Genomic DNA, 56170 nt, shown 5'->3' with positions numbered 1-56170 from the left:
AGAAGGCGTTGTTGTACTCCTCGGAGTAGTGCACGGTCGCGTTCAGCGGCAGTCCGCTGCCGTCGATGGAGAGGCGCTCGTACGCCTTCTGGTAGAGCTCGAAGGTGGCGCCGAGGCCCGCGTACGCGCGGTTGACGGTGGCGTCCTTGCCGGGCTTGTCGCCCTCGCCGCGGACCTTGCGGCCGGGGAGCTCGGTGCGGTGCCTGGCGTCGTGGATGGTGCGGTGCGGCTTGCCCTCGGTGGCGTCCTTCGGCGCGGCCACGCTCGGGGCGCCCACGACGGTGGTCATGCGGCGCTGGGTGCGCTCGAAGGCGTCCCGCTGCAGGGTGCGGCGGGCGGGAGCGGAGAGTGCGGGGTCCTGGCTCTGGGCGAGCGTGTCCAGGACGTGGGGCGGCACGATGGTGCAGAAGACAGGCTCGAAGCCTGCCGGTTTGGCGGTCATGGCGTGCAATGTGGCACTGGGTCATGCCGCTGTCACTACCCGCAACCAGGATTAGTGAAATAGAGGTATTGATCACGCCATACCCGTTACCTTCCGGTGATCCCGCATACTGATACGGGCCCGCGCGTCACGGGCGTCTCGGCTAGGCTGCGGCACATCATGCGATTCGGGCTGCTCCTTCTTAGCTGCCGCGGCGAGGGCCTGTAGACGAGGCCGACCCCCTCCCCGCGGAGTTCGGTGTTGCGCTCAGACCGTCGGCCGTCCCTCAGCCGGAGAACCACTTCCGGCGAGGATCCAGCGGACATCCCTCCGAGGAGCCCACGCATCATGTCGAACTTCCAGCGCCCCACCGCCATGCCGATCCACAAGTACGGGCAGTACGAGCAGGTCGCCATCCCCGACCGCACCTGGCCCGACAACCGGATCACCGTCGCCCCCCGCTGGCTCTCCACCGACCTGCGCGACGGCAACCAGGCGCTGATCGACCCGATGTCCCCGGCCCGCAAGCGCGCCATGTTCGACCTGCTGGTCCGCATGGGCTACAAGGAGATCGAGGTCGGCTTCCCCTCGTCGGGCCAGACCGACTTCGACTTCGTGCGGTCGATCATCGAGGACGAGAACGCGATCCCCGAGGACGTGACCATCTCCGTCCTGACCCAGGCCCGCGAGGAGCTCATCGAGCGCACCGTGGAGTCCCTGAAGGGCGCCCGCCGGGCCACGGTCCACCTGTACAACGCGACGGCGCCCGTCTGGCGCGACGTGGTCTTCCGCGGCTCGCGCGACGCCGTGAAGCAGATCGCCGTCGACGGCACCCGGCTGGTCGTGGAGTACGCCGAGAAGCTGCTGGACGACCGGACGACCTTCGGATACCAGTACAGCCCGGAGATCTTCACCGACACCGAGCTGGACTTCGCCCTGGAGGTCTGCGAGGGCGTCATGGACGTCTGGCAGCCCGACGCCGGGCGCGAGATCATCCTCAACCTGCCCGCCACCGTGGAGCGCTCCACGCCCTCCACCCACGCGGACCGCTTCGAGTGGATGTCGCGCAACCTGTCCCGGCGCGAGCACGTCTGCCTCTCCATCCACCCGCACAACGACCGCGGCACCGCCGTCGCCGCCGCCGAGCTGGCCGTGATGGCCGGCGGCGACCGCGTCGAGGGCTGCCTGTTCGGCCAGGGCGAGCGCACCGGCAACGTCGACCTGGTCACCCTGGGCATGAACCTCTTCTCGCAGGGCGTCGACCCGCAGATCGACTTCTCGGACATCGACGAGGTCCGCCGCGTGTACGAGTACTGCACGCAGATGGAGGTCCACCCGCGCCACCCCTACGCGGGTGACCTGGTCTACACCGCCTTCTCCGGCTCCCACCAGGACGCCATCAAGAAGGGCTTCGACGCGCTGGAGTCCCGCGCCGCGGCCGCCGGCAAGACCGTCGACGACATCGAGTGGGCCGTGCCGTACCTGCCCATCGACCCCAAGGACGTCGGCCGCTCCTACGAGGCCGTCATCCGCGTCAACTCGCAGTCCGGCAAGGGCGGCATCGCCTACGTCCTGCAGAACGACCACAAGCTGGACCTGCCGCGCCGCATGCAGATCGAGTTCTCGAAGATCATCCAGAACAAGACCGACGCCGAGGGCGGCGAGGTCACGCCGGACGCGATCTGGAGCGTCTTCCAGGACGAGTACCTGCCGAACCCGGCGAACCCCTGGGGTCGGATTCAGGTCAAGAACGGCCAGACGACGACCGACACGGACGGCGTCGACACCCTCACCGTCGAGGCCACCCTGGACGGCGCCGACACCGTCCTGACCGGTTCCGGCAACGGCCCGATCTCCGCGTTCTTCGACGCGCTGCAGGGCATCGGCATCGACGTGCGCCTGCTGGACTACCAGGAGCACACCATGAGCGAGGGCGCGTCCGCGCAGGCCGCCTCGTACATCGAGTGCGCCATCGGCGACAAGGTGCTCTGGGGCATCGGCATCGACGCCAACACCACCCGCGCCTCCCTGAAGGCCGCCGTGTCCGCCGTCAACCGCGCGGCGCGCTAGTCCTCCGACCGGTTCCGCCCGGTTTCCACCCGGCTCCGTCCGCCGATCCGGCGGGCGGGGCCGCGTCGTCTCCCGGCCAGTTCCGGCTCGCTCTCCTGTACGAGAGGCTGACGCCGCATCACGGATGTGGCTAACATCACGCCAACGCGGCAATGCAGCCGGGGAGTTACGGAGGTGCGTGGTGCTGCCAGCTCGGGGACAGGACGGCCGAAATACCCGCATCCCCCTCAAGCCGGTCTCGCGCGGGCGAGCGCTGTGGAGACGTGTGATCGGCATGCACACGGCCTGGGACACCGTGGGTGACGGCGAGTTCTTCTGCCCGGCCTGCGGTGGTGACCGCAACTACCAGCGCCTCACAGGGCGGCGCCGCTTCGTCCTGCTCGGCCTGCCCGTCGTGCCGCGCGGCACCCGAGGACCCGTCGTCCAGTGCGCCGCCTGCCAGGACCTCTTCGACCCGGACGTCCTCGACCACCCCACCACCACCCGGCTCTCCGCGATGCTCCGCGAGGCCGTCCACACCCTGGTCCTCGCGGTCCTGTCCACCGGCGGGACCGCCGCCCGGCCCACCCTGGACACCGCCGTCGCCGCGCTGCATGGCGCGGGCCACGACGACTGCACCGAGGAGCAGCTCGTCGCGCTCGTCGACGCGCTCGCCCGGGACGCCGGACGCGCCACCGAACCCGACTGCGGACCCGGCCTCGCCATAGAGCTCCACGAGGCGCTCGGCCCGCTGGCCCCGCACCTCGCCCCGGCCGGCCGCGAGGCCCTGCTCCTCAAGGGTGCCCGCATCGCCCTCGCCGACGGCCCCTACACCCCGGCCGAACGCGACGTGCTCACCACGGCGGGCTGTGCGCTGACGATCTGTACGGAGGACGTGACCCGCCTCCTCGCGACGGCGCGCACGCCGTCCTGACGGGAGCCCGCCCGCCGGCCCGGCTCCGCGGGGGCGCCCGCGTACCCGAGGATGGAGCGGTGGAATTACCTGTCGCGGTCCGGGGCACGGCCTCCGGCGCCGCCGCCCGCCGGGCCCTCGTCGAGCGCCTCTTGGGGCCCGCCGTCCCGCGTGAACGGCTGCGCACCGACGCCCTGTTCGCCCTCGCCATGGCCGTCAGCTCGCTCGTGCTCGTCGTGCTCGTACGGGACAACGGCCACCCGCCCGGCGTGCTGGGCTGGCTGCTCCTGATCGCCGTCCACGTCACCGTCGTCTGGCGGCGCCGCGCCCCGCTGCGCGTGCTCACCGTCATGATCGCGTTCCTGCTGCCCTACCACCTGCTCGACGCCAACCACACCGCTCCCGTGGCGGCCACGATGGCCGGCCTGTTCACGGTGGCCTCCCGCTCCCGGCCCCGCGTCACCCTCCTCGTCGGCGTCGGCCTCATGGGCATCCTGCTGGGCCTGAAGTTCCGCGAGGGCCTGGCCGAGGGCGCCCAGTCGCTGCGCATCTCCGGCTGGATCGTGTCGTTCCTGCTGCTCGGCGTGTACGTGCGCATCCACCGGCAGTACGTCGGCTCCGTCGTCGAGCGGGCCGAGCGCGCGGAGCGCACCCGCGAGGAGGAGGCCCGCCGCCGGGTCGCCGAGGAGCGGCTGCGGGTCGCCCGCGACCTGCACGACCTGCTCGCGCACAGCATCACGCTGGTCGGCGTCCAGACCTCCGTCGCCGCGCACGTCCTGGCCGCCGACCCCGACCGCCTCGACCGCGCCGCCGTCGCCAAGGCGCTCGACGACGTGGCCGAGACCTGCCGCAGCGCCCGCGGCGAACTCCGCGCCACCCTCCAGGTGTTGCGGTCCGGCACCAAGGACGAGACCAGGGGGCCGCTGCCCGGCCTCGACGGGCTGCCCGACCTCGCGGAGTCGGCCCGCACGGCCGGCGCCCGGGTCGAACTGACGGTCGCCGAGTGCGAGGCGCCGGCCGCGGTGGGCGCCGCGGCCTACCGTATCGTGCAGGAGGCGCTCACCAACGTGGTGCGGCACGCGGGCGCGGGCAGCACCGTGCGGGTGTCGGTGCGCGCCCGGGACGCGGCGCTGTGCGTACGTGTCGCGGACGACGGGAGCGGGGGCGGGGCCGGGGACCGGGAGGACGGCCGCGCGCCGGGATTCGGGCTCCTCGGGATGCGGGAGCGGGCCCGCACGGTGGGCGGCACCCTGGACGCGGGGCCGCGGCCCGGGGGCGGCTTCCTGGTGTCGGCGGTGCTGCCCCTCGTACCCCTGGCCCCGGGAGGTCCGCGATGACCGTTCGTGTGCTGCTCGCCGACGACCAGACGCTGGTGCGCGCCGCGTTCGCGATGCTCGTCGACTCCGCGCCCGACATGGCGGTGGTGGGGCAGGCGGGCACGGGGCGCACGGCGGTCGAACTGGCCCGCGCCGAGCGCCCGGACCTCGTCGTCATGGACATCCGCATGCCGGACCTCGACGGCATCGAGGCGACGCGGCTCCTCGTGGCGGACGCGTCCCTCGCGGACGTGAAGGTCCTGGTACTGACCACGTACGACACGGACGAGCACGTCGTCGACGCGCTGCGGGCGGGCGCCTCCGGGTTCCTGGTCAAGGACACCCGGCCGGCCGAACTCCTCGACGCCATCCGCACGGTGGCCGCCGGCGACGCGCTCCTCTCGCCCGGCCCCACGGCCCGCCTGATCGCCCGGGTGCTGCGCGGCCCGGACACCGGGGAGCCCGTCAGGGGCGGGCCCGAGGGCCTCTCGGAGCGGGAGCGGCAGGTGCTGCGGCTCGTCGCGCGCGGCCTGAACAACCAGGAGATCGCCGACACGCTCGGGCTGAGCCCGCTGACCGCGAAGACCCACGTCAGCCGCATCATGGGCAAACTGAACGCCCGCGACCGGGCCCAACTGGTCATCACGGCGTACGAGACGGGGCTGGTCGCGCCCGGTTCGGTGGGGGCGCTCGGCGACACGTCCGTCAAGTGAGGGCGGCGCCCCGCGTGGGGGCGGGCCAGGTCAGAGCAGGTCCGCCGTCGCCAGGTGTTTGGCGACCCGTTCCGTTTCCGCGGGTGACAGCGGGATCTGGGGTTCCGCCGTGGCCGCGCAGTCGATCACGCCGCGCAGCCGCAGCGCCGCCTTGAACGCCCCGAGCGCCGCCGAACTGCCGCCCATCCGCGCCGGATCGCCCGCCGCCACCATCCCGAACAGGTCGCACAGCCGCTCCTGTTCGGCCCGCGCCCGCGCCCAGTCGCCCTCCCGGCAGGCCCGGTAGAGCCGCACGTACCCCGCCGGGTCCACGTTCCCGAGGCCCGGCACCACGCCGTCCGCGCCCATCGCAAGGGCCGCGTCGGCCGTCACCTCGGAGCCGGTGAGCACGCTGAACCCCGCGAGGCCCGGCGCCGCCCGCTTGCCGAGGACGACGTTCCGGAAGGCGCCCTCGGCCCCGCTGGAGTCCTTGAGGCCCGCGAGGACCCCCTCCCCGGCGAGCCGCAGGAGGAGGTCCGCGCCCAGCTTGGTGTGGACCGAGGCCGGGATGTCGTACGCGAAGACCGGCACCCCGCAGCCGCGCGCCACCAGCTCGAAGTGGCGGGCGATCTCGGCCGGATGGGTCCGCGTGTAGAAGGGCGCGGTGACCACGGCGGCGTCCGCGCCCGCGTCCGCGAGGGCGCGCGCGTGGTCCAGGACGCGCGGCGTGGTCATGTCGATGGCCCCGGCCAGGACCGGCAGCCGCCCGTCCACGTGCCGCACGACCGTGTCGACGACGAGGACGCGCTGCCGGTCCGTCAGATACGCGGCCTCCGAGGTGGAGCCGAGTACGAACAGCCCGTCGACCCCGGCCGTGACCAGGTGGTCGACGAGCCGGACCAGGGAGGACGTGTCGACCTCGCCGTCCGGGGTGAGCGGGGTGCAGACGGGCGGGACGACGCCGGTCAGCGGGGCGGGGACGGGCATGGCTGCTCCCTGGGGGTGACGGAGGAGGCCGTGGCGGCGGCCTGGGCGACGAGGTCGCGGTTCGACTCTCCCTCGTCCACGGGGTGAAAGCAGCGGAACCGGTGGCCCGGGCCCGCCTCGTGCGCGTCCGGCATCGCGGTGGCGCACACCTCGTCCGCCTTCCAGCAGCGGGTGCGGAACGGGCAGCCGCCCGGCGGCCGGGTCGCCGAGGGCACGGGGCCGGCGAGCGGGATCGGGTCGACGGGGTCGAGCAGGCCCGGCGTGGCCGAGAACAGCGCGCGGGTGTACGGGTGCCGGGCGCGGTCCAGGACCGTACCGGCCGGCGCCTCCTCGACGATCCGGCCGAGGTACATGGTGACGACCCGGTCGCTCATCCTGCGGACGGTCTGGATGTCGTGGGAGACGAACACCAGGGCCAGGCCCAGGCGTTCCTTCAGGTCCAGGAGGAGGTTGAGGATCTGGGCCCGCACGGACACGTCGAGGGCGCTCGTCGGCTCGTCCGCGACCACCAGGTCCGGTTCGAGCGCGAGGGCGCGGGCGATGGCGACGCGTTGGCGCTGGCCGCCGCTGAGCTGTCCGGGCAGCCCGTCGGCCAGGGCCTTCGGCAGGCCGACCAGGGCCATCAACTCCCGTACCCGCGCGTCTCGCTGGGCCGGGGTGCCGCGCTTGTGCACGTCCAGGGGGTCGCGCAGGATCCGGCCGACCGGGAGCCTGCGGTTCAGGGCGGTCGAGGGGTCCTGGAAGATCATGCCGGTGTGCGTGCCGATGGAGCTCCGGCGCTCGGCCGGGCTCATCGTCCACAGGTCGTGGCCGCGGAACGACACGGTGCCGGAGGTCGGGCGCTGGGCGCCGACGAGGACCTTGGCCAGGGTGGACTTGCCGCAGCCGGATTCGCCGACGATGCCGACGGTTTCGCCGGGGGCGGCCTGGAGGGTGGCGTCGGTGAGGGCGTACACGTGGTCCCGGGAGAAGAGGCCTCCCGAGCGGGCTCTGTGGACTACGTGCACGTCGTCCAACTGCACGATGGGGGTGGTCATTTCGGCTCCCGCCGCGTCGTGGCTGGTCGCGCAGTTCCCCGCGCCCCTTGGTGCGCCCTGGCGGGCGCGTCGGTGGTTGCCGGGTGGTGGCAGGCCGTCGTATGGGCGCGGTCGCCTGTCAGTGCGGGCGCCGTGACCCGGCACACCTCGTCCGCCAGCGGGCAGCGGTCCGCGAAGCGGCAGCCGGGCGGGAAGTCCGCCGGGGACGGGACCACGCCCTTGATCTGGGTGAGGCGCTGGGCCGCCGACTCCAGGGAGAGGACCGAGCCGAGCAGTCCGCGCGTGTAGTGGTGGGCCGGGTGCTCGACCAGGTCCGCCGTCACGCCCGTCTCGACGATCTGGCCGCCGTACATCACCACGACCCGGTCGGTGACGTCGGCGACGAGCGCCAGGTCGTGCGAGACGAGGACCAGCGCGAAGCCCAGCTCCTCGCGCAGCCGCAGCAGCAACTGGATGATCTGCGCCTGCACGGTGACGTCGAGCGCGGTCGTCGGCTCGTCGGCGACGATCAGTTTCGGGTCGCGGGAGAGGGCCATGGCGATCAGGACGCGCTGGCGCTGGCCGCCGGAGAGTTCGTGCGGATAGCTGCGCAGGGTGCGTTCGGGGTCGAGGCCGACCAGGCCGAGGAGTTCGGCCGGGGTGCGCCGGCCGCCCCTGCGGACGACCTGCCCCAGCTGGGCGCGGACGGTCATCGCCGGGTTCAGCGACGACAGGGCGTCCTGGTAGACCATCGCCATGGCGTGACCGAGCAGCCTGCGCCGGGCCCGCATCGGCAGGCCGGTGAGGTCTTGGCCGTCGAAAAGTACCCGGCCGCCGATCTCGGCGCCCTTGGGTTCCAGGCCCATCACCGTCAGCGCGGTGAGCGACTTGCCGCACCCCGACTCGCCGACCAGGCCGAGGACTTCACCGGGCCGTACGTCGAAGCCGATCCCGTCGACGACGCGGACGCCCTCGTGCCGGCCGGGGAAGGAGACGGTCAGCTCCCGGACGGACAGGACGGGATCGCCGCCGGGCAGGGGGCGGGCCCGGGAGCGGAGCCGGTGCGCCGCCGCCGTCAGGCCGGGCAGATCGAGGACCCGGCCGCTGCCGGGCTCGGGGGCCTCCAGGGGGTCCGCCGCGCGGGCCGCCCCCGCGACGTCGCGCGCGGACGGCGCGGCCCACGCGTCGGACACGCCCTCGGAGAGGATGTTCAGGGCGAGCACGGTGAGCAGCATGAGGAGGCCGGGGAAGACCGTCGCCCACCAGCCGCCGATCAGCACCATGTTCTTGCCGTCGGCGATGACGCTGCCCCAGGACGGGTCGGGCGGCCGCACGCCCGCGCCGATGAAGGACAGCGACGCCTCGAAGACGATGGCCTCGGCGACCTGCACCGTGCAGAAGACCAGGATGGGCGCCGCGCAGTTCACGGCGACGTGGCGGGTGAGGATGTGCGGGGTGCGGGCGCCGATGACGCGCTCGGCGACCACGTAGTCCTCGCCGTACTGGTCGAGCACGTTGGCCCGTACGACGCGGGCGATGGGCGGGGTGAAGAGGAAGGCGATGGCGCAGATCAGGACGAGGATGCCGCCGCCGAACACCGCGACGAGCACGGCGGCGAGCGCGATCCCGGGGAACGCCATCACGACGTCCAGGCAGCGCATCACCGTCTCGTCGACGGCCTTGCGGGAGGTCGCCGCGACCGCGCCGATCACGGCGCCGACGACGAGGGCGAGCAGGGTGGCGCCGAGCCCGATCGCCAGCGACCAGCGCGCCCCGTACATCAGCCGGCTGAGGATGTCGCGGCCCAGGCTGTCCTGGCCCATCCAGTGCCCGGCCGAGGGGTGTCCGGTGGAGTCGGTCTGCGGCTGCTGGTCGAGCGGGTCGTGCGGGGCGAGCAGCGGCGCGAACAGGGCGACCAGGACGACGAGGGCGACGACGCCGAGGGCGACCCGGGAGAGCGGGGGGAGCCGGCGCAGCGAGCGGAAGCGGATGCCGGGCACCGAGAGCCGGTCGGTCAGCTCCTTGCGGGTGGCGAACGTCAACGTGTCCCCCTCAGGCGCGGGTTGACCAGCAGATGGAGGACGTCGATGACGAGGTTGACGACGACGAAGCCGACGGCGGTGGTGATGACGACGCCCTGCACCACGGCCGGGTCGCCGTTCTTCACGGCGTCGATCATCAGCTTGCCCATGCCGGGCAGCGAGAAGATCGTCTCGATGACGACGGCGCCGCCCAGCAGATAGCCGACGCGCAGGCCGAGCACGGTGAGCGGGTTGATGAGGGCGTTGCGCAGGACGTTGCGGCCGACGACGACCACCGGCGGCAGTCCGCAGCCGATCGCGGTGCGGACGTAGTCCTTGTCGAGCTCCTCGACCACGGCCGTGCGGATGATGCGGGTGAGGCCCGCGGCCACCGGCAGGGAGAGCGCGAGGGCGGGCAGCGTCATGGTCTTCAGCCAGCCGGTGAAGGAGTCGGCGGGGTTGATGTAGCCGCCGGTCGGGAACCAGCCGAGGTCCACCGCCAGGTACTGGATCATCAGCAGCGCCAGCCAGAAGCCGGGCGCCGCGACGCCGGTCAGCGAGACCACGCGGATCAGCTGGTCCGGCAGCCGGTCGCGGTGGATCGCCGCGGTCACGCCGAGGGTGAGGGAGAGCACGACGGCGATGCCCAGGCCCAGGAAGGTGAGCTGCATGGTGAGCGGCAGGGCGGTGGTGACCTGGTCGACGACGGGGGAGCGGTTGAGGACGCTGATGCCCATGTCGCCGTGGAGGAGGTCCCCCACAAAGGCGATGTAGCGAACGGGCAGCGGATCGAGGAGCCCGTTGTCCTCGCGGAATTGGCGGAGTTGCTCGGGGGTGGGGTTGGCGCCCTGGAAGAACGCGGACGCCGGGTCGATGTCGGAGAACCGCATCACCAGGAAGACGAAGAGGACGATGCCGAGCAGCAGCGGGACGAGCAGGGCGACGCGGCGGGCCAGGATTCTGAGGACTGCGGTCACGGCGTGCGGCTCCTGAACTGGCCGGTGGTCAGACCCACTTGGCCTGCAGCAGGTTGATTCCCGGGTAGGGCTGGGCCTTGACACCGGTGATCTTCTTCGGGTCCCAGGCGGTCATGAGTTCGTTGTGCACGACCGGGTAGAGCACGGCTTGTTCGGCGATGACGTCGAGGTACTCCTGGACCATGGTCTTCTTGCGGCCCGCCTCCGGCTCGCGGGTGGCCTGGTCCATGTCCCGGAAGAGCTTCTTGGCGACCGGGTCGTCGGCCCAGCGCGCGTACCCCATCCACAGGTTCTCGGGGCCGTAGTTGTAGTGCATGATCAGGTCGGCGTCGAGCCCGAACTGGTTGGGGTTGGACGCGGCCGCGACGACCTGGAAGTCCTTCTTCTGGTCCAGTTTGGTGAAGACCGCGGTGGTCTCCTGCGGGTCGAGGGTGACCTCGACGCCGAGCTTCTCCCAGCCGTCCTTGATGGTCGGCAGGCAGTCGACGATCCAACTCACGTTGACGGCCATGAGGTTGACGCTCAGCTTGCCGACCCCGGCCTCCTTGAGGAGCTTTCGCGCCTTCGCCAGGTCGTATCCGTACACGGTCCTCGCGGGCCGGTAGGAGGGGTTGGCCTCGTTGAGGAAGGACGTGGACGCCTTGCCGTGGCCGCGCAGGGCGGCCGCGATCATCTTGTCGCGGTCGATGGCGTAGTGCAGGGCCTGCCGGACGCGGACGTCGTCGAAGGGCCGGTGCGCGGTGTTGAAGAGCAGGAAGAGGTTGTTCATCCCGGCGCCGCCCTCGACGGTCATCCCGCCCCGCTTGAGCCGCTCGATGTTGGCGTACGGGATGTTGTCGGCGATCTCCGCGTCCGCGCTGCCCCCGGAGATCTTCGCGACGCGCGGCGCGGCGTCGACGATGGTCAGCCAGTTCATCTTCTTGAAGGCGGCCTTGCGCGGCCCGTTGTAGTCGTCGAAGGCCTCGAAGGTGGTGTTCGACTTCGGGTGGTGGGCGGTCTGCCGGTACGGTCCCGAGCCCACCGCCTTCCCCTTGGTCGCGTCGTCCCAGGCGCCGGGCCTCCCGAACACGTGCTTCGGCATGATCTTGGCGAGGGAGAGCCGTGCGGCGCCGTCCGGGAAGGGGAACTTCAGGATCAGCTCGACGGAGGTCGCGCCGGTCTTCTTCACCTCCTTGAGCCAGCTCGCGAAGAAGCCCTTGGCGAGGGTCTGGGTCTTCGGGTCGAGGATCCGGTCGAACACGAAGACGACGTCGTCGGCGGTGACGGGCTTGCCGTCGTGCCATGTGGCGCCCGGGCGCAGCGTGAACGCCCACGTCGTCGCCTTCGGGTCGGCCGGGAGCTCGGTGGCGAGCGCCGCGTAGGGCTCGCGGGTGATCGGGTCGGTGCCGAGCAGTCCCTCGTAGATGTGTTCGTTGCCGGCCATCGCGAAGGCGGACGCGGTCTGTGTCGGGTCCCAGCTGCCGTCGTTGCCGTAGCCGATGACGGCCGTGAGCGTCGAGTCGCCGCCCTGGCCGCCGCCCCCGGTCTCGTTGGTGGACTCGGGCCCGGAGGAGCAGGCGGAGAGGGTGCTCGTGACGGCTGCGGCCGCGCCTAGCGCGCCCGTGTACCTGAGGAAGGAGCGGCGGTCCGGCGCGATCGCGCGGAGCGCCGTACGAGAGGTCGGATCGGTCACGGTGTCTCCCCTGCCTCCTGAAGAGGTCCCACGTCCTACGTCATGGGTGGCGTGGCGACGATAGGAGGGGGGAGAGGGCCGGTCAAGGGCCCCGGCGTGGCGTTCGACAAGTGCGCCCCGATACCAGTACCCGGCCCCCGCGGTCTCGCGAAGCGGTCATCCACACCCGCGCACCGGCCGGATTTGTATCCTCGGCTGGCGCCACCCACCGAGCGCCGCACCTGCGAGAGGCAACACCATGAGCACCGAGCTGAGCCCCGACACCCAGGCCCTGGCCGGGCTGCTTGAGCAGGCCAGGAAGGAGTACGCCGAGCTCGCCGGGCGCGGGCTCTCCCTCGACCTGACCCGGGGCAAGCCGGCGACCGAGCAGCTCGACCTCGCCGAGGACCTGCTGAGCCTGCCCGGCGGACGGCACACGGCCGCCGACGGCACGGACGTCCGCAACTACGGCGGCCTGCAGGGCCTGCCCGAGCTCCGGGAGATCTTCGCCGAGCTCCTCCAGGTGCCCGCCGGGCAGCTGCTCGCGCTCGGCAACTCCAGCCTGGAGCTGATGCACGACTGCCTCGTGCACGCCCTCCTCGGCGAGGTGCCCGGCGCCACGTCGCGCTGGGTGGACCAGGAGCCCATCGCGTTCCTGTGCCCCGTGCCCGGCTACGACCGGCACTTCTCGCTCTGCCGGCGGTTCGGCATCGACATGATCCCCGTGGCGATGACGCCCGAAGGCCCCGACATGGACGAGGTCGAGCGGCTCGTCGCCGGGAACCCGGCGGTCAAGGGCATCTGGTGCGTGCCGAAGTACAGCAACCCCGACGGCGTCGTCTACAGCGACGAGACCGTCGCGCGGCTCGCCGCCATGCCCACCGCCGCGCCCGACTTCCGGATCTTCTGGGACAACGCGTACGCCGTCCACGACCTCACCGACGAGCCCGCCGAGCTCGCCGACCTGCTCGCCGCGTGCGCGGCGGCAGGGCACGAGGACCGGGCGTTCGTCTTCGGCTCCACCTCGAAGATCACCTCGGCCGGCGCCGGCGTCGCGTTCTTCGGCTCGTCGGCCGCCAACCTGAAGTGGCTGCTCGCGGCCAACCAGAAGCGGTCGATCGGCCCCGACAAGGTCAACCAGCTGCGGCACGTGATGTTCCTGAAGGACGCCGACGGCGTACGGGCGCACATGGCGCGCCACCGCGCCCTGCTGCGGCCCAAGTTCGAGACGGTCGCCCGGATCCTGGAGGCGGAGCTCGGCGGCACCGGCCTCGCCACCTGGACCTCGCCGAAGGGCGGCTACTTCGTGACCCTGACGGTCCCGGACGGCTGCGCGAAGGAGGTCGTGCGCCACGCGGCGGAGGCGGGCATCGTGCTGACCCCGGCCGGCGCGACGCACCCCCTGGGCGACGACCCGAGCGACGCGGTCATCCGCATCGCCCCCAGCTACCCGAGCCTCGCGGAACTGGAGGAGGCCATGAAGGGCCTCACGGTCTGCGTCCGCCTGGCCGCCCTCGAACAGCGGACGGCTGCGGTCACCGGCTAAGCACCCTCCGTACGCCCGCGCTCGGGCCGTTCCAGGAACGGCCCGAGCAGCCCCGGCACCGCGCGGTCCGCGAAGGTGAGGCCCTCCGCCTCGTCCACGTCGTACGCCGCGTACGCCTGCGCGCCCGCCGCCGTCGTCGCGTTCAGCGTGATCAGGCCCGCGCGCCGCTGCAGCACGGACTGCTTGACCGTCCAGCCGATCACCCCGCCGCGCCGCAACGCCACCGTGGACCGGCGCAGCGTCCCGGAGCGTACGACGAGGTAGTCGCCGTCGACCGCGTGGCCCAGGCCGCGGTACGCGTCCCGGGCCAGCGCCACCGCGGCCGGCCCCGGCACCGCCGCGCAGGCCGCCCCCAGATACGTCAGGACCGGCACGCCGACGACCGCCCCGAGCAGGACCAGGACCAGCGCGGGGGCCGCCGCCGACCACACCGCCCAGCGGATCCTGCGCGCCCGCGCCGCCCGCGGATGCGGCGTGAGCGGCGCCGCCGTGGGCGTCGAGGGCTCCCGCAGGACCCGCGCCGCCACCTCCTCCGCGAGGGCCCGCGGCGCGGCGGGCAGCAGCGTGCTCGGCCCCGCCTGGTCCTCCTCGTCGCGGCGCGAGAGCCCCGTGGCGACCGCGTCCACCCGCGCCGCCCCCGACAGCCGGAGCCCGAGCGGCTCCACCACGTCCACGCCCCGCAGCCGCGCCTCCTCCAGGGAGACCGAACGGGCCGTGAGCAGCCCGCGCCGCACCCGCAACGTGCCGCCGGGCTCCCGTTCCAGCCGGTAGTTCCACCACATCTCGACCCAGAGCCCGAGCGCCCCCACCGACCCGGCCGCCAGCGCCACCGCGGCCAGCGCGAGCACCATGCCCGCCACCGACATCCCGCGGAACAGGTCACCGACCCCGTCGATGATCTCCTCCTGCACCCCGAACCACTCGCTGACCTGCATCACCGCGCCGCCCGCCGCGGCCGCGAGCGCCGAGGTGACGAAGGAGAGCGGGGCGTACCTGATCCAGCGGGGATCGAGCGCGGCGAGGGTGCCCGGCGCGTCCGGCACGGCGTCCGGGGCCGTACGGCTCAGCAATTCGCGCCGCAGCCGTTCGCCCTCCGCCCTGCGCACGGGCCGCAGTTCGAGCGTGGCCTCCTGGCCCGCGCTCTGCTCGCCGGTGCCGATGCGGACCTCCACGAGGCCGAGCAGGCGCAGCAGGGGATGGGCGACGAGGTCGACGGAGCGTATGCGCTCCCGGCTCAGGGAGCGGTGCTTGGCGAAGAGGATGCCGCTGCGCAGCTCGGCGCGTTCGGGGCCGATGCGGTAGCGGCTGTGCCGCAGCCGCAGCGCGTCCAGCGCGACACCGCTCCCGACGAGCAGCAGGCTCAGGCCCACCGCCCAGACCAGTACGGGTCCCATCGCCACCCAGCCCTGGAAGCTGAGGGTGACGGGCACGCCGACGGCGGAGACCACGCCGCCCGTCATCTGCACGGTGACGAGCATCGAACGGCGGTCGAGCCGCCGCCAGCCGTGATCCGGGCCCTCGGCCGGCGCCGGCGCGGGTTCCTCACTCGGATCCGTCCGCCCCGGCGACTCCATGAGGCCGCTCACGTCGCGTCCCCCGGCGTCGCCTGCGTGACCAGGGCCAGCCGTTCGGCCAGCTCGGCGGCGCTCTCGTGGTCGAGCCCCGTGACCTGGAGCGCGCCCTTCGCGGACGCGGTGGTGACCGTCACCGTGCTCAGCCCGAACATCCGCTGGACGGGCCCGCGCGTCGTGTCGACGGTCTGCAGCCGCGACATCGGCGCGATCCGGCCCTCCGTCCAGAAGAAGCCGGTCCGCACGTACACCGCGTCGTCGGTGACCTCCCAGCGGTGCACCCGGTACCACCACGGCGGCAGCAGCGCCCCGGCGACCAGCCCGGCCCCCGCGACGGCGGCGGCGGGCAGGAGCAGCCAGAAGCGGGCCGGGGCGATGAGCGCCCCGAGCAGCCCGAGGACGGCCGCGGGGGCGGCCGCCGTCAGCAGCAGGCGCGTGCGCCACCAGGCGACGGCACGGCGGTCCAGACGGTGCCGCGGCGGCCGCAGCCGCACGCCCGCCGTCGCGTCTCCTTGGTCAACAACCATGAGACGAAAGGTACTTGCTCCCCCAAGTCGCCCGCGCCCCCCTACACCCGCACCCGCACGCTCGCATCGAGCAGCCGCAGCGCCTCCTCCGAGGTGGACCCCTCCTCGGCCGTGTAGACGCTGAGTCGCTGGTCCGGGTCGGCGGGCAGCGTGAGGGACTCGTAGTTGAGGGTGAGCGGCCCGGCGACCGGGTGCTGGAAGTGCTTGCTGCCGTGCGTGTGCCGGTGCACGTCCTGGTCGGCCCACCAGCGGCGGAAGTCCTCGTCGGCGAGGGAGAGTTCGCCGACGAGTTCGGCGAGGAGCGGGTCGTTGGGGTGGCGTCCGGCGTCGCGGCGGAGCGAGGCGACGATGTCCCGGGCGTGCAGGTCCCAATGGGCGTACAGCGAACGGGCGTTCTCGTCGCGGAACATGAACCGCACCAGGTTCCGCTCGCGGTACGGCAGCGCATCGAAGTCGGTGAGCAGCGCCCGCGCCATCGGGTTGGCGGCGAGGACGTCGAGCCGCCGCCCCAGGACCAGGGCGGGGGTGTGCTCCAGGATCCTGAGCAGGTCGCGAAGGCCCGGGCGGACCGGCTGCGGACGCGTCGCCGCACGACGGGACCCGGCCGCCGTCGGCCTGGCGAGCTCGAACAGATGGGTGCGCTCGACCGGATCGAGGCGCAGCGCACGGGAGATGGCGTCGAGCACGGTCTCGGAGACGTTCAGGCGGCGCCCGCGCTCAAGTCGTACGTAGTAGTCGACGCTGACGCCCGCCAGGTGGGCGATCTCCTCGCGGCGCAGCCCCGGCACGCGCCGGGCGCCGCCGTGGTCGGGCAGGCCCGCCTGGCGCGGGGTGATCCGTGCCCGCCGGGAGCGGAGGAACTCACCGAGTGCTGTGTTGCGGTCCATGCCGTTCACGATACGGGCCGGGATCGGTGAAGGGGCCCGCGAAAGGGGGACCGGCAGACCCCCGGTCCGGCAGACCTCCGGTCCGCCCGTCCCCGGGACGGGACGGGCCCCCGGGAACACCGTCAACGGCCTTTTCCGGTGGTGAAGTTGACCGTGTCGAGGACGCCGGGGCCGACCGCCCCGGACGTACGTCCTCCGTTCCGCACCGTACGAAGGGAACTCCCGTGTCGGACTCCAAGACCTTCCTGATCACCGGCGTCAGCACCGGCCTCGGCCGCGCACTCGGCCGCGCGGCGCTCGCCGAGGGCCACCGGGTGGTGGGCACCGTGCGCACCCCCGACGACGCCCGCTCCTTCGAGGCGCTCACCGGCGACGCGCACGCCCGCATCCTGGACGTGACCGACCACGACGCGGTGGACAAGGTCGTCGACGAGGCCGAGCGCGACCTGGGCCCGCTCGACGTGATCGTCGCCAACGCCGGGTACGGCCACGACGGCCTCTTCGAGGAGTCGTCGATGGACGACCTGCGCCGCCAGTTCGAGGTGAACGTCTACGGCACCGTGGCGGTGATCAAGGCCGTGCTGCCGCACCTGCGCGAGCGCCGCGCGGGCCACATCATCGCCGTCACCTCGATGGGCGGCCTGATCACCATGCCGGGCCTCAGCTTCTACCACGGCAGCAAGTTCGCGGTGGAGGGCATCCTGGAGACGCTCGGCAAGGAGGTCGCCGGCTTCGGCATCCACGTCACCGCCGTCGAGCCGGGCAGCTTCCGCACCGACTGGTCCGGCCGCTCGATGATCCGCGCGCCCCGCTCGATCGCCGACTACGACGAGCTGTTCGAGCCGCTGCGCCACCGCCGCATCCACGGCGGCGGGACCCAGCCGGGCGACCCGGACAAGGCGGCGGACGCGGTGCTGCGCATGGTGGCGGCCGAACAGCCGCCCAAGCGACTGCTGTTGGGCAACGACGCGCTGCGGCTCGTCCGGGCCGGACGCGAGGACTTCGAGCGCGAGATGCGGGCGTGGGCCGAGGTGTCGGCGTCCACCGACTTCGACGACGTCGCTCGGTCCTCCGCCTGAGCCCCCCGCCGCCCGGTCGTCCGCCTGAGCCCCCCCGCCGCCCGGTCGTCCGCCTGAGACCCCCCGCCGTCGGGGCCGGCCGCCGCCCGGCCCCGACGGCGGCGAGCAGGCCCCCGACGGCGACCGGCCGACGCCCCGCCCTCAGTGCTGCTGCGGTTTCTGCGGCGTCGCCTCGCTCGGCCGCACGATGACGTACCCCTCGCCCTCCAGCTTCAGCTGCACCGCCTCGCCCGAACCGCCGCGGATCATCGAGCCGATGGACTGCGAGCGGTGCAGCGACGTGTGCAGGTCGGCGGTCCAGCCGACCACCGCGTCGGTGTCCACGAACACCGGCTGCTGCGCCGACACGGGGATCACCAGCGGGCTGCCCTCACAGATCAGACCGAGCCCGCCGGACCCGGTGAAGACGCTGTTGAACAGCCCGCCGCCGGTCACCCCGGCGCCCTTCACGGTCTTGATCTCGTACGAGAGGGTGGCGTCGAAACAGAGGACGTTGCGGCCGTTGACGGTCAGGACGTCGCCCGGCTCGACGTCGACGATGAAGCAGTTCTGCGCCTCGTGCGCGAACCACGCCTCGCCCTGGCCGCGCACGGCCATCAGCGGCAGCCCCTCGCCGGTCATGGCGCGCTTGAGCATGCCGCCCACGCCCTGGCCCTTGCGCTCGAACTGCAGATTGCCCCGGTAGGCGATCATCGCGCCCTGCCGGGCGAACATCTCGCCGTTCACCGCGTACTTGACGGACTTCGCGTTCTGGAGGGTCATGCCGGGCGCGTGGGCCGGCTGGGCCATGTGGTCGCTGGAGAACAGGTCACTCTTCATGCCCGTATTTTGGGCCACCCGGGGTGATCGCGGAAGCGCGATCCCACCGCGGCATGCGGATCCTCTCCTTCCTGGGCGCATCCCGGGTGCGGCCGCCCGGGTTCGCCTAGAGTCCCACCGGTGGAGATCACCGAACTGACCGCCGCCGAACGGCGGGTGTGGGAGGCGTTTCCGCTCGGGCGGACCGTCGACTTCTGCGAGCGCGACGGGGAATCCGCGGAGCCCGGCGCGGGCTGGGGGCCCGAGCGGAGCGTCCGCGGCGAGGTCCTGCGGTGGCTGCTGCTCAGCGGGCCCCGGCAGGACGGCGAGGTCCCGGTCCTCCGCGTCACCGGCGCGCGGATCACCGGCCTCCTCAACCTCCATTACGCGGAGGTCGCGGGCCCGATCCACCTGTGGGCCTGCTACTTCGACGAGGTTCCCGACCTCTACGGGGCGCAACTGCGCCAGTTGTACCTCGGCCGGTCCGTGCTGCCGGGCCTGCACGCCACCGCGCTCCGCGTCGACGGCTCGCTGCGGATGACCGGCTGCCGGGTGCGGGGGCCCGTCCGGCTCGGCGGGGCGCGGATCTCCGGGGCGGTCTTCTTCGACGGGGCGCACGTGGGGGAGGAGGGCGTGACGTACGCGGAGCCGGTGCTCGCGCTCAATCGCGTGACGATAGACGACGACTTCCAGGCGGGCGGGGGGTTCCGCGCCCACGGCCAGGTCCGGATGGCGGGCGCGGTCATCGCCGGCAGCGTCACGTTCGACGACGCGGTGCTCAGTAATCCCGGCGGCACGGCGCTGTACGCCGCCACCCTCAGCTGCGGCAGCGACCTGCACGCCATGCGGCTCAGGTCCCACGGGCGCGTCAGCCTGCGGGGCGCCCGCATTCCCGGGCAGCTCAACTTCGCCTACGCCCGGCTGTCCCACCCGGGCGGCGTGGCGCTGCACGCCAGCAGCCTGGCTGCGGGCGAGCTGTGGTTCCGTGGCGCGGCTCCCGTCGAGGGCGCGGTCAACCTGCGGCGCACGCAGCTCGACCTGCTGCACATCGCACCGGAGACCTGGCCGGACGAGGTCCTCCTCAGCGGGCTGACGTACGGCACGCTCAATCCGCACGAGCCGCCCGCCCGACGGCTCCAGGCTCTGGAGCGGGACGGTGACGGCTACGTTCCGTACGCGTACGAGCAGCTCACCTCTGCCTACCGCCGGGTCGGCGACGACGCGGCCGCGCGGACCGTGCAGCTCGCCAAACAGCGCCGGCACCGCGCGACCCTGGCGTGGTACGCCCGCGCCTGGGGCCACCTTCAGGACGTGACCGTCGGCTACGGGTTCCGGCCCACGCGGGCGGCGGTCTGGCTGCTGTCGCTGTTGCTGGTGGGGGCCGTCACCTACGCGGTGCGGGAGCCTGCGGCGCTGAAACCCGGGGAGTCACCGGAGTTCAACCCCCTGTTCTACACATTGGACCTGCTGTTGCCGATCGTCGACTTCGGCCAGGAGAAGGCGTACGCCTCGCAGGGGGCGTATCAGTGGTTCGGGTACGCGCTGGTGGTGCTGGGGTGGACGCTCGCGACGACGATCGCGGCGGGCGTCACGAGGGCGATCAGCCGCCAGTAGGTGAGGGGGCGGGTCGGGTGCGGGTTCGTGGGGGCTGGTCGCGCAGTTCCCCGCGCCCCTGGGGAGCCTGCGTCAGCGTCGGCCCTTCGCGTACGTCACGAACGCTTGCCAGGCGGCGGCGCCGAGGACCAGGGTGGGGCCCCGGTCACCGTTCTTGCTGTCCCGCACGGGGATCACACCGGGGACTCCGTCGGCGACCTCGACGCAGTCGCCGCCCTCGCCGTTGCTGTAGCTGCTCTTGCGCCAGCGGGCGGCGCCGATGAAGTCGTACGCCACCTCGACGCAGCTGCCGCCTTCGCCGTTGCTGTAACTGCTCTTGCGCCAGCGAGCGTTGCTCAGGTCGTACTCGTGCATCGTCTGTAGTCCTCAGCCGCCGATTCGACCAGGGTGAGGGACACCTCCGGCGACAGCGCGGCGCCCCCCAGCAGATCGTAAGCGCGCTGTGCCCGCGCCACCACCACTGGTTCGTCGACAAGCGTTCCCGAAAACGAAGTCTCTGTATAGGCGGTAGGCGGCGCGTCCTCGAAGCCCATGAGCGTAAGCATCCCGCCCATCGTGGCGTGCGCGCCCGCCGCGTACGGCAGGACCGAGAGCAACACTTGCCGCTCCCGCATCAGCCGCGCAACGTGGTCCAACTGCTCGGCCATTGCCTCGGGCCCGCCCACCGGGATGTACAACACGTTCTCGTGCAGCACCACCCAATACTCGGGCCGCGCCGCATCCTTGAGGATCCCCGCCCGCTCCAGCCGCGCCGCGACGATCTCGTCCACGTACGCGTCCGCGACGAACGGATTGGCCGCCAGCGTCACCGCTCGCGCGTACGCGGACGTCTGCAACAGGCCCGGGACCAGCGTCGGCGCGAACTCGCAGATCTTCGTCGCCAGCGCCTCAAGCTCCACCACCGCCGCGAAGTAATCCGCATAGCGGCGGTCGTCGATCAGCTTTCGGCACATCCGCTCGAAAATACCGTCGGTTTGCAGGACCTCGTCGATCCGTTCCGCCACGTCCAACTGCGGTTTACGAATTGCCTGTTCGAACTGGCCGATGTATCCGCCGGAGACAAAGACCCGCGTACCCAGCGCCGACTGGCTGAGGCCCGCGTCCTCCCGTCTCCGTTTCAGCTCCGCACCGAAGAACTCCCACGCCGCTTGCCGTGAACCATTGGCCATGGCCAACCGCCTTCCGCAGCCCCGCAGTTGTAGGGGACAGACTCCTGCCGAGTGTAGGTGGCGTGCGTCACCGTAGGTGCGAGAAGAGTGAAATCCGAAGGCGAAGGGGAGCCACGTGAAGGTGGATGGAAAACATCACGCAGAGGCATGTATCGAACATGCGGAGGAAACCGTGAAGGAATTGCGCGCCGCACTCACCGAGGCGGGAATTGCGCTGCCCTCGTTGGGGATCGACCCGGCGACTCTCGCCCGCGAGACGCCCTGTCCGCGCATCGAATTGGGCGGATGTTCCGCCGACACGGCGGCCCGGCTGGCCGCCGCCCTGCGGAGGGCGGCGCCGTGAACCTCCACCTCCCCGTCGGCTCGTACGTCGTCGACACCCGCAGCGGCCGCGTCGGCCGGGTCATGGGCCACGAGGGGCCGTACGTCCAGCTGCGCCCCTACGGGGGCGGCCGGGAGTGGGACTGCACCCCGGAGGCCGTCCGCTCGGCGACCACCGAGGAGCGGCTGCGCGCGGCGACGGCGTACGCGAACGCCAGGAGCCGGGGCGAGGTCCCGTAGGGGGAGGGGGCCCGTAAGGGGGAGGGGGCCCGTAAGGGGGGAAAGGGCCCACCCGGGCCCGGGGACCCGTCGGCGTACGCGAGAATGGGTCCATGAGTCTGTTCCGCGACGACGGCATCGTGCTGCGCACCCAGAAGCTGGGTGAGGCGGACCGGATCATCACGTTGCTCACGCGCGGTCACGGCCGCGTACGCGCGGTGGCCCGCGGGGTGCGGCGGACCAAGTCCAAGTTCGGGGCGCGGCTGGAGCCGTTCTCCCACGTGGACGTGCAGTTCTTCGCGCGGGGGAGCGAGCTGATCGGGCGGGGCCTGCCGCTCTGCACGCAGAGCGAGACGATCGCTCCGTACGGTGGCGGGATCGTCACCGATTATGCGCGCTACACGGCCGGGACGGCCATGCTGGAGACCGCCGAGCGGTTCACCGACCACGAGGGCGAGCCCGCGGTGCAGCAGTATCTGCTGCTCGTGGGCGCACTGCGGGTGCTGGCCCGCGGCGAGCACGAGCCGCACCTGGTGCTCGACGCCTTCCTGCTCCGCTCGCTGGCCGTCAACGGCTACGCCCCGACGTTCAACGACTGCGCCAAGTGCGGAATGCCGGGCCCGAACCGCTTCTTCTCGGTCGCGGCGGGCGGCTCGATTTGCGTCGACTGCCGGGTGCCCGGCAGCGTCGTGCCGTCGGCGGAGACGCTCACGCTGCTCGGGGCGCTGCTCACCGGCGACTGGGAGACGGCGGACGCCTGCGAGGCGCGGCACGCCAGGGAGGGCAGCGGGCTCGTCTCCGCCTATCTGCACTGGCACCTGGAGCGCGGACTGCGCTCACTGCGGTACGTAGAGAAAAGTACGTGAACAGCTAGGTAGGAGAGAGCCCCCCATGGCACGACGCGGAATCCTCGGACGGTCCCGCCGTGAGTACACGCCTCCCGAGCCCCACCCCTCGGGCGCGCGGCCGCCGAAGATCCCCGGTGAGCTCGTCCCGCAGCACGTGGCGATCGTCATGGACGGCAACGGACGCTGGGCGAAGGAGCGCGGCCTGCCCCGCACCGAGGGGCACAAGGTCGGCGCCGAGCGCGTCCTGGACGTGCTGCAGGGCAGCATCGAGATGGGCGTCGGGGCGATCTCGCTGTACGCCTTCTCCACGGAGAACTGGAAGCGCTCGCCGGACGAGGTGAAGTTCCTCATGAACTTCAACCGCGACTTCATCCGCAAGACCCGCGACCAGCTGGACGAGCTGGGCGTGCGGGTGCGCTGGGTGGGCCGGATGCCCAAGCTGTGGAAGTCGGTCGCCCGGGAGCTGGAGATCTCCCAGGAGCAGACCAAGGACAACGACAAGCTGACCCTGTACTTCTGCATGAACTACGGCGGCCGCGCCGAGATCGCCGACGCCGCGCTGGCCATCGCGGAGGACGTGAAGGCGGGCCGGCTCAACCCGTCGAAGATCAACGAGAAGACCTTCGCGAAGTACCTGTACTACCCGGACATGCCGGACGTCGACCTCTTCCTGCGCCCGAGCGGCGAGCAGCGCACGTCCAACTACCTGCTCTGGCAGAGCGCCTACGCCGAGATGGTCTTCCAGGACGTCCTGTGGCCGGACTTCGACCGGCGCGACCTGTGGCGTGCCTGCCTCGAATACGCCGGGCGCGACCGCCGCTTCGGCGGCGCGATCCCCAACGAGGAGCAGATCGCGAACAGTTAGCGAACGGGAGAGGGCCCGCACCGTCCGTCCGACGGTGCGGGCCCTCTCACGTACGTCCCGTTACTTGCTCGCGCACTCCTGGCACGTGCCGAAGATCTCCACCGTGTGCGCCACGTTCACGAAGCCGTGCTCGGCGGCGATCGCCTCGGCCCACTTCTCGACCGCGGGGCCCTCGACCTCGACGGCCTTGCCGCAGACGCGGCAGACCAGATGGTGGTGGTGATCGCCGGTCGAGCAGCGGCGGTAGACCGTCTCGCCCTCGCTGGTGCGCAGCGCGTCGACCTCGCCGGCGTCGGCGAGGGACTGAAGGGTGCGGTAGACCGTGGTCAGACCGACCGAGTCGCCCTTGTGCTTGAGCATGTCGTGCAGCTCCTGGGCACTGCGGAACTCCTCCACGTCGTCGAGCGCCGCGGCCACCGCCGCACGCTGGCGGGTCGACCTGCCTCGAACCGGGGCTCCCACGGTTGCCTCCTCGCGTCTGCGCTCTGGTCTGGGCCTGCCGGGCCATTGTGCCAGGTCGGCCCCAACGCGGGTCAGGTCCTGGCCACCGGTTGGGCCGGGACCGTGCACTCCGCGGGATCGCCGGCCGCCTCCGCGGCGGCCACGGCCCGTGCCCTGCGCCTGGCCAGCGGCGTGGCGAGGACCGTGAGGACGACGAAGACGCCGATGGTGAGCAGCACGATGGTCGCGCCGGGCGGCACGTCCTGGTAGTACGAGGTGACGGTGCCGCCGAGCGTCACCGCGACGCCGATCGCCACCGCGACCACGAAGGTCACCGCGAAGCTCCGGGTGAGCTGCTGGGCGGCCGCCACCGGCACCACCATCAGCGCGGAGACCAGGAGCAGACCGACGACCCGCATGGCGACGGTGACGGTGACCGCGGCGGTCACCGCGGTGAGCAGGTTGAGGGCCCGCACCGGCAGGCCCGTCACGCGCGCGAACTCCTCGTCCTGGCTGACCGCGAAGAGCTGGCGGCGCAGCCCGACCGTGACCAGGACCACAAAGGCGGCGAGCAGACAGATCGCGGAGACGTCCTCCTCGGAGACCGTCGACAGCGAGCCGAAGAGGTACGACTGGAGGTTGGCGTTCGAGCCGCCGGGGGCCAGGTTGATGAACATGACGCCGCCCGCCATGCCGCCGTAGAACAGCATCGCCAGCGCGATGTCACCGCGCGTCTTGCCGTACCAGCGGATCAGCTCCATCACGACGGCGCCGACGATGGCGACCGCCGTGGCCATCCACACCGGCGAGGTGGAGAGCAGGAAGCCGAGGCCGACGCCGGTCATCGCGACGTGCCCGATGCCGTCGCCCATCAGGGCCTGGCGGCGCTGGACGAGGTAGATGCCGACGGCGGGCGCGGTGATGCCGACGAGGACGGCGGCGAGCAGCGCCCGCTGCATGAAGGCGTAGTCGAGGAGTTCCATGGCTCTTGCGTCCTCAGGTGAGCAGGCCGGTACGGACCGGCTCCGCGTCGGCGGTGTGCGGGTGGACGTGGTCGTGGCCGGGCAGGGCGTGCTGGCCGACGGCGCGCGGCGGCGGCCCGTCGTGCAGGACGCAGCCGTCGCGGAGCACCACGGCGCGGTCGATCAGCGGCTCCAGGGGGCCCAGTTCGTGCAGGACGAGCAGGACGGAGGCGCCCTGGGCGACCTGTTGGCGCAGGGTGGCCGCGAGGACCTCCTGGCTGGCCAGGTCGACGCCGGCCATCGGCTCGTCCATGATCAGCAGCTCCGGTTCGGAGGCCAGCGCGCGGGCGATGAGGACGCGCTGGTGCTGGCCGCCGGAGAGGGCGTTGACGGAGTCCTTGGCGCGGTCGGCGAGGCCGACGAGCTCGATGGCGCGGGCGACCGCCGCACGGTCGGCCTTGCGCAGCACGCCGAAGCGGGCCCGCGAGAGCCGCCCGGAGGCGACGACCTCGCTGATCGTGGCGGGCACGCCACCGGCGGCGGTGGTGCGCTGCGGCACGTACCCGACGCGGGCCCAGTCGCGGAAGCGGCGGCGCGGGGTGCCGAAGATCTCGACCTCGCCGCCGGTCACCGGGACCTGCCCTATGACGGTGCGGACGGCGGTGGACTTGCCCGAACCGTTGGCGCCGAGCAGGGCGACGACCTCGCCGCGCCGCACGCTGAGGTCGATGCCGCGCAGGACGGGGCGCGAGCCGAGCTCGGCCGTCACCTTGCGCAGGGATATGACGGCTTCGCCCTCGCCGGGACCGGCTGACTTGCTCATGGCGGATGCCTCCGTAGCCGCGGGGGAGTGGGTCACTTGGTGCCCAGGGCCTTCTGCAGGGCCTTGAGGTTGGACTCCATGACCTGGATGTAGTCGGTGCCCTTGGAGTCGTCGGTGATGCCCTCCAGGGGGTCGAGCACGTCGGTCTTCAGGCCGGTGTCCTTGGCGAGGGTCTTGGCCGTCTTGTCGCTCACGAGCGTCTCGTAGAAGACCGTGGTGACCCCGTCGGCCTTCGCCATCTTCTGCAGCTCCCTGACGCGCTTGGCGCTGGGCTCACCCTCGGGGTCGAGGCCGCTGATGGCCTCCTCGGTGAGGCCGTACCGCTCGGCGAGGTAGCCGAAGGCGGCGTGCGTGGTGATGAAGACCTTGGACTTGGTGTCCTTCAGGCCGTCTTCGAACGACGTGTTCAGGCCGCCGAGCCGCTTCACGAGGTGCGCGGTGTTCTTCTTGTACGCGGCCGCGTTGTCCGGGTCGGCCTTCTCCAGGGCCTTGCCGACGCCCTCGGCGACCTCGGTGTACTTCACCGGGTCGAGCCAGATGTGCGGGTCGGCGCCCTCGTGGTCGTGGTCGTGGCCGTGCTCGTCGTGCTCCTCGGCGTGCCCGCCGACCTCGTTGCCGTGCTTCTCGGTGCTGGTCAGGGAGGCGGCGTCGACCTTGGTCTCGATGCCGGACTGTTCGATCGCGTCGTCCACGGCGGGCTGCAGGCCCTTGAGGTAGAGGGCGACGTCGGACTCCTCCAGTTCACCGCGCTGGCGGGCGGAGACGTCGAGGTCGTGCGGCTCCTGGCCGGGCTCGGTGAGATTGGTGACGGAGACGTGCTTCCCGCCGATCTGCTCCGCCAGGTACTGCATGGGGTAGAACGACGCCACGACGTCCAGCCTGCCGTCCTTGCCGGCCGCGGAAGAGGTGGAGCAGGCCGTCAGTGCGGTGAGGCCGAGGACCGTGGCGGAGGCGAGGGCGGCGGCGGGTATGAGGCGTCGTACGTTCATGACACTCATTTTCAACAAATGTGGAAACGATTGTCAACAAGGCCCCCGGGCCGGGCTCCGCCCCCGTGCTGCGGCGGAACCGATTTGATTAGGGGGGTGAGGCCGCCGGTAACCTGAAGCATTCGCTCCCGAAGCCACTGCTTTGGCAGTAACCGCTTCGCCCGCCGTCGTCATGAAGAGAGCACCGTGGCCGCCGACAAGATCGACACCATCGTCAGCCTGAGCAAGCGCCGTGGCTTTGTTTTCCCCTGCAGTGAGATCTACGGCGGACAGCGTGCCGCCTGGGACTACGGTCCGCTCGGCGTCGAGCTGAAGGAGAACCTGAAGCGCCAGTGGTGGCGCTACATGGTCACCTCGCGTGAGGACGTCGTCGGCATCGACTCGTCGGTCATCCTGGCGAGCGAGGTCTGGCAGGCCTCCGGCCACGTCGCGACCTTCTCCGACCCCCTTACCGAGTGCCTCTCCTGCCACAAGCGCCACCGCGCCGACCACCTGGAAGAGGCCTACGAGGCCAAGCACAACCGCCCGCCGGCCAACGGCCTGGCCGACGTGAACTGCCCCAACTGCGGTACCAAGGGCCAGTTCACCGAGCCCAAGCAGTTCTCCGGCATGCTCGCCACGCACCTCGGCCCGACCCAGGACAGCGGCTCCGTCGCCTACCTGCGCCCCGAGACCGCCCAGGGCATCTTCACCAACTTCGGCCAGGTCCAGCAGACCTCGCGCCGCAAGCCGCCCTTCGGCATCGCGCAGATGGGCAAGTCCTTCCGCAACGAGATCACGCCCGGCAACTTCATCTTCCGCACCCGCGAGTTCGAGCAGATGGAGATGGAGTTCTTCGTCAAGCCGGGCGAGGACGAGAAGTGGCAGGAGTACTGGATGGAGCAGCGCTGGAACTGGTACACCGGCCTGGGCCTGCGCGAGGAGAACATGCGGTGGTACGAGCACCCGAAGGAGAAGCTCTCCCACTACTCCAAGCGCACCGCTGACATCGAGTACCGCTTCCAGTTCGGCGGCAGCGAGTGGGGCGAGCTGGAAGGCGTCGCCAACCGCACCGACTACGACCTGACCGCGCACTCCAAGGCGTCCGGCCAGGACCTGTCGTACTTCGACCAAGAGGCCGGCGAGCGCTGGACTCCGTACGTCATCGAGCCCGCGGCCGGTGTCGGCCGCACGATGCTCGCCTTCCTCCTCGACTCCTACATCGAGGACGAGGCGCCCAACGCCAAGGGCAAGCTGGAGAAGCGCACGGTCATGCGCTTCGACCACCGCATCGCCCCGGTGAAGGTCGCGGTCCTGCCGCTCTCCCGCAACCCGGAGCTGTCCCCGAAGGCCAAGGGCCTGGCGACCGCCCTGCGGCAGAACTGGAACATCGAGTTCGACGACGCGGGCGCCATCGGCCGCCGCTACCGCCGCCAGGACGAGATCGGCACGCCGTACTGCGTGACCGTCGACTTCGACACCCTCGACGACAACGCCGTGACGGTGCGCGAGCGCGACACGATGAAGCAGGAGCGGGTCTCCCTCGACCAGATCGAGGGCTACCTCGCCACGCGCCTCGTGGGCTGCTGACGCTCGTACGTCCCTGTATGCCTCGTACGGTCCCTGAGTGACGGCAGGAAGCCCCCGGTTCCGGGTTATGGAACCGGGGGCTTCTGTGCACACTGAGGCGCATGCCTCCAACGACCACGAGCAGGGTCAGACGCTGGGACCAGCACGGGCGCGAACACGTCGTCCAGGTGCAGAAGGCGGGCGGGCAGCGGCAGTTGAGCTGCGCGACGTGCGGCTGGCGCAGGAAGGCGCAGTTCCTGCCGTGGCTCAAGGCGGAGGAACACCTGGCGGAGGAACATCAGGCGACGGTGGACCCGTCGGGGTCCTGAGCCGCCTGCCGCGGGTGGGCCGGGCGGTCCGCCGCGACCAGCCACGCGGCGCTGCGGAGCCGGACGGCGCGGTCCGCGTCCGCCGCCTGGGGTTTGGCCGGTGGATCGTCGCGCGGGCCCGTCAGTCGCCCTGGGACCAGGCGGCCACGGGGAGGGAGAGGTAGACGCCGAAGTCGTCGCAGCCGGTGGCGAGGCGGATGGCGTCGTGCAGTTGGTCCACCCGCTCCTGCCGGTCGCGGGACCTGCTCTCGGACCACTTCGACCGCACCTCGACGACGAAGTCCAGACCGCTGCGGTCCCACGGCCCGAGCTCCCGGAACCGCAGCTCCACGTCGCCGGGCCGGAGATCACCGTCGTACGGCTCCTCGGGGCACTCCACCGCGAGGGACACCAAGTGGGGGAGTGCGGAACCGAGTTCGCGGAGGGTGGCCTCGGGGACCTGGGGCGCGTAGGTGATCTCGACGAGCGGCATCGGATCACTCTATCCAGGGCCCGCGGGGCTGCTCCAGGGCTTTGTGGCGGGGGCGGAACGCCTGGCGCTCGGGCCGGTCGAGGTTACGCGCGCAGGCCGCGCAGGGTCAGGTCGAGCACGGCGTCGAACGCGGCCTGGATGCCGGGGCGGGACCAGTGCGCGGCGTACGCCGGATCGTGGAAGCGGGAGGTGGCGTCGAAGACCGCGCGGGCCGACGTCGCGGGGTCGGCGGACGCGAAATCGCCGCCGTCCACGCCCTGTTGGATGATCGCGGTCAGCTGTCCTGTGAGGTCGACGATGTGGTCGTCCACCACGTCGCTGTTCTCGTCGACGAGCACCGAGTACGTGTCGAAGAGCTCAGGGTCGTCGCCCGCCTTGTGCTGCTTGGCCTCGAAGAGGCCCGCCAGCCAGTGGCGGAGCTTCGCCTCGGCCGGCTCGGCGCCGGCGACGATCTCGGCCAGCGCGCCGGAGGTACGGTCCAGCCAGCGCCGCGTCACCGCGCCGCGCAGCTCCGCCTTCGTACGGAAGTGGCGGTAGACCGTGCCGTGGCTGACCCCGAGGGCGCGGGCCACGTCGACGACCGTGGCCTTGGCCGCGCCGTGCCGCCGCAGCACCTCCTCGGTCGCTTCGAGGATGCGCTCGGGGGTCAGGGGAGCGGGAGCCGCCGCGGATGCCATGGCTAGACCGTACCTGTGGGTGGTTCAGTGCTCGCTGTCGAGGTGTGCCATCTGCGCCTCGGGGTAGCGGGCGCCGGCCGCGGCGTCCGCGGGCACGGCCGCCTCGATCGCCGCGAGGTCCGCGTCGTCGAGCGTCACGTCCAGGGCGCCGAGGGCCTCGTCGAGCCGGGTCCGGGTGCGGGCGCCGACCAGCGGGACGATGGCCGCGTCGTGCCGGGGGCCCTGGGCGAGCACCCAGGCGATGGCGGTCTGCGCGACGCTGACGCCCTTCTGGTCGGCGATCTTCCGCAGGGCCTCGACCAGGGTCAGGTTGCGGTCGAGGTTCTCGCCCTGGAAGCGGGGGCTCATCGAGCGGAAGTCGTTCGCGGCGAGCTGCCGGTCGCGGGTGAAGTGGCCGGAGATCAGGCCGCGCGAGAGTACGCCGTACGCGGTGACGCCGATGCCGAGCTCGGCGACCGTCGGCAGGATCTGGGCCTCGATGCCGCGCGAGATCAGGGAGTACTCGATCTGGAGGTCGGAGATGGGGGCCGTGGCGGCCGCGCGGCGGATCGTGTCGGCGCCGACCTCGGAGAGGCCGATGTGCCGTACGTGGCCCTTCTCGACGAGCTCGGCGATGGCGCCGACGGTCTCCTCGATGGGGACGTCGGGGTCGATGCGGGCGATGCGGTAGACGTCGATGTGGTCGACGCCGAGGCGCTGCAGCGAGTACGCGGCGAAGTTCTTGACGGCCGCGGGGCGCCCGTCGTACCCCGACCAGCCGCCGTCCGGGTCGCGGAGCGCGCCGAACTTGACGCTGGTCAGGGCGTGTTCGCGGTGGGCGGCGGGGGCGGAGCGGAGGGCTTCGCCGATCAGCATCTCGTTGTGGCCCATGGCGTAGAAGTCGCCGGTGTCCAGGAGGGTGACGCCCGCTTCGAGGGCGGCGTGGATCGTCGCGATGGACTCCGTGCGGTCCGCTTCTCCGTAGAGCGCGGACATGCCCATGCAGCCGAGGCCGAGGGCGGAGGTGCGGGGGCCGTGGGTTCCGAGGGGGAGGGTGGGGAGAGTTCGCATGGGTTCATGGTGGCATGACGGATGACAGATTTCAATATCTGTCAGTTGTTAGTTGTCAGTGGGGGGGGCGGGTTTCGCTGTGGGGTGGGGCGCGGTGAGGGGAGGGGCGCGGTGAGGGGAGGGGGGTGGGTTGGTGTGGTTCGGCGGCTGACGGTCCGCTTTGGCCGGGGTGTGGGGGTGGCGGGGCCGCGGGGGTATGTGCGTACTCGCCATCCCTGCGCCACGCTGCACGGACAACGGCGCCAGAGTTCGCTCGCTGCTCCGTTCGCACATACCCCCACGTCCCCTCCCGCCTCGCGCCCGGCTGCGGGTCGGTGGGGCCACCTCTTTCCCCGGACCCGGAACTGGCGTCGCGGCCGGTCACGGATCCGGGCCGTACCCGCCGATCGGCAGGTACGGCCCGGGCAACTCTCAGTTCACGTGGGTCAGTTCGTGTGCCTCAGGGATTGCGGATGGTCCTGGAGGCCACGACCCAGCCCTTGCGGTCGCCCAAGTCCTTGCCGTAGTACCAGAGGTTCCCCGCGGAGCTCTTGGCCGTGCAGACGGCCAGGAAGTATTCGCCGTAGTTGAGGTGGTACCGCTTGGAGTAGCCCTGGGCGGGGCCGCTGCGGATGGTGGCTCCGGCGAGGTCGTGCACGATCCGGTAATGATTGGCGATGTTCTTGGAGCAACCGCTGCTGTCCACGGCGGACGCCGCGGGCGCGGTCGCGAGGGTGGTGCCGAGCACGGCGACGGCAACTGCCGCCGACGTGGCGGCGGTACGGCCCAGGCGGCGCGAAGAACCGCGCATCTTGAGGTATATGGACACGAGAACCTTCCGAAAGAACGAGACGATCCAGGGGCGTGAGCCCAGAGGATCTTGTTTGCGGGTGTGAGCCTAGCTGTCGCTTGGTGGTGCCTCGATCTGCCTGCCGACAGGCAGTTGCCGGGGCGATATTGTCCGGCCGAACAGCCGTATTTCGCTTTTGGGGCATCTCTGGGCCGTCCCCGGTCGGTGGCGGAGAGGCTCCGGTGCGGCTGCGAATGAGGTGGCCAGGCAAGCGAGTTGAGGTCGGTTGTGGAGGGAGCTGCCCGGGATGGCCCGAGCCCTCACGGCCGTGCCGTCGCAACTCTTCTTCGACTCGGGTAACGCCAAGTTCGCGCTCCGGGACTGTCGCGGCTGCGGCCTGCGACACCGTCGCAATCGCCATCGCCTCGATCCTCTGCTCCGGCTCCGCCCGTGGTCTAGGAGTTCGACGCCCAGCCAGTTTCGGCCCACGTTCTGTCGGAAACATTTCTGCCTGCTGTCTGGCTGCGGACTCGCAGAGCAGACGCCCCGATCGCGCCCCGGCCCACACTCCCGCGGGGCGTGGCGATGGCGGGATGCCCCACGTCAGCCCTTACTCCTGCGGGGTCTGGAGGGGTGCCCCCCACCCGCCCACACTCCCGCTGGGTGTGGGTGGGATGTCCCACGCCCACCCGCCCCTACTTCCGCACGGCATCGCGGCGTAAGCCCCCCCCGGGCCCCTACCCTCGCAGGGCATCGCGGGGTGACCCACGCCAGCCAACACTCCCGCAGGGTGTGGCGGGATGCCCCACGCCCAACCCCGCAGGGCATCGCGGGGTGACCCACGCCCGCCCGCCCTTACTCCCGCACGGCATCGTGGCGTTAGCCCCACCCCCGCCGGCCCCTACCCCCGCAGGGCATCGCGGGGTAAGCCCCACCCACCCGCCCCTACCCCCGCAGAGCGTCGCGGGGTGAACGGGTGGGTGGGTGGGATACATCCGCCGCGGAGCGGCGGGCCTGTTGGTGGCCGCAGACAGAAGAGGGGAGCGGCCTCCCCCCCACCCCCTCCGCGGAGCGGCAACACTACGTCGACCGCAGCCGCAGGCTACGCAGAGCCGGGACGGTCAGCCCCACCACCCGCACCAGGGGAAGACCGCAGCCGCAGGCTACGCAGAGCCGGGACCGCTAGGCCCATCCCGACCAGGGGAAGACGCCAGCCGCAGACTCCCCAGGGCCAGGGCGGCCAACCCCACCCCCTGAACCGCCAACGCCGCCTCGAAGGCACCCCGCATGCCCAAGTCCGGGGCCAGCCCCAGAAAGAGCGAACCCACCGTCGCCACCCCCAGGGCGAGGCACGACTGCTGCACCGTCGCCGTGAGCCCACTCCCCGCCCCCGCCCGCGCAGCCGGCACCGCCGCCAGGGCGAGGCGGTAGTACAGGGCGAGTTGGACGCCCTGCCCAGCGCCGCAGAGGAGCAGACCAGGGGTGAGCGCCAGCGGGGACAGGTCGGACCAGGACGTCCACAGCAGCGTCAGCGCCAGCACCGCCAGGCCCACCGCGTGCACCACGGCCGCCCGCGTCATCGCGCGGGCGCCCCACCGGCGGACCAGGCGCGGCACGAGCATCGACGCCGGGACCTGGGTGAGCCCCATGGGAATCACGGTCAGGCCCGCCTTCAACGCCCCGTAACCCAGCCCCTGTTGCAGGACGATCGCGAAGCCGAACATGAAACCGCTGAACCCGATGAAGATCGGCAGACCGAGCGCCAGGCTGCTGCGCACACCGGGCTCACGCAGCAGCGACGGAGGCAGCAGCGGACTGCCGCCCCCGCGTTCGGCACGTCGCTCCACCCCGGCGAACGCCAAGCCCAGCAGCGGCGCCGCGGCCAGCAGCAGGACGGACCACAGCGGCCAGCCCGTCGCGCGGCCCTCCGTGAGCGGCAGGAGGAGCGCGGTCAGGGCGCCCGCGAACAGGATCGTGCCGAGTACGTCGCTCCGGGCCGGTCGCGCGGCCCTGCTGTCCGGCACCGCCCGCACGCCCACCAGCAGCGCCGCCGCCGCGATCGGCACGTTCACGAGGAACACCGCGCGCCAGCCGGTGCCGGCCAGGTCCGCCGCGACCAGGGCGCCGCCGAGGGCCTGGCCGAGCAGGCCCGCGATGCCGCTGACGGCGCCGTACAGGGCGACGGTCCGTGCCCGCCGCTCGCCGCTCGTCGTCGCGTGGATGGTGCCGAGGACCTGCGGCAGCATCAGCGCGGACGCGGCGCCCTGCGCCACCCGCGCCCCCACCAGCCACCACGCGCCGGGCGCGAGCCCGCAGGCCAGCGAGGTCACGCCGAACGCGGCCACGCCCCACAGGAACAGCCGCCTCCGGCCGAAGGTGTCCCCCAGCCGCCCGCCGAGGACGAGGAGCACCGCGTACGCCACCGCGTAACCCGCCACGACCATCTCCAGCGTGGCGGGGGAGGCGTCCAGGTCGTGTTCGATGCTGGGCAGGGCGACGTTGACGATGAAGAAGTCGATGCTGGAGAGGGAGGCGCCGAGGAGGACGGTCAGCAGGCCGAGGGGGGTGAGGACCGTGGCAGATCCGTGGTGTTCGGAGGGTGCGGAGGGCGACTTCGCCTGGGATGTATCGGGTGTGAGGGTCACGTATACGACGATGTTCCGGGGCCCAGAGGGGTACCAGAGTGTCTTTATCCTGGTACCAGGCGAACCTGGAAACAGGCTGCGTAATGGCGGAGCCTGGACGCGTGACCCTTACCGCAGACCCGGCAGACCCGGCGGCCGCCTCAGGTACGACGGCGCCCGCAGACCCGACGTCGACCGCGTACACGACCACCGCCACCGCCGCGACCACCGCCGCCACCACCGGCGCCGACATCCGCCGACAGGAGCTCGCCGCCTTTCTCCGCAGCCGTCGCGAGCGCGTCACCCCCGAGCAGGTGGGCCTGCCCCGCGGCCCCCGCAGGCGCACGCCGGGGCTGCGCCGCGAGGAGGTCGCGCAGCTCGCCTGCGTGGGCGTCACCTGGTACACGTGGCTGGAGCAGGCCCGCTCCATCAGGGTGTCCGCGCAGGTCATCGACGCCATCGCCCGCGCGCTGCTGATGGACCCCAGCGAGCGCGCCCACCTCTTCGCGCTCGCCGGAGCCGTCGACCCGCGCCCCGAGGGGGAGTGCACCGCGCTCTCCGCGGAGGTACGCAGGCTGATGCGCCGCCTCGCCCCCTACCCGGCCACCGTGCAGAACGGCCGCTACGACGTCCTCGCCCACAACCGTCCCTGGGTCCACGTCTTCGGCGACTTCGACGCGATGCGCCCGCGCGACCGCAACTGTCTGTGGCTCCTGGCCACCAGCGAGAGCTGGCGCGCGACCTTCCTCGACCGGGACGAGATGCTGCGCGACCTCGTCGCCAAGTTCCGCGGCTCCATGGCCGAGCACGGCGCCGAACCGGCCTGGAAGGAGCTGCGCGACCGGCTGGTGGGGGCCTCCGCCGAGTTCCGCGAGCTGTGGCGGCGGCACGAGGTCGCGACCATGTCGCCGCACGTCAAGCGGTACCAGCACCCCAGGGTCGGGCTGCTCAGGCTGGAGCACCGCATGCTGTGGATGGCCCCGCTGGCGCAGGCCCACCGGCTGATCGCGTACGTCCCCGCCGACGACGAGACGGAGGAGCGGCTTGAGCGCCTCGCGGAGCTGTCCGGGGAGGGCGGCGCCGGCGCTTGAGGAGTCTTGAGGGGGCAGGGGCACGGGCGCCCGAGCAGCCAGGGAGACGGCGCCTGAGGAGCCAGGGAGACGGCGTCTGAGGAGTCAGGGACACGGGTGCCTGTGGAGTGAGGGACAATGGAGGGTCCCGTCGTCCGTCCCGGAGATCATCCATGCCGTCCCAGCCGCAGCCCCTGTCGATCGGCCCGCACACCGTGCAGCCGCCCGTCGTGCTCGCCCCCATGGCGGGGATCACGAACGCACCGTTCCGGACGCTGTGCCGTGAGTTCAGCGGCGGCAAGGGCCTCTTCGTCAGCGAGATGATCACCACGCGCGCCCTGGTGGAGCGCAACGAGAAGACGCTGCAGCTGATCCACTTCGACGCGACGGAGAAGCCGCGCTCGATCCAGCTGTACGGCGTCGCCCCGGCCACCGTCGGCAAGGCCGTCCGCATGATCGCGGAGGAGGACCTCGCCGACCACATCGACCTGAACTTCGGCTGCCCCGTCCCCAAGGTCACCCGCAAGGGCGGCGGCTCCGCGCTCCCGTACAAGCGCCCCCTGCTCCGGGCGATCCTGCGCGAGGCGGTCGCGGGCGCCGGGGACCTGCCCGTCACGATGAAGATGCGCAAGGGCATCAACGACGACCACATGACCTTCCTGGACGCGGGCCGCATCGCCGTCGAGGAGGGCGTGACGGCCATCGCGCTGCACGGCCGCACGGCCGCCCAGCACTACGGCGGAACCGCCGACTGGGACGCCATCGCCCGCCTCAAGGAGCACGTCCCCGAGATCCCCGTGCTCGGCAACGGCGACATCTGGTCGGCGGCGGACGCGGTGCGCATGATGAAGGAGACCGGCTGCGACGGCGTCGTCGTGGGCCGCGGCTGCCTCGGCCGCCCGTGGCTCTTCGGCGACCTGGTGGCGGCCTTCGAGGGTACGGGCGCGCCGCAGGCGCCGACCCTGCGCGAGGTCTCGAAGGTCATGCTCCGCCACGCGACCCTCCTCGGCGAGTGGATCGGCGACGAGGCGCGCGGCGTCATCGACTTCCGTAAGCACGTCGCGTGGTATTTGAAGGGTTTCGCGGTCGGCTCGGAGATGCGCAAGCGCCTCGCGATCACCTCGTCGCTGGCCGAACTGGAGGACGGGCTCGGCGAGTTGGACCTCGACCAGGGCTGGCCGGCGGGCGCGGACGGCCCGCGCGGGCGTACGTCGGGCAACAACCGCGTGGTCCTGCCGGACGGCTGGCTCAAGGACCCGTACGACTGCGCGGGCGTGAGCGAGGACGCGGAGCTGGACACGTCGGGCGGCTGAGCCCCGGCCCTGCCGCCCGGCCCGCCGACTAATCGTTTGGCGGGCCACGGCGGCCATCGCTACCCTGACGGAGGCCGTGCGAGAGAACGAGGAGGTGGTACCCGTGAACACAACGACATGGGTGCTCTCCTCCGGGGTCACGGTCGGGCGATAGGTCGTCGTCCGGGAGCGCCGTACAGCAGCGCTTCCGAAAGGCACGATCATGTCCCTTCACATCACCTCAGAGCAGCACCTCGACGACGGTGTCGTAGAGCGAGAATTCACCCTCGGCGAGATCCCCGGCATCCTATGGAGCCCCGCGTCGGCATCGACGTCCGCACCGGTGCCGCTCATCCTGCTCGGCCACCCCACGCTCGGGCTGCACAAGATGTACCCCCGCCTGGTGGCGCGCGCCCGGCACGCCGCGGCGGACGGCTTCGCCTCGGCCACGATCGAACTCCCCGGCAGCGGCGACCGCCCCCGCATCCCCGCCCTGGAGCAGGCCCGCGCGGACCTGCGCGGCGTGCTGGAGGCCGGTGAGCCGGTCACGGACGAGATCATCGACGCCCTCACCCTGCCGCTGGTCGACAGGGCGGTCCCGGAATGGCGGGAAGCCCTGGACGCCCTCCTGGAGCTCCCCGAGATCGGCGGCCCGGTCGGCTACTCGGGGGGAGTGATCTCCATCGGCGTACGTCTGGCGGCAACCGACCCCCGCATCGTGGCCGCCGGCCTCTTCGCCGGAAGCTTCGTGCCCCGCGCCACGTTCGAGGAGGCCCGCAGGGTGACGATCCCCCTGCACGTCCTGCTCCAGTGGGACGACGAACGCAACGACCGCCAGGCGGCCCTGAACCTGTTCGACGCGTTCGCCTCCAAGGAGAAGTGCCTGAACGCCAACATGGGCGGCCACACAGGCGTCCCCCCACACGCGGGCGACGCGGCCTCCCACTTCTTCACCCGGCACCTGCGTCACCTGACACCCGACGCGACGAACGGCCCCTGACACACGGGGTGCTGCCTCGGCCGGCCCCGGTCCTCTCAACGCGCGTTTGGTGGGTAGTCGTTGGTGATGGACAGAAGGAGCATGGCCAAGCGCGCGACGACCGGTCGGCGAGCGGGCTGGGCGGCGGCGCTCACCTCATGGGTGGTCATCTACGGGGTGCTCGCCGTGATCTGGCACGCGGCGTTCGACTACAGCTGGGCGGAAGTGACCGGCTTCGCTGTCGCGCTCACCGCCTTTCAGGCGACAGCGCTGTGGGCGAAAGAGCGCTGGCAGCATCGACGGGGGCAGGCCGCAGAGCGCGACGAGTGAGCCTCGTCAAGTCGCCCCTCTCCGCAGAGAATGCCCAAAGGGGCAGCACCCCCGCACAGGGTGCTGCCCCCTCTTCGTGGACCGGAGCCGACGCCGCATCGGTACTGAGGGTCGGGGACACGGCGTCGGCCCCGGGGCTCTACCGGTGGTCGCTGCCCGTGGAGTGGGACGCGGCGCGGCCGGCCTCCAGGCGGGCCACCGGGATGCGGAACGGCGAGCAGGAGACGTAGTCCAGGCCCACCTCGTGGAAGAAGTGCACGGACTCCGGGTCACCGCCGTGCTCGCCGCAGACGCCGAGCTTCAGGTCGGGGCGGGTCTCGCGGCCCAGCCGCGCGGCATCCCGTACGAGACGGCCGACGCCGTCCTTGTCGATCGTCTCGAAGGGGGAGACGCCGAAGATGCCCTTCTCCAGGTAGGCCGTGAAGAACGAGGCCTCCACGTCGTCGCGGGAGAAGCCCCAGACCGTCTGCGTGAGGTCGTTCGTGCCGAAGGAGAAGAACTCGGCGGCCTCCGCGATCTGGTCCGCGGTGAGCGCGGCGCGCGGCAGCTCGATCATCGTGCCGAGCGCCAGCTTCAGGTCGACGCCCGTCGTCTCGACGACCTCCGCGATGACCTGCTCGGCCTCCTCGCGGACGATCTCCAGCTCCTGGACCGTGCCGACGAGCGGAATCATGATCTCCGCACGCGGGTCGCCCTTGGCGGACTTGCGCTCGGCCGCGGCCTCGGCGATCGCCCGTACCTGCATGGTGAACAGACCCGGGATGACCAGGCCGAGACGTACGCCGCGCAGGCCCAGCATCGGGTTCTGCTCGTGCAGCCGGTGCACGGCCTGAAGCAGGCGCAGGTCGTTCTCGTTGGCGTCCTTGCGGGACTCCGCGAGGGCCACGCGGACCGACAGCTCCGTGATGTCGGGCAGGAACTCGTGCAGCGGGGGGTCGAGGAGGCGGACCGTGACCGGAAGGCCGTCCATCGCCTCGAAGAGCTCCACGAAGTCCCGCTTCTGGAGGGGGAGAAGCTCCTTGAGGGCGTCCTCGCGCTCGTCGTCCGCGTCGGCGAGGATCAGCCGCTCGACCATCTCGCGGCGCTCACCGAGGAACATGTGCTCGGTACGGCACAGGCCGATGCCCTGCGCGCCGAAGCGGCGGGCCCGGAGGGCGTCCTCCGCGTTGTCGGCGTTGGCACGGACACGGAGCCGGCGTACCCGGTCCGCGTACGCCATGATCCGGTGCACCGCGGCGACCAGCTCGTCCGCGTCGTCGGCGCCCGCGTGCATGCGGCCCTCGAAGTACTCCACGACGGGGGAGGGGACCACCGGCACCTCGCCGAGGTAGACCTTGCCCGTCGAGCCGTCGATGGAGACGACGTCGCCCTCCTCGACGACGGTGTCGCCCACCGTCATCCGGCGGCGCTTGGTGTCGACCTCCAGGTCCTCGGCGCCGCAGACACAGGTCTTGCCCATGCCGCGCGCCACGACCGCCGCGTGCGAGGTCTTGCCGCCGCGCGAGGTCAGGATGCCCTCGGCCGCGATCATGCCGTCGAGGTCGTCGGGGTTGGTCTCCCGGCGGATGAGGATGACCTTCTCGCCCGAACGCGACCACTTGATCGCGGTGTACGAGTCGAAGACCGCCTTGCCCACCGCGGCACCGGGTGACGCGGCGATGCCCCGGCCCAGCTGCTCGACCTTGGCGCCGTCGTCGAAGCGCGGGAACATCAGCTGCGCGAGCTGCGCGCCGTTGACGCGCTGCAGCGCCTCGGCCTCGTCGATCAGGCCCTGGTCGACGAGCTGCGTCGCGATGCGGAACGCGGCACCGGCGGTGCGCTTGCCGACGCGGGTCTGCAGCATCCACAGCTGGCCGCGCTCGATGGTGAACTCGATGTCGCACAGGTCCTTGTAGTGCGTTTCGAGCGTCTCCATGATCTGCATGAGCTGGTCGTACGACTTCTTGTCGATCTGCTCCAGATCGGCGAGCGGAACGGTGTTGCGGATGCCCGCCACGACGTCCTCGCCCTGCGCGTTCTGCAGGTAGTCGCCGTACACGCCCTGGTGGCCGCTGGCCGGGTCGCGGGTGAACGCGACGCCCGTGCCGGAGTCGGGGCCGAGGTTGCCGAAGACCATCGAGCAGACGTTGACGGCCGTGCCGAGGTCGCCGGGGATGCGCTCCTGGCGGCGGTAGAGCTTGGCGCGGTCGGTGTTCCACGACTCGAAGACCGAACGGATCGCGAGGTCCATCTGCTCGCGCGGGTCCTGCGGGAAGTCCCGCCCGGCCTCCGTCTTGACGATCTTCTTGAACTTGGTGACCAGCTTCTTGAGGTCGGCGGCCTCCAGGTCGGTGTCGACCGCGACCTTCTTGGCGTCCTTGGCCTTCTCCAGGGCGTCCTCGAAGAGCTCGCCGTCGACGCCGAGGACGGTCTTGCCGAACATCTGGATGAGCCGGCGGTAGGAGTCCCACGCGAAGCGGTCGTCGCCGGACTGCTTGGCGAGACCCGTCACGGACTTGTCGGAGAGCCCGATGTTGAGGACGGTGTCCATCATGCCGGGCATCGAGAACTTGGCGCCCGAGCGCACCGAGACGAGCAGCGGGTCGTCGGCCTGGCCGAGCTTCTTGCCCATCTTCTTCTCGAGGGCGTCGAGGTGCGCGCTGACCTCGTCGCGCAGCGCGGCCGGCTCCTCGCCACTGTCGAGGTAGGTCTTGCACGCCTCGGTGGTGATGGTGAAGCCCGGAGGGACGGGCAGCCCGAGGTTGGTCATCTCGGCGAGGTTCGCGCCCTTCCCGCCGAGAAGGTCCTTGAGGTCCTTGTTGCCCTCGGTGAAGTCGTAAACGAACTTCACGTCCTCGGTCGTCTCACTCGTGCGTGCTACGTGGGGATCTTTGTTTTCCGACACGGGTCTCGACTCCTCGAGGACTCGGTGGCTGCCCTGACGGCGAGGAACATACCCAGATCGAAGGCACCTGGGTACGTCCACTTGTGCGTCATGCGGCCGTAACCACCCGTCCGCCGCTAGATCGAAAGTGACTGAGCGGTAGCGGGAGATGTGGGCTTGTGTACGAGACTTGAACGCAAGGTGGGTTCTGGACCCTTAAAACGCTCAGATGAGCGCGACAAACTCATATGTGAGTTCACCTCATGAATGATCGAGCGGTGGCACTGAGTGCCACCCCTTGGAGAAGTGCAGTCGTCCGCGAAGCGCTCATCTGAGCGCAACCCCGATCAGGGGTGGCGAGAATCACGCCGTTTGAAGCGGCCGGATGTCAGCATCCGGACCCTCCTCGGGACGGTCCGGCCGGTTCGGTCGGTGGTCGTCCCGTCGCGGTGGGCGGGGGAGCGGGGTGGGGCCCGCCGGGGAGGGGCTCGCGGGCGTCGGGGAGGAAGGGGGTTTTGGCCAGATCTTCGGCGGTCACCGGAACGGCCGGGTTCGGGAGGGTTACGGCGGCGGCAGGCGCCCGTACGGGCGGGGCGGCCCCGCGTCGGCCACCGCTACATTCTGGTGTCCGTCATCATTTGCCCTTGTGTTGACCAAGTCCGCGCAACATATTGGGGTTTGCGCGTTAGCCAGGCGTAACTCACCGGGGACACCACGTAACCGGTGAGGCGTCGAGAGCCCGGAACCGGGGCCGGGCAGAGCGGAGATCCGTGTGGACCGCAGCGTCACCACCACCCAGCAGGGCGCCCGGCGGCCCGCCCCGGGGCGGCAGGTGCTGCGGCGGCGGGCGGCCCGGGTGCTGGGGGCCAACTGGACGGGGACGTCGACCGTCCCGTCCCGGGACCTGTACCCCCACCAGTGGTCGTGGGACTCCGCGTTCATCGCGATCGGGCTACGTCATCTGTCGCCGCTGCACGCCCAGGTCGAGCTGGAGACGTTGCTCCGCGCCCAGTGGGGCGACGGCCGTGTCCCGCACATCGTCTTCAACGACGCCGTACCGCCGGGCGCCTACTTCCCCGGCCCCGACTTCTGGCGCTCGACCGAGGCGGGCCGCGAGGCCGGCGCACCGGCCGACGTCCGGACCTCCGGGCTCGTGCAGCCGCCCGTGCACGCCCTCGCCGCCTGGCTGGTGCACCGGGCCGACCCCGGCCTCTCGCGGGCCCGCTCCTTCCTCCCCCGCGTCCGGCCGCGCCTCGCCGCCTGGCACGGCTACCTGCTGCGGGACCGCGACGCGGGCGGCGCCGGACTCGCCGCCGTGCTGCACCCCTGGGAGCAGGGCATGGACAACAGCCCCTGCTGGGACGGTCCGCTGAGCCGCATCGAGCCCGCCGAGCGGGACGCCTGCCGGCGCGCGGACCTGCACCACGGGGTCGCCCGGGACCGGCCGACCGACCTGGACTACGGCCGGTACGTGCGGCTTGCGACGGAGTACCGCGACCGGGGGTACGGGGGCGGTGGGTACGGGGGTGGGGGGTACGGGGGCGCCGGGGGCTATGCGGGGCAGCTCGGCACCTCGTTCTGCGTCGAGGACCCCGCGTTCAACGCGCTCCTGATCATCTCCGAGTACGCGCTCGCCCTGATCGAAGCCGAGGTCGACGCCGAGGTCGACGCCGACGCCGAGAGCGAGCGCCACGGGGATGGGGAGAACGCGGCGCCGCCGCCCGGACCTCCACCCCCGAAGGCCCCCCGGGCCTCCCGCACCCGCCGCGCCCGCGCCGACACGCTGACGCGGGTGCTCGTCGACCGGCTCGGGGACCCCGCCGACGAGCTCTTCCACTGCCGGGACCTGCGCTCCGGGCGGCTCATCGCCGAGCGCGGTGTCACCGGCCTGATCCCGCTGATGCTGCCCGCGCTGCCGCGCGACATCGCCGCCGCCCTGGTCCGCACCGCCGCAGGCCCCCGCTTCGGGCTCGACGGCGCGGCGCGGCTCGTACCGAGCCACGACCTGACGAGCGCCGCCTTCGACCCGTACCGCTACTGGCGCGGTCCGGCCTGGTTCAACACCAACTGGCTGCTGGAGAAGGGGCTCCGGCTGCACGGCGAGGCCGCGCGGGCGGACCGGCTGCGCCGGACGCTGCTCGACGTGGCGGGCGCGTCCGGCTTCGCCGAGTACGTGGCTCCGTACACCGGACGGGCCCGTGGCGCGCGCGGCTTCGGCTGGACGGCCGCGCTCACGCTGGACCTGCTGTGCGACCCCCTGGCGCGGGGGCCTCAGGACGAAGAGAGCGCGGACGGCGAACGGGGCGGGCTCTCCGAAGGATCCGAAGGTGAGGTGTGGGCATGAGCGACCGGCATCGACTGCTGGTGCGGGGAAGGACGTTCGCAGCCGTCGGCACCGGCGGCGACATCAGTGGCGTCGGCGCCGCACGGGGCGGCGGCGCGGGCCCGGACGGCCTGTTCGTACGGGACGCGCGGCACCTGAGCCGCTGGCAGCTGACGGCCGACGGGGCCGTTCCCGAGGTCCTCACGCCCGTGGACACCTCGGCCGCCGCGACCGGCGCGGCCCGCTGTGTCCTGGTCCCGCGGGGCGGCCGCCTGGAGCCGCCCGCGTACACGCTCTTCCGCGAACAGGCCGTGGCGGACGGCGCGTTCGTGGAGTCGTTGCGGGTCGTGAGCAACCGGCCGGTGCCGACCCGGGTCCGGATCGAGCTGACCGTGGACGCCGACTTCACCGACCAGTTCGAGCTGCGCGCCGACCACCGCACGTATGCGAAGCCGGGTGCGGTGCGGTCCCGCAGGCCCCTCGACGACGACAGCGACGCATCCGACCACGGGGAGGAGTGGGGCCGGAGGGAGGGTCCCCGCGTCGCCGGGGTCGAGTTCACCTACCGCCGCGGTGAGTGGTGTTCGCGTACGACGGTCACGTCCGACCCCGCGCCGGGTTCCGTCGAGGAGACCGGGGCCGGCGCGCGCCGACTCGTCTGGACGCTGGCGCTGGACGCGCACGGCTCGGCCCACGTGGCACTGCGTGCCGCCGCCCATCCGCACGGCGGCCCGGCGGCGGACCCGGCGATCGCGCCTCAGCGGGCCCCCGGCACGCACGGGACGCACGTACCGCCGACGCGCACATCGCCCACGCAGGCATCACCGACGCAGGCACCACCCACGCACGCACCACCGATGCACGCACCAACACCCGGCGAGGTGGCCCGTCATCTCGCCGCCATGGAACGGGAGTTCGCGTCCGCCGTCACGCTGCCCACCCGATGGCCGCAGCTCGCGGACGCCTGTACGCGTGGCCTCGCGGACCTCGCCCTGCTCCAGGTGCCCGCCACCGGACCGGACGGCGAGGAGCTCAGCGTGCCCGGGGCGGGCGTGCCCTGGTTCCACACGCTGCTCGGCCGCGACGCCCTGCTGACCTCGCTCTTCGCGCTGCCCCACCTGCCGCGCCTGGCCGCCGCGACCCTGCCCGCGCTCGCCGCCTCGCAGGCCACGGAGGCGGTGCCGGGCGCGGTGGCGCAGCCCGGCAAGATCGTCCACGAGGTGCGCCACGGTGAGCTCGCGCACTTCGGGCAGGTGCCGTTCGGTCGCTACTACGGTTCCGTCGACGCGACGCCCCTCTTCCTGGTGCTGCTCGGCGCGTACACGGAACAGACCGGGGACGACGCGACGGCCCGCCGCCTGGAGCCGCACGCGCGGGCCGCCGTCGGCTGGATGCTCGACCACGGCGGGCTCACCTCGCGCGGCTACCTCGTCCACCGCGCGGACGAGGGCGGCCTCGCCAACCAGAACTGGAAGGACTCGCCCGGCGCGATCTGCTCCGCCGACGGCAGCGGCGCGACGGGCCCCGTCATGGCGGCGGGCGCGCAGGGATACGCGTACGACGCGCTGCGGCGCACCGCCCGGCTCGCCCGCACCGTCTGGGACGACGAGGCGTACGCGGACCTGCTCGCACGGACCGCGGCCGACCTGCGGGACCGCTTCGTCCGCGACTTCTGGATGCCGGAACGGGACTTCCCCGCCCTCGCCCTGGACGGCGCGGGCCGACGGCTCGACGCGCTCGCCTCCGACGCGGGCCATCTGCTCTGGTCCGGGCTGCTCGACAAGGAGTACGGGGAGGCGGTGGGCCGCCGTCTGCTGGAGCCGGACTTCTTCTCGGGCTGGGGCGTACGGACACTCGCGGCCGGACAGCCCGCGTACCACCCGCTCTCCTGCCACCGCGGTTCGGTGTGGCCGCACGACAACGCACTGATCGCCCTGGGCCTGGCCCGCTACGGCCTGCACGACGAGGCCCACGAGATCGCCCAAGGCCTGGTCTCCGCCGCGACAACGGCAGGCGGCCGCCTCCCGGAGGTCCTGGCGGGCTACGACAGAAGCGCGTACCCGCTGCCGGTGCCCTACCCCCACTCCTGCACCCTGGAGTCAAGATCGGCAGCAACACCCCTGGCACTCCTGACGGCGGTGGGCGTCGGGGCGTGACGGCGCGCCTACCGGTGGGCCGCAAACTTGGCAATAGGGAAAGTGAGTTCGAGTAGACACTCGTTCGCGTCTCCCCGGCATTGTTTTTACTAACACCGACAACAGGTGTGCGTTCGCTATTTGGAGCACGGGCTTGGGGGCTCGGCCGGTAATGGGGCAGGAGTTCGCCTCGTACCCCGTCGCGGTACGACCTATCCGACTAGCTGGTCTCGCGTACGGCGTGGGGCCAGGATGTGTGGTGTACCGAAACACCTCTGCGGAACGGGCGTTGGCCGAGATGGTCGACGGCGGCCGCGCCTTTCCGAAGGGCACTTCAGTCATGCCTTCATTCTCTAAGCCAGGCGATCCTCGCGACGAGTCCTCCGAGGGGATCCGGCGGAGGGAGTGGGAAATGGCTGTGCGAGAGCGGGAGTTGGCCGAGCGGGAGGCCAAGGTGGCACACCGTGAATGGTGGGCAAACCGGCAGCTGATGCTGAAGGTCGGTCTCGCCGCCGAGGCTGAGACGGGCAACACGGCCTACCGGGCGGCGGGTCACGCCGTCCAGGGGGCCGTCGACCACCTCCAGGACGAGTGATGCGAGGCACTGCATGAGCGAGGCCACGATCGATGGGCCCTTCCCGATCCCGGTTTCCAGCGAGCGTCAAGAGGCATGGATCGAAGCCGTGTTGGCCACCGAGGGGGTGAACCTGCCGCGCGGTGCCCTGGAGAACATCGCACCCTTCATCGTCGACCCCGAGGACACGCTGAGCGAGCCCGATGACCGGGGCGTGCGCACGCTCAAGAGTGGCTCGGTCCGCCATGTCCGGACGGACGCCGGTGACATGGTCGTCGCCGTCGTCAGGATGCACGGCGTCGGAGGGGTGCAGTGGGGGCACAACGAACGGATCAGCTCGATCTGGCGCTCGGTCGCGGACCCCACGGTCGGGCAGCGGACCGAGCGGACCCTCGCCGCAGTCCGGCCGTGGACGGGCCTCGACGCCGATGGCCGCGAGAAGCACTTCGCCGCCCTGGCGAGCACCGTGCCGGACCGGTGGGCGCTGATGATGAACGCCGAGGACGCGGCGGACGCCCTGAAGCGGCGGGACCGGGTGCGACCGTACGACCTCGAAGAGGACCTCGTCCTCAATGGGCAACAGGATCCCGGGATGTACGTCCCCCAGCAGGTGCTCCTCGAACAGAATCCGGAAAGAGATGCGGACGGCAACCCCCTCTACCCTGACTCCTATTGGGCCTGGATGGCAGTTCGAGGGAATAATCGAACACAGAAAAGGCAATCGATTTTCCGTTTGACGTCCGGTGAAGTGCTGGCCGGAGTGCCGGCGGAGAAACTGGAGCGGGACGGGGACGAGGTCGTCTGTGACCCACGTGTCTGGCTCCCCGAATTCTCCGCCGTACTCAACCGGGAATTCGCGGAGACGGCGGAAGAGGGACTCGACCCCACGAGCGGTTCGAGGGCACGGCGGGCCGCCGCCATCGCCGTGGTGGACGCGCACTTGGTGATCGGAACCCCGACCCCGCAGCGCCTCTACCGCATCGTCCAGATGAACAACCGGCGCGACCACGTCCACCCGCCGCTGGAGTTCGACGCCCTGGACCGCTCGCGCGCGCTGGGCAGGAGTGTGCTCGGGATGTACGTGGCGCAGCAGGTCATGGACGAGAAGACGGCCGAGGTCCTCTCGGGGCTCGCACCGATCCGTGAACTGCCCGACGCCTCACCGGACATGAAGGTGTCCGAGCTCCGCGACCTGCGTTCCATGCGGCTGCTCCAAGAGCTGTTCCCGGTTGATCCGCACAAACGTCACCTGTTGCGCCGCGCGCTCAGCGAGAACCCGCCGTCCCAGCTCAAGACGGGCGAGATCAACCAGCGGGCGCGTACCTGGTCCGCGCTGACCTCGGAGAGCTACCCCACGCCGTGGAACCCGCGCGTGGGACAGGTCTTCTCCACCCGTGCCCGTGAAGGCTTCCTGCTCATCGGGCGCAGACTGCCGGAACTACTGGCCGCCGCGGACACCGACGACACGGCCTTCGACGAACTGGTGTCCTTCCGTGCGGCCCACTGGCTGGCTTCCTTCGGCATCATCGAGGCCGACCGCGGCTCCCTCGACGGCCAGGAGGCCATCGGTGACGCGGGGGAGCGGGTCCGCCGGTCCCGCAGGACCGTCATGAACTGTCTTCAGGCCCTGCGCCACGACAAGAACAGGCCGGCGGCGGTCGGATTGCTGAGGTCACTGGCCGCGGCCATGGACGACGGGGACCGGCGGCCCTGGCGGGTCAGCGGCTCCGGCAAGGAGATGCCGGGCCGGGAGATGACGTCGCTCTGGTTCGACACAACGTTCCCCAAGGACACCGGGACGAGGCCTCGCAAGGCGGCCGCGCCGTCGCTGTCCCCGGCGCGGACGGCGACCGTGCCCGGACCCGGAATCGCGCACGGGTCCGCGACCGCACTGCCGGTGGGCGCCGCACTGCCGGTGGGCGCGGCCGCGGCGTCGCCCGCACGACCCGTCCCGTCAGCATCGGCGACCGCTCCGACGCCCTCGCTCACCCTGTCGCTCCCGGCCCAGGCCACGTCGCCGGCCTCGCAGAAAGCGGAGGCCTCTGACACCGCCGAGGAGCCCCTCACCCCGGAGGTCCTGGTGGACCGGGTCGAGGAGCGGATCCAACGGCTGCACGCGGCCTCCGGCGAGCTGGGCGACCTCCTCGGCGAACTCGCGGAGCGGAGCCGGATGGCGTCCGTCGCCCAGCCGATCGCCCGGCACCGTGCCGACGTCGCCGTACGCCTCCTGAACCAGTCCCTCTCCAGGCTCCGCAAGCTCCCCGAGCTCATGGAGGACATGACGGAACCCGCGTGACCCACCCCTAGTCATCGATCCCCGACCGCTCCACCCCCGCCACGATCCACCGCTGGAAGAAGAGGAACACCACCAGGAGCGGCAGGATCGAGACCGCTGCTGCCACGAAGAGTTCGTGGAGGCGGATGACCTGGGAGGTCGTGAACGTGGCCAGGGCCACCTGGACCGTCCATGCCTCGCGGTCCTGGCCGATGACCAGGGGCCACAGGAAGGAGTTCCACGCGCCGATGAACACGATCGTGCCGACCGCCGCGAAGACGGGGCGGGAGTTGGGTACGACCACGCGCCAGTACGTGCGCCAGTAGCCGAGCCCGTCCACCCGCGCCGCGTCCTCCAACTCCCGCGGGAAGCCCAGGAAGTACTGGCGGAAGATGAAGCACGCGAAGGCCGAGAAGAGGGTGGGGACGATCAGGCCGCGCAGGGTAGAGACCCAGCCGAGCGTCGAGACCAGGACGAAGCTCGGCACGAAGGTGACGGCCGCGGGGACCATCATCGTGCCGAGGATCGCGTAGAAGACCCGGTCGGCGTGGCGGTAGGGGATGCGGGCCAGGCCGTACCCGGCGAGCGAGGCAAGGACGAGGGTGCCGAGCGTCGTCGCGACCGCGATCAGCGTGGAGTTGAGCAGGGCGCGCGCCATCGGCACCGTCGGGTCGTCGAACAGCTCGGAGAGGTTCGACCAGTGCAGCGTCGAGGGGAAGAACGTCCAGTCGGGGGACGTGATGTCGTCCTCGGACGCGAGACCGTTCCGTACGAGCAGGTAGAAGGGGATCAGGAAGAGGAGCGCCAGGGCGATCAGGAGGACGACGCGCAGCGCGCGGCCCATCCGGACCAGGGCGTCCTCCAGCGGCCGTTTCGCCGGTGCGGTCACGGGCGTCAGTCCTCCTTTCCGCCGAGGCCGAACCAGCGCGCCTGGCCGATCGTCACCACCGCGATGATCAGCGCGAGGATCACCGCGCCCGCGCTGCCAAAGCCGAGGTTCTGCTCCTGGCCGAGCGCCGTGTAGTAGAGGTAGACGAGCGGCGGGCGGGCGTAGGGCGGGTAACCCTGGGAGTCCGAGAGCAGGTTGTAGAACTCGTCGAACGCCTGGAAGGCGTTGATGACGAGCAGCAGCGTGACCGCGACCGACGTGGTGCGCAGCTGCGGCAGCGTGATGTGGCGCAGCACCTGCCAGCCGGGCCGCGCCCCGTCCACCGCCGCCGCCTCGTACAGCGTGGGGGAGATCCGCTGCAGGCCCGCGAGGAACAGGATCATGTAGAAGCCCGCCTGCAGCCACAGCCGTACGGTGACGATGACCAGCCAGTACCACGGCGGATCCGTCGTCGAGAGCCACGCGGTCTGGTCCGCGCCGAACCAGCCGAGGACGGTGTTGGCGAGCCCGAACCGCACCCCGTTGAAGATCGACAGCTTCCAGATCAGCGCCGCCACCACGTAACTGCACGCGGCCGGCAGGAAGAAGACCGACCGGAAGAAGGCCTGGGCGCGGCGCAGCCGGTTCACCATCAGCGCGAGCGCGAGGGACAGCACGAACGTCGTCGGCACGATGAAGGCGGAGAAGACCGCGAAGGTGACGAGACTGTCGGTGAACGCGTCGTTCCGGAGCATCGACGTGTAGTTGTCGAACCCGATGAAGTCGGTCGGCGACACCGTGTTGTGGGCGTCGAAGAAGCTCAGGTACACGCTCCAGGCGAGCGGTACGTACGTGAAGAGGACCAGGCCGAGCGCGAAGGGCCCGACGAACACCCAGAACCACAGCGTGCGGTTCTGGGTGCCCAACACCCGCCTCACGGCTTCTTCTTGGCGCGGTCCAGCTCCGCACGCACCGTGCGGACCACGGACTTCAGCTGACTCTCCGGATTCGCGCCGGACTTGATGATCCGGCTCAGCGCGTCCTGGTACGCGGTGCGGGCGGCCGGCGTCCACAGCAGCGGCTCCGCGTAGCCGTACTCCGTGGAGTAGCGCACGGCGTCCGCCGCCGGGCCCTCCTTCAGTTTGTCGGCCTTCTTCGCGAGGGAGAGCCGGGCCGGGATGTGGAACCCGTACGACAGCGCGAAGTCCTCCTGATACTCGGTCCGTTCGATCCACAGCCACCTCAGGAAGGCCTTCGCCTCCTTCTTGTGGTCGCTGCGGGCGCTCACCGCCGCGCCGTACGACCCGACGGGCAGCGCCGGCTTGCCGCCCGGTCCTTCGGCGGGCAGCGCGAGCACCCCGAAGTCGTCGCCCAGTTCCTTGCGTACGGCGGGCAGCGCCCACAGGCCGCACCACTGCATGGCGGTCAGCTCCTGCACGAACGCCGACGGGTCCGACCAGTCGGCGGGCGCGCCGAGCAGCAGCGACTTGTCGGCGTAGAGCTGGTGCAGCTTGCCGAGGACACGGGCGGCCGCCGGGTCGTCGAAGCCGACCTCGCCGTCCTCGGTGACCGAGGAGAGGCCTGCCGCGTACAGGGGCGTGACGCCGAGGGCGCCCGCGCCGCCGTCGTTGCCGAGGAAGAGGCCCTTCACCTTCTTCGTGGTGAGCGCCTTCGCCGCGTCGACCAGCTCGTCCATGGTCTTCGGCGGCCGCACGCCCGCGTCGTCGAGCAGGCTCTTGCGGTAGTAGAGCAGGTGCATGTCGGCGACCTGCGGGATGGACCAGATCTTCCCGTCGTACGTCTTGGGGGCGAGCAGCACCGGGTTGAAGTCGTCCTTCACGCCCTCGAACAGGTCGGTGAGGTCGACGACCTGGCCGCGCCTGATCTGGTCCAGGGACGGCCCGTTGACCTCGAAGACGTCGGGTCCTGAGTCGGTGAGCAGGGCCGCGGCGGTCTGCTCGTCGTAGTTGCCGGGCCGCCACTGGACGCTGACGTCCGCCTTGTCGTACGCGGCGGCGTACCGCTTGACGGCCTGCTCGGTGCCCGGTTCGCCGTACTGGTGGTACCACTGCGCGAGCCGCGGCCCGTCACCGCCCGAACCGCCGTCGCTGCGGCCGGTGTTGGACCCGCACGCGGTGAGCAGTCCGAGCGCCGCGCCGGTGGCGGCCGTCGCGCCCGTTCCGAGCAGTGTCCTGCGGCTGATGGTCATGCCGGCCGTCCCCCTGGGGTGGTGTCGTTCCGTCGGATCTCCGTGGCGTGCCCTTGTCTGCCCGGCTCAACGATCAACCATGCAGAGGGATTACGACAGGGGTGTTGCGGCCGAGTGTCACCCTTCGGCGCGCCCCTTCCGCGTCGGCGGTGCGGCAGCGGCGCGTCAGCGGTGCATCAGCGGTGCGTCAAGGCGCGCTCGCTGTGTGTATACACCACGTCAATGCCGGTGACGGGGGCGTCCGGCCGTTCTACGGTGCCGCTCATGGGACTCATGGGACACGACGCGCCGACGTCAGCCTCGGCTTCCGATCCTGCCTCCGCATCCGCGTCGACTTCGGCCGCCACCTCCGCTTCGGCGCAGGTCACGGTGGACCGGGGGTGGGCGGCCGAGGTGCGGACCGCCGTCTTCTGCGCGTGCGCGCTCTTCGGGCTCGTCCTGGTCATCGACGGGGCGGCGGGCACGCTGACCGCCGCGCGGTCCTGCCTGTGGGCCGGCCTCTCCGCGCTGCTCTACGGGGTGCTGCACCCGGTGCGGGTGACCGCGGGCCCCGGCTGGCTGGCGGTACGGGGGCTGGGGCGCCGCCGGCACGTCTGCACCTGTCTGCTGACCGCCGTACGGTACGACGAGGGCGTGGCCGCGCGCCTGGTCCTGTGCGACTCGCTGGGCAACCGGATCGAGCTCGACCCGCAGATCCTCGTGGACAACCCGCTGCTCCTGCACCGCCTGGACACGGGGGCCCGCACCGCCTGCGGGACGGGGCTGCTCAGGACCGGCCGCGCGGAACTGCGACGGCTGGTCAGGCGCGCCGACGGGGCGGCGGCCGAGGCGGTCTTCGAGGCGTCCGACCTGCGCTGAGGGGACCTTCGGCCCTGGGGGAGGCGGGCGCGGGGGCGGACGGTGGGGGGATGGACACCCCGCACATCCCCCGTTCGCCGGGCATCGCGTCCCTCGCCCGTGGCACAGTCGTAGGTGTGGACATCTCCTCCCGCGCCGACCTCGACGTGCTGCTGCGCCGCTTCTACACGGCGGCCTTCGCCGACCCGCTGATCGGCCCCTTCTTCACGGAGATCGCGGGGACGGACCTGGACGTCCACCTCCCGCGCATCACCGACTTCTGGGAGCGGGCGCTGTTCCGCGGTGCGGAGTACCGCCGTGACGCGTTCGCCCCGCACGCGGCGCTGCACTCCGTGCGCCCGCTCACCGCGGAACACTTCGGCCGCTGGGTCCAGCTCTGGCACGCCACGGTCGACGGCCTCCACGAGGGCCCGAACGCGACCAGAGCGAAGTCCCAGGGCGAACGCATAGCCCAGGCCCTCCTGCACCGCCTGAACGGCAAGAACACCCCGACGACCCCCGGCCCGGGCTTCATCCCCTTGGCGACACTGAAACTCCGCAGAGCGGCGTAGACGAGTCAATAGGGGCCGCGAGGAAAAGGGGGCGCGGGAAAAAGGGGCGCGGGGAACTGCGCAAAACAACCCACGGCGGGCCAGCCGAACAACACGGCCAAGCCAGGGGCTTGAGGGGCGCGGGGAACTGCGCAAAACAACCCACGGCGGGTCAGCCGAACAACACCGCCAAGCCAGGGGCTTCAGGGGCGCGGGGAACTGCGCAAATAGCGGACGCCGGTCAACCCCTCCGACGCCGCCCACAACCGCTCACCCGCCACATCACTCCGCGTCCACGCCGCCCGCCAAGAGGGCCCCGCCCCGCCACGGAACCCCAGCCCCCGTGGCCCGGTGAACCAGTCGGGCCGCACCCCGGGCGCCGTGGCCGCGTAGAGGATCGGCACCGCCCCCGCCTCCGCGGACTGCGCGAAGATTCGGTTGCCGAGCGCGGCGACCCGTTCCGCGGCCCTGCGCCCCTCCATCCGGGGCCCGGCGCTCTGCAGGTTGGTCGAGGCGTACCCGGGATGCGCCGCCGCCGCGACCGTGTCGGAGCCACTGGCGACCAGGCGGCGCGCCAGCTCGTGCGTGAAGAGGAGGTTCGCCGTCTTGGACCGGCCGTAGGCGAGCCAACGCCCGTACTTGCGCTCACTGTTGAGGTCACGGATGTCGATGTTGCCGAGCGCGTGGAGCCCGGAGGAGACCGTCACGATCCGCGCACCGGACTGCTCCAGGAGGCGGGGCAGCAACAGACCCGTCAGTGCGAAGTGCCCGAGATGGTTGACGCCGAACTGCGTCTCGAACCCGTCCACCGTGCGCCGGAACGGCAGCGCCATCACACCCGCGTTGTTGATCAGCAGATCGAGCCGCGTCTTCTCGTACGCCGCCGCGAACGCCCGTACGGACGCCAGGTCCCCGAGGTCGAGCCGCCCGAACTCGACGTGCGCGCCCGGCACTTCGGTGAGCATCCGGGCCACCGCCGCGCTCCCGCGCTCCTCGCTGCGGCAGGCCAGGATCACCCGGGCGCCGCGGCGGGCCAGCTCGCGCGCGGTCACGTAGCCGAGTCCGCTGTTCGCGCCGGTGACCACGGCCGTGCGGCCGCTCTGGTCGGGGATGTCGCTCGCGGTCCACGCGGCCATGGCAAGGCTCCCTCTCCGTCGAGTTCTTACCCAAGAGTAAGGGGGGAGAGGTGGCCCGCGCCGGGGAGGCGGGTCCCGGAGGGAAGGCGGGCCCCGGAGGGAAGGCGGGCCCGCGGGAAGGCGGGTCTCAGGCCGCCGCGCCGCCGTCGATCACCAGATCCGCGCCGACGACCGACCCGGATTCGTCCGACGCCAGGTACAGCACGGCCGCGGCGACCTCCTCGGTCGTCGACACACGGCCCAGCGGCGTCGCTTCCCTCATGCGGGCCGCCCGGTCGGCCTCGGTCTCGCCGGCGCGGAAGGACATGGTGGTGTCGGAGGAGCCGGGGCTGACGGTGTTGATGCGGACGCCGTCCCGTATGTGCTCGGCGGCGGCCGCGCGGCTCAGGGCGGAGACGGCGGCCTTGGTCGCCCCGTACGCCGCCGTGCCCGGGGTGCTGGTGTGCGCGCCCAGCGTGGAGCCGATGTTGACGACCGCCCCGCCGCCCGGCTGCGTGCGCATCTGCGCCACCTCGGCCTGCAGGGCGAGCAGGACGCCGGTGACATTGATGTCGAGCATCAACCGCCAGTCGTCCTCCGGGAGTTCGGCGAGGGGGCGCCCGCCGCGCAGGATGCCCGCGTTGTTCACGGCCACGTCCACGGATCCGAAGCGGTCGACGGTGGCGGCGACGAGCGCGGCCAGGTCGGCGGATCGGGAGACGTCGGCGGGGACGGCGAGGGCCGTGCCGCCCGCGTCCTCGATCAGGCCCACGGTCTCCTTGAGCGGGCCCTCGGTGCGCCCGGCGACGACGACGTTCGCGCCCTCGGCGGCGAACGCGAGCGCGATGGCCCGGCCGAGCCCGGAGCCGCCGCCGGTGACGAGGGCGGTACGGCCGGTGAAGCGGGAGCGCGCTGCTGAAGCCATGACGGTACTCTTTTCTTGAACGATCGGTTCAGTATGAGGTCACAAAAAAACAGCCCGGGGGCCGGGGTGTGGAGCGGCGATCGGCCATCCGGCGATGTGGCGGTCCGGCGAGGCTCAGTCGAGCAGGCTCAGCGCCTGCTCCGTCGCGTCCCGCACGCGGGCCGGGTCCTTCGACGCCTTGCCGATCACGCGCAGCCCCTGCATCAGGGTCAGGAGCATGCGCGCGAGCGCCAGCGGGTCGCGCTCGGGCGGGAGCTCGCCCTGGGCCTGCGCGCGGACGAGTGCGGAGTGCAGCAGCGTCTCCATGTGCTCCCAGCTGCGCTCGACGCAGCGGGCGGCCGGCTGGTCGTGCGGGCCGAGCTCGGCCGCGGTGTTGGTGATGAAGCAGCCGTTCAGGCGCCCTTCGGGCGAGGCGGCCTCGCCCCCGAAGCGCCGCACGACCGCGCGGACGGCGGGCAGTGCGGGGCCCGGCTGCGACAGCTCGGCGAGCAGGCGCGGGTTCTGGGCGGCGGCGTACCGCTCCAGCGCCTTCAGGTACAGCTCGTGCTTGTTCCCGAAGGTCGCATAGATGCTGGCGCGCCCGATGCCGAGCGCCTCGACGAGGTCCGCCATCGACGTCGCCTCGTAGCCGCGCCGCCAGAACAGCTCCAAGGCCGACTGCAGCGCGGCGTCCGGATCGAATTCCTTGGTCCTGGCCACGAGGAAGACGGTACGCGATTCTGGAACGAACGGTCAAGTAGCCCGGACGAACGGTCAAGCGACCCTGACGGGATGCACCGCGACCGACACCTCCTCGTCGTCCAGGCACCGCCCCGTCTCCAGGTCGAACCGCTGCTTCAGGAGCGGCGAGGCGACGAACGGCCGCCCCCGCTCCGTGCCGAGCAGCCCCCGGGAGAGCACCGCGGCGCCCGTGAACGGGTCGCGGTTGTCGATCGCGTACGCGCGGCCCTCGCGGTCCAGGAAGAGCGCCGCCTGCCGGCCGTCGGGCAGCAGGGCGGCGAGGCCCCGGCCCGGCATCAGCTGCGTACGGTCGCAGATCGCGAACCAGGCGTCGTCCAGGCGCAGTTGTACGTGAGAGGCGTGCGATGCGGGCGAGGCCTGCGATGCGTCCGAGGCGTGCGAGGCGGTCGAGTCGCTCATCGTGCGGCTCCTTCCAGGGGGCGGGGGGAGAGGGACAGCAGGGGAAGGTCGGGCTTGATCTGGTCCCGCTCAGGGACGAAGCCGACCGTGGGGTCGGGCACGCCCGGCGCGTTCACGAACGACACGAAGCGCGCGAGCCGCTCCGGGTCGTGGAGGGTCTCGGCCCACTCGTCGCGGTAGTGCGTGACGTGGGCGGCCATCAGCGACTCCAGCTCGTCGCAGATGCCGAGCGAGTCGTGGACGACGACGTCGCGCACGTGGTCGAGGCCGCCGTCGATCCGGTCGAGCCAGGCCGCGGTGCGCTCCAGGCGGTCGGCGGTGCGGATGTAGAACATCAGGAACCGGTCGATGAGGCGCACCAGTTCGGCGTCGTCGAGGTCCTGGGCGAGCAGGTCGGCGTGGCGCGGGGTGGCGCCGCCGTTGCCGCCGACGTACAGGTTCCAGCCGCTCGCCGTGGCGATGACGCCGAAGTCCTTGGACTGGGCCTCGGCGCACTCGCGGGCGCAGCCGGAG

The 56170-nt window shown here is 71.7% G+C and carries 53 protein-coding genes (2 of these 53 only partly in view); 23 read left to right on the top strand and 30 right to left on the bottom strand.

All coding sequences use genetic code 11. From position 1 onward, the window contains the following. Positions 1–442 carry the beginning of a M4 family metallopeptidase gene (locus tag ACFYO9_RS15375; protein WP_358705132.1) on the bottom strand. Its footprint begins 638 nt before the window's first position, so 442 of the gene's 1080 nt are visible here — the first part of the coding sequence; it begins with the start codon at positions 440–442; its stop codon lies beyond the left edge, outside the window. A 327-nt stretch (positions 443–769) separates the two neighbouring features. Here ACFYO9_RS15375 and leuA point away from each other — a divergent pair, with 327 nt between their 5' ends. From leuA to ACFYO9_RS15355, 4 genes are all read left to right on the top strand, one after another. Then, positions 770–2491, top strand: a complete 1722-nt coding sequence (gene leuA / locus ACFYO9_RS15370) for a 2-isopropylmalate synthase (RefSeq protein WP_355808470.1) — start codon at positions 770–772, stop codon at positions 2489–2491. A gap of 181 nt (positions 2492–2672) precedes the next feature. Beyond that, positions 2673–3404, top strand: coding sequence for a TerB family tellurite resistance protein (locus ACFYO9_RS15365; protein WP_388666351.1), 732 nt, complete (start codon positions 2673–2675; stop codon positions 3402–3404). Between the two features lie 59 nt (positions 3405–3463). Continuing rightward, entirely contained in the window at positions 3464–4720 is a 1257-nt protein-coding gene (locus ACFYO9_RS15360; protein ID WP_388666313.1) for a sensor histidine kinase, read from the top strand. Beyond that, on the top strand, positions 4717–5412 hold the full coding sequence (locus tag ACFYO9_RS15355) for a response regulator transcription factor (protein WP_358778870.1): 696 nt from the start codon (positions 4717–4719) through the stop codon (positions 5410–5412). Before ACFYO9_RS15360 ends, ACFYO9_RS15355 begins: the two co-directional genes overlap by 4 nt. Before the next feature lie 30 nt (positions 5413–5442). Here the strand turns inward: ACFYO9_RS15355 and ACFYO9_RS15350 are convergent, their stop codons facing one another. Genes ACFYO9_RS15350 through ACFYO9_RS15330 form a run of 5 tightly spaced genes read right to left on the bottom strand, consistent with a single transcriptional unit; the run spans position 5443 to position 12064 of the window. Beyond that, positions 5443–6378, bottom strand: coding sequence for a dihydrodipicolinate synthase family protein (locus tag ACFYO9_RS15350; RefSeq protein WP_358778869.1), 936 nt, complete (start codon positions 6376–6378; stop codon positions 5443–5445). Beyond that, a complete protein-coding gene (locus ACFYO9_RS15345; RefSeq protein ID WP_358778868.1) occupies positions 6357–7415 on the bottom strand; it encodes an ABC transporter ATP-binding protein in 1059 nt (352 codons plus the stop codon). Before ACFYO9_RS15345 ends, ACFYO9_RS15350 begins: the two co-directional genes overlap by 22 nt. Next, complete coding sequence (locus ACFYO9_RS15340) at positions 7412–9436, bottom strand: dipeptide/oligopeptide/nickel ABC transporter permease/ATP-binding protein (RefSeq protein ID WP_358778867.1); 2025 nt, start codon at positions 9434–9436, stop codon at positions 7412–7414. The genes ACFYO9_RS15345 and ACFYO9_RS15340 overlap by 4 nt, the downstream gene beginning before the upstream one ends. Next, positions 9433–10392 carry an ABC transporter permease gene (locus ACFYO9_RS15335; RefSeq protein WP_358778866.1) on the bottom strand — a complete coding sequence of 320 codons (960 nt, stop codon included), beginning with the start codon at positions 10390–10392 and terminating at the stop codon, positions 9433–9435. The genes ACFYO9_RS15340 and ACFYO9_RS15335 overlap by 4 nt, the downstream gene beginning before the upstream one ends. Positions 10393–10420: 28 nt before the next feature. Continuing rightward, entirely contained in the window at positions 10421–12064 is a 1644-nt protein-coding gene (locus ACFYO9_RS15330; protein ID WP_358778865.1) for an ABC transporter substrate-binding protein, read from the bottom strand. A gap of 238 nt (positions 12065–12302) precedes the next feature. Between ACFYO9_RS15330 and ACFYO9_RS15325 the strand changes: the two genes are divergently transcribed. After that, entirely contained in the window at positions 12303–13589 is a 1287-nt protein-coding gene (locus ACFYO9_RS15325) for an aminotransferase class I/II-fold pyridoxal phosphate-dependent enzyme (protein WP_358778864.1), read from the top strand. Here ACFYO9_RS15325 and ACFYO9_RS15320 read toward each other — a convergent pair. From ACFYO9_RS15320 to ACFYO9_RS15310, 3 genes are all read right to left on the bottom strand, one after another. Next, positions 13586–15067: a PH domain-containing protein gene (locus tag ACFYO9_RS15320; RefSeq protein WP_358778884.1), complete on the bottom strand. Its 1482-nt coding sequence runs from the start codon at positions 15065–15067 to the stop codon at positions 13586–13588. The two genes, ACFYO9_RS15325 and ACFYO9_RS15320, sit on opposite strands and share 4 nt — an antisense overlap. A gap of 104 nt (positions 15068–15171) precedes the next feature. Next, positions 15172–15687, bottom strand: a complete 516-nt coding sequence (locus ACFYO9_RS15315) for a PH domain-containing protein (protein ID WP_358778863.1) — start codon at positions 15685–15687, stop codon at positions 15172–15174. 41 nt (positions 15688–15728) lie between these two features. Next, entirely contained in the window at positions 15729–16574 is an 846-nt protein-coding gene (locus ACFYO9_RS15310) for a helix-turn-helix transcriptional regulator (RefSeq protein ID WP_358778862.1), read from the bottom strand. Between the two features lie 224 nt (positions 16575–16798). Between ACFYO9_RS15310 and ACFYO9_RS15305 the strand changes: the two genes are divergently transcribed. Then, positions 16799–17653, top strand: coding sequence for an oxidoreductase (locus ACFYO9_RS15305; protein ID WP_358778861.1), 855 nt, complete (start codon positions 16799–16801; stop codon positions 17651–17653). A gap of 141 nt (positions 17654–17794) precedes the next feature. Here ACFYO9_RS15305 and ACFYO9_RS15300 read toward each other — a convergent pair whose 3' ends face one another. After that, a complete protein-coding gene (locus ACFYO9_RS15300; RefSeq protein ID WP_388666310.1) occupies positions 17795–18472 on the bottom strand; it encodes an AIM24 family protein in 678 nt (225 codons plus the stop codon). Between the two features lie 120 nt (positions 18473–18592). On the opposite strand from ACFYO9_RS15300, the gene ACFYO9_RS15295 reads away from it, so the two are divergent. Continuing rightward, the gene (locus tag ACFYO9_RS15295) at positions 18593–20065 is read left to right on the top strand and encodes a membrane-associated oxidoreductase (RefSeq protein WP_358773301.1); all 1473 of its coding nucleotides are present in this window, start codon (positions 18593–18595) and stop codon (positions 20063–20065) included. Positions 20066–20137: 72 nt separating this feature from the next. Here the strand turns inward: ACFYO9_RS15295 and ACFYO9_RS15290 are convergent, their stop codons facing one another. Continuing rightward, positions 20138–20419 (bottom strand): DUF397 domain-containing protein, encoded by a 282-nt coding sequence (locus ACFYO9_RS15290; protein ID WP_358773300.1) that lies wholly within the window; start codon positions 20417–20419, stop codon positions 20138–20140. Next, entirely contained in the window at positions 20401–21234 is an 834-nt protein-coding gene (locus ACFYO9_RS15285) for a helix-turn-helix transcriptional regulator (protein WP_358773298.1), read from the bottom strand. The genes ACFYO9_RS15290 and ACFYO9_RS15285 overlap by 19 nt, the downstream gene beginning before the upstream one ends. Positions 21235–21349: 115 nt before the next feature. Between ACFYO9_RS15285 and ACFYO9_RS15280 the strand changes: the two genes are divergently transcribed. The 4 genes from ACFYO9_RS15280 to ACFYO9_RS15265 all read left to right on the top strand — a co-directional run bounded on the left by ACFYO9_RS15280 (position 21350) and on the right by ACFYO9_RS15265 (position 23487). Further along, a complete protein-coding gene (locus ACFYO9_RS15280) occupies positions 21350–21577 on the top strand; it encodes a hypothetical protein (protein WP_388666307.1) in 228 nt (75 codons plus the stop codon). Beyond that, positions 21520–21795 carry a hypothetical protein gene (locus ACFYO9_RS15275; RefSeq protein ID WP_388666304.1) on the top strand — a complete coding sequence of 92 codons (276 nt, stop codon included), beginning with the start codon at positions 21520–21522 and terminating at the stop codon, positions 21793–21795. Before ACFYO9_RS15280 ends, ACFYO9_RS15275 begins: the two co-directional genes overlap by 58 nt. 92 nt (positions 21796–21887) lie before the next feature. Next, positions 21888–22640 (top strand): DNA repair protein RecO, encoded by a 753-nt coding sequence (gene recO / locus ACFYO9_RS15270; RefSeq protein WP_355808514.1) that lies wholly within the window; start codon positions 21888–21890, stop codon positions 22638–22640. 25 nt (positions 22641–22665) lie between these two features. Beyond that, complete coding sequence (locus ACFYO9_RS15265) at positions 22666–23487, top strand: isoprenyl transferase (protein ID WP_355808516.1); 822 nt, start codon at positions 22666–22668, stop codon at positions 23485–23487. Between the two features lie 60 nt (positions 23488–23547). Here the strand turns inward: ACFYO9_RS15265 and ACFYO9_RS15260 are convergent, their stop codons facing one another. The 4 genes from ACFYO9_RS15260 to ACFYO9_RS15245 all read right to left on the bottom strand — a co-directional run bounded on the left by ACFYO9_RS15260 (position 23548) and on the right by ACFYO9_RS15245 (position 26702). Further along, complete coding sequence (locus ACFYO9_RS15260) at positions 23548–23949, bottom strand: transcriptional repressor (RefSeq protein WP_355808519.1); 402 nt, start codon at positions 23947–23949, stop codon at positions 23548–23550. Between the two features lie 71 nt (positions 23950–24020). Further along, complete coding sequence (locus ACFYO9_RS15255) at positions 24021–24911, bottom strand: metal ABC transporter permease (protein ID WP_358705106.1); 891 nt, start codon at positions 24909–24911, stop codon at positions 24021–24023. A 13-nt stretch (positions 24912–24924) separates the two neighbouring features. Continuing rightward, positions 24925–25713: a metal ABC transporter ATP-binding protein gene (locus ACFYO9_RS15250; protein ID WP_355808524.1), complete on the bottom strand. Its 789-nt coding sequence runs from the start codon at positions 25711–25713 to the stop codon at positions 24925–24927. A gap of 32 nt (positions 25714–25745) precedes the next feature. Further along, positions 25746–26702: a metal ABC transporter substrate-binding protein gene (locus ACFYO9_RS15245; protein ID WP_358773296.1), complete on the bottom strand. Its 957-nt coding sequence runs from the start codon at positions 26700–26702 to the stop codon at positions 25746–25748. Positions 26703–26888: 186 nt separating this feature from the next. Here ACFYO9_RS15245 and ACFYO9_RS15240 point away from each other — a divergent pair, with 186 nt between their 5' ends. Together ACFYO9_RS15240 and ACFYO9_RS15235 are read left to right on the top strand one after the other, a co-directional pair. Further along, positions 26889–28271, top strand: a complete 1383-nt coding sequence (locus ACFYO9_RS15240) for a glycine--tRNA ligase (RefSeq protein ID WP_355808530.1) — start codon at positions 26889–26891, stop codon at positions 28269–28271. A 101-nt stretch (positions 28272–28372) separates the two neighbouring features. Further along, complete coding sequence (locus ACFYO9_RS15235; protein WP_355808531.1) at positions 28373–28579, top strand: hypothetical protein; 207 nt, start codon at positions 28373–28375, stop codon at positions 28577–28579. Between the two features lie 121 nt (positions 28580–28700). Here the strand turns inward: ACFYO9_RS15235 and ACFYO9_RS15230 are convergent, their stop codons facing one another. The 5 genes from ACFYO9_RS15230 to ACFYO9_RS15210 all read right to left on the bottom strand — a co-directional run bounded on the left by ACFYO9_RS15230 (position 28701) and on the right by ACFYO9_RS15210 (position 34192). After that, positions 28701–29051 carry a hypothetical protein gene (locus ACFYO9_RS15230; RefSeq protein ID WP_358773294.1) on the bottom strand — a complete coding sequence of 117 codons (351 nt, stop codon included), beginning with the start codon at positions 29049–29051 and terminating at the stop codon, positions 28701–28703. 83 nt (positions 29052–29134) lie between these two features. After that, a complete protein-coding gene (locus tag ACFYO9_RS15225; RefSeq protein ID WP_358773293.1) occupies positions 29135–29728 on the bottom strand; it encodes a TetR family transcriptional regulator in 594 nt (197 codons plus the stop codon). Positions 29729–29752: 24 nt separating this feature from the next. Further along, on the bottom strand, positions 29753–30778 hold the full coding sequence (locus ACFYO9_RS15220; RefSeq protein WP_358773291.1) for an aldo/keto reductase: 1026 nt from the start codon (positions 30776–30778) through the stop codon (positions 29753–29755). A gap of 439 nt (positions 30779–31217) precedes the next feature. Then, complete coding sequence (locus tag ACFYO9_RS15215; protein WP_355808548.1) at positions 31218–31586, bottom strand: hypothetical protein; 369 nt, start codon at positions 31584–31586, stop codon at positions 31218–31220. Between the two features lie 1124 nt (positions 31587–32710). Continuing rightward, positions 32711–34192, bottom strand: coding sequence for an MFS transporter (locus tag ACFYO9_RS15210; RefSeq protein WP_358773289.1), 1482 nt, complete (start codon positions 34190–34192; stop codon positions 32711–32713). A 101-nt stretch (positions 34193–34293) separates the two neighbouring features. On the opposite strand from ACFYO9_RS15210, the gene ACFYO9_RS15205 reads away from it, so the two are divergent. The 4 genes from ACFYO9_RS15205 to ACFYO9_RS15190 all read left to right on the top strand — a co-directional run bounded on the left by ACFYO9_RS15205 (position 34294) and on the right by ACFYO9_RS15190 (position 37842). Further along, positions 34294–35262: a helix-turn-helix transcriptional regulator gene (locus ACFYO9_RS15205; RefSeq protein ID WP_388666301.1), complete on the top strand. Its 969-nt coding sequence runs from the start codon at positions 34294–34296 to the stop codon at positions 35260–35262. A gap of 152 nt (positions 35263–35414) precedes the next feature. After that, the gene (dusB, locus tag ACFYO9_RS15200; RefSeq protein WP_358773287.1) at positions 35415–36554 is read left to right on the top strand and encodes a tRNA dihydrouridine synthase DusB; all 1140 of its coding nucleotides are present in this window, start codon (positions 35415–35417) and stop codon (positions 36552–36554) included. Positions 36555–36756: 202 nt separating this feature from the next. Then, the gene (locus ACFYO9_RS15195) at positions 36757–37533 is read left to right on the top strand and encodes an alpha/beta hydrolase (protein ID WP_358773285.1); all 777 of its coding nucleotides are present in this window, start codon (positions 36757–36759) and stop codon (positions 37531–37533) included. An 81-nt stretch (positions 37534–37614) separates the two neighbouring features. Then, positions 37615–37842 (top strand): hypothetical protein, encoded by a 228-nt coding sequence (locus ACFYO9_RS15190; RefSeq protein WP_358773283.1) that lies wholly within the window; start codon positions 37615–37617, stop codon positions 37840–37842. Positions 37843–37981: 139 nt separating this feature from the next. Here ACFYO9_RS15190 and ppdK read toward each other — a convergent pair whose 3' ends face one another. Continuing rightward, on the bottom strand, positions 37982–40726 hold the full coding sequence (ppdK, locus tag ACFYO9_RS15185; RefSeq protein ID WP_355808563.1) for a pyruvate, phosphate dikinase: 2745 nt from the start codon (positions 40724–40726) through the stop codon (positions 37982–37984). Positions 40727–41477: 751 nt separating this feature from the next. Here ppdK and ACFYO9_RS15180 point away from each other — a divergent pair. From ACFYO9_RS15180 to ACFYO9_RS15165, 4 genes are all read left to right on the top strand, one after another. Continuing rightward, positions 41478–43049, top strand: a complete 1572-nt coding sequence (locus tag ACFYO9_RS15180) for a hypothetical protein (protein WP_388666299.1) — start codon at positions 41478–41480, stop codon at positions 43047–43049. Beyond that, the gene (locus tag ACFYO9_RS15175) at positions 43046–45184 is read left to right on the top strand and encodes a glycogen debranching N-terminal domain-containing protein (protein WP_358773281.1); all 2139 of its coding nucleotides are present in this window, start codon (positions 43046–43048) and stop codon (positions 45182–45184) included. Before ACFYO9_RS15180 ends, ACFYO9_RS15175 begins: the two co-directional genes overlap by 4 nt. Before the next feature lie 391 nt (positions 45185–45575). After that, positions 45576–45758 carry a hypothetical protein gene (locus tag ACFYO9_RS15170; protein WP_358773279.1) on the top strand — a complete coding sequence of 61 codons (183 nt, stop codon included), beginning with the start codon at positions 45576–45578 and terminating at the stop codon, positions 45756–45758. Between the two features lie 88 nt (positions 45759–45846). Further along, positions 45847–48033: a hypothetical protein gene (locus tag ACFYO9_RS15165; RefSeq protein ID WP_358773277.1), complete on the top strand. Its 2187-nt coding sequence runs from the start codon at positions 45847–45849 to the stop codon at positions 48031–48033. A 7-nt stretch (positions 48034–48040) separates the two neighbouring features. Here ACFYO9_RS15165 and ACFYO9_RS15160 read toward each other — a convergent pair whose 3' ends face one another. From ACFYO9_RS15160 to ACFYO9_RS15150, 3 genes are read right to left on the bottom strand one after another with little or no spacing between them, the layout of a single operon-like run. After that, positions 48041–48877 carry a carbohydrate ABC transporter permease gene (locus tag ACFYO9_RS15160; RefSeq protein WP_355809039.1) on the bottom strand — a complete coding sequence of 279 codons (837 nt, stop codon included), beginning with the start codon at positions 48875–48877 and terminating at the stop codon, positions 48041–48043. Between the two features lie 29 nt (positions 48878–48906). Continuing rightward, positions 48907–49818, bottom strand: coding sequence for a sugar ABC transporter permease (locus tag ACFYO9_RS15155; protein ID WP_355808574.1), 912 nt, complete (start codon positions 49816–49818; stop codon positions 48907–48909). Beyond that, positions 49815–51089 carry a sugar ABC transporter substrate-binding protein gene (locus ACFYO9_RS15150; protein WP_358773275.1) on the bottom strand — a complete coding sequence of 425 codons (1275 nt, stop codon included), beginning with the start codon at positions 51087–51089 and terminating at the stop codon, positions 49815–49817. The genes ACFYO9_RS15155 and ACFYO9_RS15150 overlap by 4 nt, the downstream gene beginning before the upstream one ends. Before the next feature lie 264 nt (positions 51090–51353). On the opposite strand from ACFYO9_RS15150, the gene ACFYO9_RS15145 reads away from it, so the two are divergent. Continuing rightward, positions 51354–51947, top strand: a complete 594-nt coding sequence (locus ACFYO9_RS15145; RefSeq protein WP_358773273.1) for a hypothetical protein — start codon at positions 51354–51356, stop codon at positions 51945–51947. Positions 51948–52063: 116 nt separating this feature from the next. Next, the gene (locus ACFYO9_RS15140) at positions 52064–52498 is read left to right on the top strand and encodes a group III truncated hemoglobin (protein ID WP_358773271.1); all 435 of its coding nucleotides are present in this window, start codon (positions 52064–52066) and stop codon (positions 52496–52498) included. A 182-nt stretch (positions 52499–52680) separates the two neighbouring features. Here ACFYO9_RS15140 and ACFYO9_RS15135 read toward each other — a convergent pair whose 3' ends face one another. The 5 genes from ACFYO9_RS15135 to nirB all read right to left on the bottom strand — a co-directional run. Continuing rightward, positions 52681–53613, bottom strand: coding sequence for an oxidoreductase (locus tag ACFYO9_RS15135; RefSeq protein ID WP_358773269.1), 933 nt, complete (start codon positions 53611–53613; stop codon positions 52681–52683). 127 nt (positions 53614–53740) lie between these two features. Further along, complete coding sequence (locus ACFYO9_RS15130) at positions 53741–54517, bottom strand: SDR family oxidoreductase (protein WP_355808588.1); 777 nt, start codon at positions 54515–54517, stop codon at positions 53741–53743. A gap of 114 nt (positions 54518–54631) precedes the next feature. Continuing rightward, the gene (locus tag ACFYO9_RS15125) at positions 54632–55216 is read right to left on the bottom strand and encodes a TetR/AcrR family transcriptional regulator (RefSeq protein ID WP_358705070.1); all 585 of its coding nucleotides are present in this window, start codon (positions 55214–55216) and stop codon (positions 54632–54634) included. Between the two features lie 54 nt (positions 55217–55270). Beyond that, the gene (nirD, locus tag ACFYO9_RS15120; protein ID WP_358773268.1) at positions 55271–55657 is read right to left on the bottom strand and encodes a nitrite reductase small subunit NirD; all 387 of its coding nucleotides are present in this window, start codon (positions 55655–55657) and stop codon (positions 55271–55273) included. After that, positions 55654–56170 carry the 3' end of a nitrite reductase large subunit NirB gene (nirB, locus tag ACFYO9_RS15115; protein ID WP_358773349.1) on the bottom strand. Its footprint extends 1985 nt past the window's final position, so the window shows 517 of its 2502 coding nt (coding positions 1986–2502); its start codon lies off the right edge, out of view — the gene reads right to left on this strand; the stop codon is at positions 55654–55656. Before nirB ends, nirD begins: the two co-directional genes overlap by 4 nt.

The sequence above is a fragment of the Streptomyces sp. NPDC005863 genome, from assembly GCF_042871345.1.
Lineage (GTDB): Bacteria > Actinomycetota > Actinomycetes > Streptomycetales > Streptomycetaceae > Streptomyces.
Note: the sequence above shows the minus strand (reverse complement) of the source record. Positions and strands in the feature narration are given on the sequence as shown.

Excerpts from the sequence above, each read along its gene's own strand:
- leuA (WP_355808470.1), top strand. The coding sequence starts at position 770 with ATGTCGAACTTCCAGCGCCCCACCGCCATGCCGATCCACAAGTACGGG.
- ACFYO9_RS15355 (WP_358778870.1), top strand. The coding sequence starts at position 4,717 with ATGACCGTTCGTGTGCTGCTCGCCGACGACCAGACGCTGGTGCGCGCC.
- ACFYO9_RS15350 (WP_358778869.1), bottom strand. The coding sequence starts at position 6,378 with ATGCCCGTCCCCGCCCCGCTGACCGGCGTCGTCCCGCCCGTCTGCACC.
- ACFYO9_RS15345 (WP_358778868.1), bottom strand. The coding sequence starts at position 7,415 with ATGACCACCCCCATCGTGCAGTTGGACGACGTGCACGTAGTCCACAGA.
- ACFYO9_RS15325 (WP_358778864.1), top strand. The coding sequence starts at position 12,303 with ATGAGCACCGAGCTGAGCCCCGACACCCAGGCCCTGGCCGGGCTGCTT.
- ACFYO9_RS15320 (WP_358778884.1), bottom strand. The coding sequence starts at position 15,067 with ATGCTCGTCACCGTGCAGATGACGGGCGGCGTGGTCTCCGCCGTCGGC.
- ACFYO9_RS15315 (WP_358778863.1), bottom strand. The coding sequence starts at position 15,687 with ATGGTTGTTGACCAAGGAGACGCGACGGCGGGCGTGCGGCTGCGGCCG.
- ACFYO9_RS15310 (WP_358778862.1), bottom strand. The coding sequence starts at position 16,574 with ATGGACCGCAACACAGCACTCGGTGAGTTCCTCCGCTCCCGGCGGGCA.
- ACFYO9_RS15300 (WP_388666310.1), bottom strand. The coding sequence starts at position 18,472 with ATGAAGAGTGACCTGTTCTCCAGCGACCACATGGCCCAGCCGGCCCAC.
- ACFYO9_RS15290 (WP_358773300.1), bottom strand. The coding sequence starts at position 20,419 with ATGCACGAGTACGACCTGAGCAACGCTCGCTGGCGCAAGAGCAGTTAC.
- ACFYO9_RS15285 (WP_358773298.1), bottom strand. The coding sequence starts at position 21,234 with ATGGCCAATGGTTCACGGCAAGCGGCGTGGGAGTTCTTCGGTGCGGAG.
- ACFYO9_RS15275 (WP_388666304.1), top strand. The coding sequence starts at position 21,520 with ATGTTCCGCCGACACGGCGGCCCGGCTGGCCGCCGCCCTGCGGAGGGC.
- recO (WP_355808514.1), top strand. The coding sequence starts at position 21,888 with ATGAGTCTGTTCCGCGACGACGGCATCGTGCTGCGCACCCAGAAGCTG.
- ACFYO9_RS15265 (WP_355808516.1), top strand. The coding sequence starts at position 22,666 with ATGGCACGACGCGGAATCCTCGGACGGTCCCGCCGTGAGTACACGCCT.
- ACFYO9_RS15255 (WP_358705106.1), bottom strand. The coding sequence starts at position 24,911 with ATGGAACTCCTCGACTACGCCTTCATGCAGCGGGCGCTGCTCGCCGCC.
- ACFYO9_RS15250 (WP_355808524.1), bottom strand. The coding sequence starts at position 25,713 with ATGAGCAAGTCAGCCGGTCCCGGCGAGGGCGAAGCCGTCATATCCCTG.
- ACFYO9_RS15245 (WP_358773296.1), bottom strand. The coding sequence starts at position 26,702 with ATGAACGTACGACGCCTCATACCCGCCGCCGCCCTCGCCTCCGCCACG.
- ACFYO9_RS15235 (WP_355808531.1), top strand. The coding sequence starts at position 28,373 with ATGCCTCCAACGACCACGAGCAGGGTCAGACGCTGGGACCAGCACGGG.
- ACFYO9_RS15230 (WP_358773294.1), bottom strand. The coding sequence starts at position 29,051 with ATGCCGCTCGTCGAGATCACCTACGCGCCCCAGGTCCCCGAGGCCACC.
- ACFYO9_RS15225 (WP_358773293.1), bottom strand. The coding sequence starts at position 29,728 with ATGGCATCCGCGGCGGCTCCCGCTCCCCTGACCCCCGAGCGCATCCTC.
- ACFYO9_RS15220 (WP_358773291.1), bottom strand. The coding sequence starts at position 30,778 with ATGCGAACTCTCCCCACCCTCCCCCTCGGAACCCACGGCCCCCGCACC.
- dusB (WP_358773287.1), top strand. The coding sequence starts at position 35,415 with ATGCCGTCCCAGCCGCAGCCCCTGTCGATCGGCCCGCACACCGTGCAG.
- ACFYO9_RS15195 (WP_358773285.1), top strand. The coding sequence starts at position 36,757 with ATGTCCCTTCACATCACCTCAGAGCAGCACCTCGACGACGGTGTCGTA.
- ACFYO9_RS15190 (WP_358773283.1), top strand. The coding sequence starts at position 37,615 with ATGGCCAAGCGCGCGACGACCGGTCGGCGAGCGGGCTGGGCGGCGGCG.
- ACFYO9_RS15175 (WP_358773281.1), top strand. The coding sequence starts at position 43,046 with ATGAGCGACCGGCATCGACTGCTGGTGCGGGGAAGGACGTTCGCAGCC.
- ACFYO9_RS15170 (WP_358773279.1), top strand. The coding sequence starts at position 45,576 with ATGGCTGTGCGAGAGCGGGAGTTGGCCGAGCGGGAGGCCAAGGTGGCA.
- ACFYO9_RS15150 (WP_358773275.1), bottom strand. The coding sequence starts at position 51,089 with ATGACCATCAGCCGCAGGACACTGCTCGGAACGGGCGCGACGGCCGCC.
- ACFYO9_RS15145 (WP_358773273.1), top strand. The coding sequence starts at position 51,354 with ATGGGACTCATGGGACACGACGCGCCGACGTCAGCCTCGGCTTCCGAT.
- ACFYO9_RS15135 (WP_358773269.1), bottom strand. The coding sequence starts at position 53,613 with ATGGCCGCGTGGACCGCGAGCGACATCCCCGACCAGAGCGGCCGCACG.
- ACFYO9_RS15130 (WP_355808588.1), bottom strand. The coding sequence starts at position 54,517 with ATGGCTTCAGCAGCGCGCTCCCGCTTCACCGGCCGTACCGCCCTCGTC.
- nirD (WP_358773268.1), bottom strand. The coding sequence starts at position 55,657 with ATGAGCGACTCGACCGCCTCGCACGCCTCGGACGCATCGCAGGCCTCG.